Origin of the sequence: Chitinophaga terrae (ex Kim and Jung 2007) (assembly GCF_900107795.1) — a bacterium.
Classification (GTDB): domain Bacteria; phylum Bacteroidota; class Bacteroidia; order Chitinophagales; family Chitinophagaceae; genus Chitinophaga; species Chitinophaga terrae.
This window is the reverse complement of sequence record NZ_FNRL01000039.1, coordinates 792-45,849: the sequence shown is the minus strand read 5'-3', so window position 1 is coordinate 45,849 and position 45,058 is coordinate 792. Positions and strand designations below refer to the sequence as shown.

Genomic DNA, 45,058 nt, shown 5'->3' with positions numbered 1-45,058 from the left:
AGTCCTACCAACTATCCCTGCGACTGGGTGAAATTTACAGAAATTGTAAATGTAAAGAGGATGCATTCAAAAAATTAGCCCTATGGTATAACGACGTAGAAGAAGCAGGAATATTATCTTTTAAAACTGTTGCCAGGACTATGAGAACTCATTATCTAGGTATTCTCAACTTCTTCAATAACCGGGCAACTAACGCCGCTGCTGAATCTTTCAATGCCAAGATAAAGTCCTTCAGAAATGCACTCAGAGGAGTACGGGACGTTGAATTTTTTCTCTACAGGTTAACCAAACTATATGCTTAATTTTTACCTAATCCCCCAATTATTCAACTTGATCCACCTTCTGTCCTCGCGGACCGGACGGGACTCGAACCCGTCTCTACTGAGTAGAGACCATGACAAGGCACATCCAGAAAACAAAAAGGTCACACCATTTTCCGATGTGACCTTCTGTCCTCGCGGACCGGACGGGACTCGAACCCGCGACCTCCGCCGTGACAGGGCGGCATTCTAACCAACTGAACTACCGATCCTTGAAACTGTTAAAGCTGTGCTCTACCGTTTCGGGAGTGCAAATGTAGCAACATTATTCTTAATCTTCCAAATTTTTTTTGAAAATCCATTTTTTTCAGAACAGCCACTAATTTGATATATTTATTATTGTTAACGGCAAATTCCCTATTCAATGATAAATATTGGCGCTCTTAGTCTGGTAATCATTACTGCCAACTTCGTTTTTTCCTGGAAAGGCCTGCAAAACAGAAGCTTTTTTAACCGGTATAACTTTGAAATAGAACGGATACTGGTATATAAAGAATATATACGCCTCATCTCTTCAGGCTTTTTACACGTAAGCTGGATGCACCTGTTCTTTAATATGCTCTCCCTGTGCCTCTTCAGCTTCTACCTGGAACCAGCCCTGCACCCGCTTACCTACCTCGTGCTGTACTTCGGAAGCCTCATTGGAGGTAACCTCCTCTCTTTATACCTACACCGGCATAACCCTCCTTATAGCGCCGTGGGCGCCTCCGGTGCAGTTTGCGGCGTTATTTTCGCCTGTATCGCCCTTTACCCGGGCATGAATATTCACCTGTTTGGCCTGCTCAGCATACCCGGCTGGGTCTATGGCCTGGGATATGTACTCTATGCGATTTACGGAATCAGGTCGAAAGACGACAATATAGGACATGATGCGCACCTGGGAGGCGGACTTGTCGGGCTCCTGATCGCCTGCGTAAGCACCCCTGAAATACTGCTTACCAACACGGCAACAATCGTTACCATCCTGGCGCCGGCGGTATTTTTTATTTATGTGATCATCCATAAACCATACCTGCTGTTGGTCGACAACCTCTATTACCGGCAAAATAACCTGTTTTCGGATATCGATCACCGTTATAACTTCGAGAAAGCCAATAAACAAAAGGAACTGGATGCGATCCTGGAGAAGATCCATTCGAAAGGCATCAACAGTTTATCCAAACAGGAACGCGATACGCTCGAACGTCTTTCCCAGGAATAAAAAGGGGCTTGCACCAATGTGCAAACCCCCGTCTACCGTCCTTGTCCTATTATCAAATATCAGTTCTTATAAACCCTTACATAATCTACTTCAAAGGTCGATTTAGTAAATGCAGGATCAATTGCTCCTCCAAAATTACCTCCCATAGCGAAGTTCAGCAACAGGAAGAATTTGTTGTTGAATGGCAGCGTCGCTTCATTCTTAAAAGTAAAATACAACTGGCCATCTACGTAAAACTTCAGTGCCGCAGGCGTCCAGTCCATAGTATATTTATGGAAAGATGTGCTGAGATCATTCCTGTTGATAGTAGTACCATTCCCGTTACCGCCAAAATGACCCGGATAATGCAGGGTAGAATAAAGCTTGGTAGGCTCGTTCCCTTTAAACTCCATGATATCTATCTCCCCGCAATCAGGCCAGCCAAGAGTAGTGATATTGCTGCCCAGCATCCATATAGCCGGCCAGGTTCCGCCGCCGGTAGGCAGCTTGGCGCTGACTTCCACTCGTCCGTAAGTGAAATCAAATTTCCCCTTGGTAAGCAACCTCGCCGAAGTATAGGAGTTTCCTGAGTAGTTCTCTTTCTGTGCAGTTATTCTCAGGATACCGTCTTTTATACTTACGTTCTCCGGACGGTCAGTATAATACTGCGCTTCGTTATTTCCCCAGCCATTACTGCCTGTACCAATATCATATCCCCATTTCTCAGGATTCGGAGCCCCGTCGTCCGAAAACTCGTCCGACCATACCAACAGCTTCGAAATGCTCACCTTTACATTCGTAGATCCCGTAGCTGTTAACCCGCTTTCGCTTTTCGCCGTCACTTTCACGGTAAAGGTCTGGTCGCCGGTTCCGCTGTAGGTATACTGTACAGTTCCATTTGTTCCCGCTTTGCTTTTGCCATTCCCGAAATCAAAATCATAGCTGACCGCATTCCTGGCGGTTGCCGTAAAAGAGACGGCGCCTGTACTGTCGGCGGCTACTACGGCGTTGATCTTAAGATCCGTTGGCGCCAGTTGCGGCGGAGACGATGGATTATCATTTTTTCCGCAGCTGGCGGTACTTATCAGTAACGCCAGCATAATTCCAGTTAAATATTTCATACACTATTCAATTGCTATGATTTTAACATACCAGGCTCCCGGGTCCTGCACGCAACGTAATGTCATATGCGTGGCAGATCTTTCCAGGATCTGGAATTTGTGTGCTCCTAAATACATTCCCAAATGTCCTTTCCCTGAGAAGATAATAAATTCTTCAGTGGCGCTGCCATCATAACTGAAGGTGGTGGTATAGCTGGCAGCGGTCGGGCCGGTAAGCGTAAAGTCGCCGGTGCCGGTAAGCGACGGGTCAAAATCTTTCAGGTATTCCTTCTTCCCGAAAAGATCGTTGTTGGTAGTATGTTCAAAAACATTTCCCTGTGCGGTGAATGTATACACGTCGTCGTAAATGCCAAGCCCCGCTTTCTCGTTAGGTCCTGCACCCCACCAGCCTGGAACCATCGATGCTGCATCGCCTACTCCCAGATGCGCTGATGCGTCTTTATCCACCCTCCATTTTTTGGCGCCATTGTTTGTAAGCATCGTTACCAATTCAGGGTTCGGCTCAAACTCGCGGTAAACAGTGATCGTTTCACTGTTGGTGCTCGACACGCCGCCTTTTCCATACACCGTAACGGAAACGGTTACTGTTTTAATACCTGTGTGTTTGTACTGGTAACTAAATTCGCTGGTTGTAGAAGTTTGTGGCGCTTCTCCATCTCCAAAATCCACTTTGTAATTGATCCCGTTCTGCGACTGGATATTTACATTGATGTTGCCTGATCCGTTACCATTCGGATGCGTAGCGTCTTTACCCACTACCGTAATGTTCAGCACCGGTTTGGCGGGAGTTGTCAGATCTCCGAAATGATATTCCTTTTCGCAGGAAGCCATTGCTACCAGCATAAAGCCCAATACGGGGACCAGTAATTTATTAATGATGTGTTTCATAATATTCGTTTTGCCGTATTAGTTAGTTAATTCAATGTCGTCGAACAACAGGGTGAATTGATCTGTAGAATTCCCCCTTACCCCGTTATCCAGGAAGAAAAGAATGTTCTGCAGCAATTTGCTGTTGTCTTTTATCTTGCCGCTGAAATCGAAGGTCAGTGTTTCCCACTGGTTAGCTTTAGTGGTCACTGCTTCCATATTCTCCTGGAAGGTATTGTCGCCATTCCTTTCAAGCTGGAGTAATACTCTCATGCCTGCACGCCATGAATAAACTTTTACTTTAAATACCTTGTGCTGGGTAAAGTCGATAGGCGCGCTCATGATGATATAATTGCCGGCCCATGTTTCCTGCCCGTTCTTCACAATTTTACCCACGGTTGCACTGGTATTAATGCCTGTTTTATATGGGTTAGGGATAACGGATGTAGAATTCCCTCCGAAATCGCCCCAGGCATAATTAACGGTAGCCAGTTCAAATGTCATAGGTAAAGTGATCGGGTCGTAGATCGTGATGTCTTTTGTTGCAACAGTGGTTGCAGCCCCGCCGCTCAGCGCTTCCACTTTGATCGTGTAATTGCCCGCTTTGGCGTAAGTATGTTCCAGGCTTGCCCCCGCAGCAATCAGGGTAGGCTCTTCATTGGCGCTTTCCCCGAAGCTTACTTTAAAGCCTCCTGTTGCATAGTCGGCGGTTGCTGAAACAGTTGCTTTATGCGCATCTGTACTGGCATTGATCACAACATTTTCAGGTGCCCTGAAGGTAACTGTAAGCTGTGCTGTAGTGTCGGATGTTAACCCGTTCATACTCTTAGCAGTTACCTTTACAGGATATACACCTTCCTTGTATACGTGGGTGACGTTTTTTCCTGGTAATACGGTTGCCGTTTCTGTGCTTCCATCTCCAAAATTGATAACATAGGAGCTGGCGCCTGCACTGTTGGGGGTAATGGTAACCTTCCCCGAGTTGTCGTTAGACACATCGAACAGTAAGGTGTTGGAAGATGGCGCCGCCTGTGTTTTTAGAAAGTCCAGGTCCCCATCCGGTATTTTGCTGCAGCCATAAACCGTAGCAAACAACGATAATATGATGATTGATCTTTTCATTCGTGGAGCTTTTAACTATTAATAGTTTGGATTTTGTTTAAGACCTGAGATCTCAACTTCCTGTTGCGGTATCGGGAACAACTCATGCTTATTTGCCTGGAATTTTGGAAGTACAGATGCTGCTTTGCCTGTTCTTACCAGGTCAAAGAACCTGTCGCCTTCCATCGCCAACTCCAGCCGGCGCTCGTTCCAGATCGCGTTGGTAAGCGCGCTGCCGGTAAGGGTGATATTATGCAGGTTGTCTTTAAATGCTCGTTGTCTTACCCTGTTCAGGTAGGTCTGTGCTTTTGCATCGTTGGGCGTGGATGAACGGTTGTAGGCTTCTGCCGCCAGCAGCAATACTTCCGCAAAACGAATGGTCCGGTAGTTATTCAGGTAGTTCAGCTCCAGTTGCCCGGATGTTTCTCCTTTTCTTGGTAAATATTTCTGATTATACAAACCTGTATTCTTATATGGAGCTACCTGGTAAGTGATGCCATATTCAGGGTGCGCCGCTTTATAGGCTTCTATATCCAGGACGGTCACATCTTTACGCTGGTCGCCGGCCTGGTATGCTTTTGCCAGGTCTGCGCTGGGAAGGTTAGTGCTCCATCCTGCAGCATAAGGACTACTTCCGTTTAATCCCCGTATTCCACACTGCTGTACGGCATAGTTACCCTGGCCCCTTGTTGCACCGCCCCAGTTATAGTAGGGGGAAAGGTTGGAGTACTGGATCTCGAATACAGATTCAGGCCCGTTTTCTCCTGACTGGAGAAAGATGTCGCCAAATTCAGGAACTAAGGTGAATGGTCCGGCGATCACATTTTCCAGCATAGTGGCGGCAGCGTCGAACTTATTCTGATAGATCAGTACTTTCCCCAGCAATGCCTGTGCGGCATATTTCGTAACACGGCCCGGCTGATAAGGCGCCGTAGGAAGTACGCCAATAGCGCTGTTAAGATCCGCCTCAATTTGTTTGTAAACATCTGCAGCAGCGGTGCGGGTAAGGGTTTTAGAATCGGCCAGCGTCAGGCGGCGATCAACAAACAATGGTACATCTCCAAAAAATCTAACCAATGTCCAATAATAATATGCACGAAGGAAATAGATCTCTCCATACAACGCATCCTTTCCGGTGAAGCTGATAGCAGTGCCGGCAGGATTCTTATCTTTAAACTGGGTCAGGTAATTCACCCTGTTAATACCCTCGTAGGCCGATTTCCAGATCTCCGTCAGGTAATCGTTATTCGGGCTATGGGTAAAATCGTCGATCTGTTGCAAACCCAACACATCGCTGGCCGATTCGCCGCCGGTAACGGAGTTGTCTGAAGCAATGTCGCCGATAGGGACTGCCTGGTTAAGCCACTGGAGCGGACTGTAACAACTTATCACCATCGTGCGGTAGTCGCTCTCCGACTTCAGGTAATCGAGGTCGGTTACCTGGAAATCGTCGTGGGGACTATAATCTACCCATTTCTTGCACGACTGGGAAGTAACGAGGAAAAATATAACGCCTGCTATTTTAAGTATGTTTTTCATGAGTTGATGTTTTTACGTGGAGTATTAGAGTTTGAAATCAAGACCCAAAGCCCAGACCCTGGACTGTGGATAAGCACCTCTGTCGACACCTGTATTCATAATACCGCCAGCGATTTCCGGATCAAATCCTGAGTACCTGGTGAATGTGTAGGCATTTTTTACCTGTGCGTAAATACGTATATCTTTAAATCCGGCTCTTTTCAGGAATGGTTGGCGGAAAGTATAACCCAATTGTATGTTCTTGATCTTGATGAAAGAACCATCTTCGATATACCTGTCAGACGCCCTGGCGTTGTTATTGTCATCAGTAAATGAATAGCGTGGATTTTTAGCGTCGTTGGTCGAACCCGGACCGGTCCACCTGTCTAATATATTCCTGAACTTGTTGGTATAGTTGGCGTTCCTTTCATAAGCCCTGTAGATGTCGTTGCCATAGGAGGCGAAGGCAAATACGTTGAAATCAAAATTCCTGTAGTTCAGGGTGAGGTTCCAGCCCAAAGTGAATTTAGGGAATGGATTGCCGATCTCGGTTTTATCGGCGTCTGTGATCTGGCCATCGCCATTCATATCCACGAACCTGATATCGCCGGGTCTTGCTCCCAGTTGTTTAGGTGCTTTGTTGATCTCGTCTGCCGTCTGGAAAAGGCCATTGGTTTTGAAGCCAAAGAAATAGCCAGGCGCTTTGCCTGCTTCAAAAGCTGTTACATTCTGCGACTGGCCATTGAAGTAGTTACCGCCGTAAAGCACGAAACTGTTATCGGAGTTGGTTTGGGTAACCAGGTTGTTGGTAGTTGTTACATTCACGCGGGTGTTAATAGAAAAGTCTTTGGACAGCCTGTCGGTATACCCCACAGAGATATCCACACCGCGGCTTCTTGTGGAACCGATATTGGCATCCGGTACCTTAGCTGTTCCCATGTACAGCGATACAAGAGGTTTGAACAACAGGCCTTTTACATCTTTCTGGTAATAATCGGCAGTGATGCTGAACTTGTTCTGGAAGAAGCTTACATCAAACCCGGCGTTGATCTGTATCTGTTTCTCCCATCCCGCTATCGGGTTGGCATAAGAAGCGATGGTAGATCCCGGAACGAAGGTATTACCGAACGTGTAACCGTTGTTGTTAGCATCGTCGTAGTTCGGACCGCCGGTAACTACTTTAACGATTGGCGGAGTAATGTTTTCGTTACCCACAGAACCGTAGCTTGCTCTCACTTTCAGGTAATTGAAAAATTCAGATTCCCAGAAATTTTCCCTTGAAATGATCCAGCCCACAGATCCTGCAACGAAGTCAGCGAATTTGTTTTCAGGGAAAGCGTAGGAACCATCACGGCGTACGCTGATAGACGCCAGGTATTTTTCTTTATAATCGTAGTTCACCCTGCCGAAATAGGAGAGGTTTTTCCTGAATCCCCTGCTTTGGCCCATTGTTCTGCCATTCAGGTTGGCCGCCACGTCGCCGCGCGGATCTCTTACCTGCATAGCTACACCGTTGATCACCGTGTCGCGGAAGTAAACCACGGCGGCGGTATTGGTACCTGTAGCGGCATTGACGTCTGCAAACTCCCATGAATTGAAAGGTACATCCTGGGCGGTAACATTCATGTTGTAGAAATTACTCCTGGAAAGGCTCAGACCTAATACCGCATCAAAGTGGTGATCTTCTTTTATGTTGAAATTATAGCTGGCAAAGGTTTCTGAAACGTAGCTGGAGTTGCTGTTCTTATATTCGTTCACGCTGTTATGAGCGCTGGACGAGATCTGGCCTAACCCATTTTTGATGGTAACTGTGGAACCATCGGCATTCATGGTGTTTTCCACGTTCAGTGGTCCGTAGAAAACAAGTGGGGTGAAACTTTTGCCTATCTGGTCCCAGTTGGTATAACCAAAGCGGGTGGTCAGTTTCAGGTTTTTGATAACTTCATATTGCAATTCCACTTTGCCCCACATCTTATTGCCATTGGATTGGTTGTAGGTATTGTCGAGCTTTGTAAGCGGGTTAAAGATCTCCGACAGCAGGAGGTTGCTGAAACCATATTTGCCTACTGTATTAGGCACGTCGTTATACACAGGCACGGTAGGATCGAAGTTCAGGGCGCTGCCTATGATAGAGTTAAAGGAGTTTTCCTGTATACCCTGTGATTTAATATTGGCGTAACTGGTATTTACCAGCAACTTCAATTTGCTGGTGATATCTGCTGCTAAATTGGCAGTACCGTTGATCCTGTTGAAATTCGATTTATCTCCGCCTCCAACAATCCCATCCTGGCCTACATAAGACCCGGAAACAAAGTAGGTGATCCTGTCGCTCCCACCCCTGGCGCTTACACTGTAGTTCTGTATAGGCGCATTGTGGAAGATCTCTTTCTGCCAGTTAGTGCCTTTCCCGAGCTTGGAAAGATCGGGGAAGATCACATTGCCTCCGGCGGCGGTGCTGCCTTCATTGATCATAGCGGCATATTCTGTTGCATTTAACACGCCGATGGTTTTCAACACTTCCTGTGAACCGTAGTTCAGGTTTACGTTAATCTCCGGCTTCTGGTTTTTCATACCGCTGCGGGTAGTCACCACGATCACCCCGTTACCGCCTTTGATGCCATAGATAGCCGATGTAGCCGCATCTTTTAATACGTTCATGCTTTCGACATCGGATGGGTTCAGGGCGTTCAGGTCGTCGAGCGTTTGCTGAACCCCGTCGATAATCACCAGGGGGTCTACGCCGCTAAAGGAAGGGATACCTCTTACCAGCACGGTAGGTTTGGCGCCAGGCGAACCGCTCTGGATCACGTTCACGCCGGCTGTTAACCCCTGCAATCCTTCTTCTATCCTTACAGGCTTCAGCCGCTGGATGTCTTCTGCCTTGACGGTAGAAATAGCGCCGGATACCTGGGTGATCTTCTGGGTACCATATCCTACCACTACCACTTCGCTCAGTTCTTTGTCGGATTGTTTCAGGCGTACGGCAACAATGCCATTTCCTACAGGCACTTCCTGTGTTGCGAAGCTGATGGCTGATATAGTCAGTACTTTTTCGTCAGGTAGTACGGTAATAGAGAAGTTGCCTTCAGCATCGGCAGCTACCGCCTTTTTGGATAATTTGGCCGATACGGAAGCCCCGGGTACCGGGGAACCAGATTCGTCGGTTACTTTCCCGGTAACTGTTCGTTGTTGTGACCAGGCAACATGCACAAACAACAGAAATACCAGCACGGGAATTCGCTGTAAGATTCTTTTCATACGTGAAATGTTTTTAGATAATGTTTCGTACAAGGCTTTTGTCTAATCGTTAAGGGATGATTTAACTTGGTTGTTTTTATATGTTACAGATGTATTTTTTACGTTTATTGCATTGAACTGTTGGTTGATAATTCTGCTTATCTTACATGCTACTTTAGGGAAGTGAAATTAGGATTTGCTAAAATCGATGACAACTTTAACGCCACAACACTAATACATCATTTTATAATAACTGATTGATTTTTAATAAATATCAACTACATCATTACTACATCAACCGAAGTAATGCCGCCGTTATGAAACCAAGTTTGCTAGTAATCATATTGTTTTTTGCCTTTTGCGGAACATTAACCGCTCAGAATACTATAGGATTACCACAGATCATTAACTACAGCAAAAGCGATTACCAGGCCGGTACTCAAACCTGGGATATAAAACAAGACAGCAGGGATATACTCTATTTTGCGAATAACGAGGGAATGCTCACTTACGACGGAAGCCACTGGAAGATCTATCCTCTTCCTAACCGTACCATCGTTCGGGCATTGGGTATTGATGAAGAGGACAATATATATGTAGGGGGACAGGGAGAAATAGGCTACTTCAGTACGGGAGCTAACGGAAATTTGTCTTATAATTCATTGAAAGACCAGATTCCGGAGCAATTTAACAAGTTTGCGGACATCTGGCGCATAGAGATCCATAAAGGAGCTGTCTATTTCCAGGCATCCGACAGGATATTTGAATACAGCAATAAACGGATAAAAGTATATGCCAACGACTGGCTATACTTCAAAAAGGCAGGTACTACCATCTACGCACAGGATAAATTGAATGGGCTGCTCCGGTTGCAGGGGCAGCAATGGATACCCGTGCATACCAACCCTAAACTTAACAATACCCTTATCACCGGTATCACGAGCATCGGCGCCGACAGCATACTGGTAAGCACCCAGGCCGACGGTATCTATTATCTATATAAAGACTCAATCATCCGTCATCAACCCCCGCTTTCTTCCAGCAACGCCAATGTGGCAGCGCGGATCAATGCTTCAGAACTGATGATAGGCACTACAGCAGATGGATGTATTGTCACCGATTTCAACGGGAAAGTAGTACAACAGATAGGCAGAACAGAAGGCTTGCAGAATAATGATGTGATCAGCGTATTTCTTGACAGGAATAATAATGTATGGGTAGGATTGAACAACGGGATCAGCATGATCGCCTATAACTCCGCGGTAAAATACATCACTCCCAATACCCGGAATGAACTTTCAGGTTACTCTACCAAAATATTCCGCAACGAACTTTACATAGCTACTTCCGATGGCGCTTATTATGTACCCCTGAATAATGAGAACGGCGACCTGAGCTTTTCCAAGGGTAATTTTGCCAGGGTAGAGAATAGCAGGGGAGAGATATGGAGATTGGATGAAGTGAATAACCAGCTCCTGCTGGGCCAACACACAGGCATTGCGGTACTGAAAGATCATAGCAGCGTAAGATTATCAGACCGTACAGGCGCCTGGCTATATAAACCGCTGACGGCAGTTTTCCCTGCCGAAGAAACATTGGTAGGAACCTACACCGGCATCAGCCGGCTAAAATACCAGGATGGTCATTTCTCTGCAACAAACAAAGCAGAAGGACCCGAAGAATCTTTACGGTTCCTGGAAATCGACAACAATAATAATATATGGGCTTCTCACCCCTACAGGGGCGTTTACAGGCTCCAACTATCTCCCGACCAGAGATCTATTTCCTATCACCTGTATACCGAAAACGGTCTGCCTTCTGCCCTAAGTAATTATGTTTTTAAAATAAGGAACAGGGTAGTGTTCTGTACCACTAAAGGTATTTATGAATTTAATCCTGCTGCCAACAAATTCACACCTTCCGACTTTCTTACTCCTGTTTTCGGGAATATGGAGATCCGTTACCTGAATGAAGATGCCGATGGAAATATCTGGTTCTGCAGCGGGAAAACGATCGGCGTTGTCAACTACAACCAGCTGAATACCCGCCAACCGTTTTCTATTACCATGATCCCCGAACTGAATGGAAAGATCCTGCTCGGGTTCGAAAATATTTATCCCTACAACAGCGAGAATATTTTCATCGGGTCTGAAAAAGGCGTAATACATCTCAATTATAAAAAGTACACCAACAGCAAACAGGTTATTAAAGTATTACTTGGACAGGTGAAAGCCTTCGGGAAATCAGACAGCATTATTTTCGGCGGCTATTTTAAGGAGCGGGCGGCACATGGCTATACGCAGGGAGAGAAGGAGTTATTAACATTACCCAGCAGTTACAACTCTTTCCATTTCGAATACAGTTCGCCGGCTTATGGACTTCAGAATAATATAGAATATAGCTACCAGTTGGAAGGTTATGATAATAAATGGTCGGCCTGGTCGGCCAAGCCAGAAAAAGATTATACCAACCTGCCGGATGGTTACTATACTTTCAAAGTGAAGGCCCACGACAACCTGGGCCATGAATCGTCTGTAGTCACCTACAGCTTCATCGTAGCTCCCGCCTGGTATAAAACCATCTGGGCTTACCTTGCCTACCTGCTGTTATTTATAGGCGTCCTTTTCCTGTTGTATCACTGGCAATTGCGCAACCTCGCCAAACAACAGCGGAAATTCGACGAAGAACAACAACGCCTGAAATACATACACCAGCTGGAGATCGAAAAGAATGAAAAGGAGATCATCAAACTGCAGAATGAAAAACTGGCCAACGAAATCCACTATAAAAACAATGCCCTGGCCGATGCCTCTATGCACCTGGTAGAAAAGGGTGACGCCCTGGGAAAAGTAAAAGACATCCTGGCCGGCGTATATAAGAAATATGGCAACAACCCCGAGATCAAAGACGCATTACTGCTATTAAACGACGCAGAAAAAAACAGCGATAACTGGGATAAATTTGCCAGCCACTTCGACGAGATCAACAACGATTTCCTTAAAAAACTGAAAAGCCGTTTCCCTACCTTAACGCCTACCGACCTGAAAGTATGCGCCTACCTGCAACTGCAGTTATCTACCAAAGAGATTGCACAGTTGCTGGCAATTTCTGTAAGAGGAGTAGAGATAAAAAGATATAGGATCAGGAAGAAACTTCAACTGCAAAAAGAGCAATCTATGACGGCTTTCCTGAACGCAATCGCTGAAAGTTAGTTTCACGCAGAGGCGCAAAGAAGGCAAAGAGACATAAGAGGTGGCAGGATTCGGGTATATTTTTATTGTTGAAGCAGGTGTGTTTGAAAATCCTGCTACCAATGGTTTGAAGGTTGGTGCTGCTTCTACGGGCTATGCGTGCCTGGCTGTACTGCCGCATAACACCGAAGGGATGTTCTTTGCTACCCCGCGTTCAAAAAGGATGCGTTGACCGGCTGCATTAAAATGCACATCATCTCCGCTGTTATAAAGGCTGTCGATATAGCCGTTGGGGTAGCCAAGCCCTGTCCAGAAATCAATGGCTTTATCTCCGAAAAGAAGATTGATGGAGTCTTTTAGCTGCATCAGTCGTTGCGCGGAGGCATAGCCCAGGTTTAGTGTGACGCAATCTCGTATGAAGGATACTGGCTTAATTCACTTTTTTATACGGATAGCGCCCTTTGATCTTTTCGTTCAGAAATGTTCCTTTTGAAAAGGCAGCCTTCATTTCCTGGTAAACGGATTCCGGAACCGGGCTATAATCATATACCATTCCTGATACGTAAACGATACGCAATGTTTGGGTTTCGGGTTTATAGATCATATGTGCAACAACAGATGAAGGCATACCTTAGCCGCTGCAAGTTTTATGCTAAGCGGGTAGCAGGTTGCTCCGTTGGCTGCAAAACATCGGGTTTGGTTTATATACAAGCCTGTAGAGGGTTTAAACAGGGTGGCCGGTTAGCGCAGGATGCATTAGCAGCGTAAAATGAATGTTCTGAGTGACGAAGATTGATGAGAATGGCAACACCTTTACCCAATTTTTCCCCGCTCCGGTCAGGCACTTCTTTTTTCCATTCCTTTACCGGCTATCAGCACGAAGAAGCATTGAAATAAATTTTAGCAATATGCTTTTATTTGCCTGGGAAAATTTATAATTTGAATGCCCAGTTCCACCTTATGAGAAACTAATCTTTCTCTGTTATTAATAACCTGTAATGGATCTAACACATATCCTATCATCATAAACCAGTGAACATCTTTAAAAACAATAGCTATGTTAACAGTGGACAGCGTTCAGATCAATACCCGGGGAACCGCGGCAAACACTTACGATGTAATTGTAATAGGCTCAGGGATCAGCGGAGGATGGGCGGCAAAAGAATTTTGTGAAAAAGGGTTGAAAACCCTGGTATTGGAAAGAGGAAGAGATGTAAAGCACCTGAAAGATTATCCTACCGCCACCAAAAATCCGTGGGACTTCCCGCACAGGGGACGGGTATCCTTATCCGAAAGCCACGATAATCCTATAGCGGCAAGATGTTATGCGTTTAATGAAACATCCGCTCACTTCATCGTAAAAGATAAAGAGCATCCTTATGTACAGGAAAAACCCTTCGACTGGATCCGTGGATACCAGGTTGGCGGCAAATCCCTGATCTGGGGGCGTCAGACCCAGCGCTGGAGCAGGTTTGAATTTGAATCGCCCGCCCGCGATGGGTATGCAGTGGAATGGCCTATCGGGTACAACGACCTGGCGCCCTGGTACAGCCATGTAGAAAAGTTTGTAGGCATCAGCGGAAATAAAGACGGGTTGGTGAACCTGCCCGACGGCGAATTTCTTCCGCCCTGGGAACTGAACTGCGCAGAAAAGCATATTCAACAGAAAGTTAAAGAACATTATAACGACCGACATGTTATCATTGGCCGTTGCGCCCATCTGACCAAGCCACAGGATGTACATTATCAGCAAGGGCGCAATCAATGCCAGGCAAGAAGTCTTTGCGAACGCGGATGCCCTTTTGGAGGCTATTTCAGCTCTAACTCCTCTACCTTGCCCTGGGCTGCCAAAACAGGGAATCTGACCCTGAAACCCGACTCAGTTGTGCATTCTGTGATCTATGATGAAGCAAAGGGAAAGGCAACAGGAGTGAGAGTAATAGACGCCCATACCAAAAAAGCCACGGAATATTTTGCAAAGGTGATCTTCGTAAATGCCGGTACGCTCAATACTAACCTGATTTTGCTGAATTCCGTTTCCAACCGGTTTGCCAATGGTCTGGGTAATGAAAATGACCTGCTGGGCAGGTACATTGCTTTCCATAATTACCGCGGAAGCATAGGCGCCCGCATGGAAGGATTTGAGGATAAATACTACTACGGCCGCCGGCCTACAGCGGCGTTTATTCCTTCGTTCAGGAATGTTTTTAAACGCGATATGCCTTTCCTTGGCGGCTACATGATGTATTATAGCGTTGGCAGGAGCGGCTGGGGGAATGCATATGGGAAAGATGGCATAGGCGCGGCCTGGAAAGACGGATTGGGCGAACCAGGCGGCTGGTCGGTGTATATGGGGATGCAGGGAGAAACTATTCCTAAAAAGGAGAATCATGTACGCCTCAGCAAAGAGCAGCGCGACGAATGGGACATGCCTTTGCTGGTTACTGCTGTAGGGTATGATGATAATGATATAGCGTCGATGAAAGATTTCCAGGCCCAGGGTGTTGAGATGCTGGAAAAGGCCGGCTGCAAAGATATTTATACCTGGGATACCAACCAGGCGCCGGGACTGGACATCCACGAAATGGGAGGCGTCAGGATGGGAAAAGATCCTAAAACCTCCTTATTGAATAAATGGAATCAGTTGCATGCATGCAGGAACGTTTTTGTAACAGATGGCGCATGCATGACTTCCGTAGGTAATCAGAACCCTTCTTTAACATATATGGCCCTTACTGCCAGGGCGGTTGATTATGCAGTTGAAGAACTGAAGAAAGGAAATTTATAGAGATAGGTAACAGCCAGCTTCTTACTGCTGGCTGTTGTTATTTTTACCGTCTGCATTTTGCATCCATACTACTTTTTGTGAAGAAGCATGCGGTTGACCAAGTATATCCCTGTACAGCTCTGGTCTTCTTGCCTGTATATACCTGTATCCGCCTGCCTGCGTCAGTTTTTCGGGCGTTAATACAGCGCTGGCAAAGTCATCTCCCAACGTTTTGCATTCGCTTAAAATATCCCCGAACGGGTCGAGGATCATGGCGCATCCGTTTTTTAACTGGTCATCATCCATCCCGATAGGGTTGGAAAATACAACGTATATCGCGTTGTCGTACGCTCTTGCGGGCAACCATTTCATCAGCCAGCCCCTTCCTTTCATGCCTTCAAACTCCAGGCGCAGGGAGGTTGGATCGCTCTCCCGGTTTTCCCAGAGTGCGGGATCAACAAACCCTGCTCCGGGGCGGGTAGAAGGGGTGCACATAGTTACATGCGGCATAAAAATGATATCAGCTCCCAGCAGCCTGGTTGCTCTTACATTTTCTATGATGTTGTTATCATAACAGATAAGGATACCGCATTTCCAGCCATACAGGTCAAATATGCAGTAGCTGTCGCCAGGGGTAAGATGCGGGTTGATAAAAGGATGCAGTTTCCTGTATTTTGCGATCAACCCGTTTTTATCCACGCATACATATGCCTTGTATAATTTATCATCGGCATCTTTTTCAAAAAGCCCGGCCAGTATAACGATGTTGTTTTTAGCGGCAATTGTTATCAGCGTTTTCACAGAAAGTCCATCAGGTATGGGCTCTGCCAGTTCCAGCATTTCATTTCGCGACAACTTCCTGGCAAAAGAATAGCCGGTTACAGAACATTCATGAAAAGCGATCACCTGGTTGCCTTCTGCTGCAGCTTTTGCTGAAAGCCTGTCAATTACCGATAAGTTATAAGCTTTGTCGTTGCTTTTATTTTCGAATTGGGCGGTAGCCACTTTTAACTTTTCCATACCCCAAAACTAACGGACACGGGAATGCTAAAAATGTATATTTCCGACATCGGTTGTTAAATAGCTAAAAAATTACTGGCCAGCGGGTTGGCCTGTAAGTATTGAGAAGGAGTGAGGCCGGTATGTTTCCTGAATGTCCTGATAAGATGCGGTTGATCATAATACCCCGCGGCATGACTGGCAGCGGTAAGATTAGGCGCTTTTTTCAGTTGTTTGATAAACGATTGTATCCTGATGAGATCTGTATATTTTTTAGGGCCGACGCCGATATGCGTTGCAAAATATCGTTCCAGCTTCCTTTCATGCCAGCCGGTAAAGGTACATAATGCAGTTATGTTCACCTGTCCTTTTTCTATGGCGATATACTCAAGCGCCTTTTCCAGTTCGGCGGGTAAGGGTTTGTTGATAAGAGGCAGAATGAATGCCTCAAAGATCCTGATCTTTTCCCGGGGTTGGTTGGCGTTGCAAACCTGTTCCCATAGCCTGTCGGCCTTTGGTCCTGTGATTTCGCTGAGTGAAATACCTTGCTGCCCGATCTCCGCCGGCGGAAGATTAAAAAGGTGATATAACCCTAACGGTTGCAATACTGCTATCATCATTTCCGTAACCCCTGTGCAATACAGGTCCTGGAAAGTATCGAGCTGTCCGTATACCAGCGTACGCGGCAACAGGCCTGCTGAATTGGCCAGTTGTTCTGAGAAAACGATCCCGGTATTTCCGTCGGCAAAAAAGCGAAGCCTGTTCATTCCCCTTACTTCATTCGTTCTCAGGAACAAATAGTGTTTTATATATGCTTGCAATATGGGCGCCGGCGGTATTTGCATAACGGTATAAAGGTAAGCAACTGTTCCGTGATTTTTAGTTACCTTTATATCACGCAACCCCTAAATCGGTATCTATGAAAAGAAAAAAAGATACTAATTCCTGGTTAGGATATATCAACCATATAAGACAGCAAACTTATTCCAGAGAGCAATTACAAACAGAAGGATTAGAGCGTATACTACATTTTGCAGACGTCAGCAATTCGGTTTTTAGTCATAGCATTCCCTGGATCTATTTACTGGACTATACTACAGGCAAATATACTGTTGTATCAAAATCGATGCAGCTATTATTAGGCTATCAGTGCAGCGATTTTATAAAGGATGGGTTATCCTTAACCCTGGATAAATACCAGAAAGACCATCTGCGTTTGTTCAACGAAGAGATCTTTCCTGACAGGCTGTCTATACTCAGAAAGATCCCGCCGGCAGAACATCCCAACTATGTGTTCAGCTACAATTTCCGTTTCCAGACAAAAGGAGGACGATATATCAATCTCCTGCAACGCAATTGTTTTATTAAATCAGACAGTAAAGGAAACCCTTTGTTAAGCTTTGGCGTAATAACCAATGTAGAACATTTCAAAGCTGATAATCCCGTGATCCAGGTAGTGGAAAAGGTAGATAATACCCATTTCCTCGGTGCAGGAAACCAGGTGTCAAAAAAGGCTTACTATATTCATAAAGAGGATAGCCTTTTTACCAAACGCGAAAAGGAAATATTGCTGTATGTAGCAGAAGGGCTTACCAGCAAAGCGATCTCCCGTAAGCTTTACCTCAGCGAGCATACCGTCATCGCCCATCGCAGGAATATGATGGAAAAATGCGGCGCCGGCAATGCTACAGAACTGATCACCTATGCCGTTAAAAACCAGCTTATTTAATTATTTCGTCTGCAAACTCCTTTAAGTATTGGCTAAATATACCCGGTTGGTTCGACTGAACCAGGTGACCTGCTGCCGGTATTTTGAAGATCTTATCTCTCCATAATGGCAGGCGGACGTTATCGAGGTAGTTGATATCGCATATTTTCTCGTCTGCTCCAAAGATCACCAAGGCAGGTTTACCGGCCTTTTGCAGCAGGGCTATTTCATCGCTGTGCCTGCCGGATATGATACTATCCCAGAGCGCTGGTCTGAATGCTTTATCGGCCTGGTAGTATGCAGTTACAAAATCGTCCAGCTGCGAGCTGTTTTCGGCTAATCCCGCCAGGATGGCGTATGTTTTTACCTCGTCTACCGGCGCTGCTTCAACAAATCCTACATGCAGATCTATATCCGGCAGGGCTACTTCCTGCAAACCAATACTGCCTCCTACGATACACGGGCCTGCCAGCACAATACCAGCCGCCTCCTGGCCGAAAGCCAGCGATTCAGCAACAACATTAGTACCGATAGACACCCCGGCAATAATATACTGCGCACCTTTTTTGTTTAACTGGCTGGCGGCGGTATGAATAACTTCTCCCAATGCCGGCATAGTATAGGAAGGAAACGTAGATGACTGCCCGTGAGCCGGCAGGTCAAACGCCACCAGCCTGTAATCTTTCAATAAAGGACTGCTCATTTGTTCTTTCCATGCTGTGGAAGAAGTGCAATTGCCATGTACAAAAAAAATGGTGTGATCCGCTTCGCTGTTTTGCTCATAATAGGCAAGATGATGCTGGCCGATGGCGATTTGTTTTGATTTCATATTTATAGGTTATAGGCCTAAAATAATATAAAAATTTATGATAGTTTATTAAATGATCTTAACGCATCAATAAGGATGTGGATCTCTTCTTCCGTGTTATAATAATGTGGGGAAACCCTGGCTGCCCAGTCGATATTTTTTTCTTCAAAATCAATTACCGCGGAGCTTTTGGGAGTGATGGATATATTGATGCCTCTTTCATTTAAGTATTTTTTCAGCGTATCGCCGCTTGCCTGAACAGGGAGAGTGAAGGTAATAATGGCGCTATGTATTTGTCCTTTGTCCTGCAGGGTCATGCCCGCTGCTGTCAGTTCTTTCCTCAGCAGGGCAACCAGTTCCTGGTTCCGTTGCCAGATATTGTTCAGGCCAATGTTGGTTGCATATTCTATTGCTGCAATACTACCCATGATAAGGGCATACGACTTTTCCCACAGCTCAAATCTTTTGGCATCCTTAAGCACCTCGTAAGTATCCCTGCTGGTCCAGAGCGCGGCGCCGAGATCAGGGTAGAGGGGCGTCAGCTTCCTTTCCAATGCCTTGTCTGATACATACAAAATTCCGCCGCCCCTTGGGCCGCGTAAAAATTTACGGCTGGTTCCACAAATAAAGTCGGCATGCGTACTTATTGCGTCTACATCCAGCTGGCCTATAGACTGGCAGGCATCCAACAGGTAAAAGATATCATGTTGTTTAACGAGCTGGCCGATCTCATCTACTGGTTGCACCAGTCCGGAACTGGTGGGTATATGGGTGACAGATAACAGCTTCGGCTGATACTTCCTGATTTTTTCTTCCAGGTCGTTCAGGTCTAATTCCCCGCTTGCGCTGTTATTGATTTCAATTAATCGTATGCCGGTTCTTTCCCGGAGAGAAAGAAGGGAGATAAAGTTGGAAGAATAATCGTTTTTGGTCAACAACACAACGTCATCTTTTTGCAAAGGGATCGATGATAATGCTTTTATGTAACTATCCGTTGCATTGGTGGTAAAGGCGATGTTCCTGGGTTGGCAGTGCAGCAGCCTGGCGCCTGCATCATAGAACTGATTGATCCTTTCCTGGTATTTGGCGGCAGTTTCGTAGCCTCCGTAGCCGGCTTCCGTTTCAAGGTAGTCCTGTACGGCTTTCAGTACCTGTTGCGGCATGAGAGAAGCGCCTGCATTATTGAAGTGGACAACATTTTTACAACCTGGCGTGTCATTTCTTAGGGCCTGGATATCCATACTATCTTTTCTACGAAGGTATACATTTCAGAAAAATGGGCCAGCTAATTTAAAAATGTCGTGAACGCCCACTGTTTCTGTCTCATTCCCCCAATCACAGAACGTTGAAATCTTCTAATTTTATCTAAAAAAGTACAGCATATGGAAAGAAAAGCCCCGAATGTAGATGCGTATATAGCAGGGTTTCCAACAGCTGTTCAACAGCTGTTAAATGAGATGCGCAAAATTATCCGCAAGGCTGCGCCTAAGGCTGAAGAAAAAATTAGTTACGGCATACCAGCCTACAGGCAAAATGGAAACCTGGTATATTTTGCTGCGTTCAAGAACCATATTGGTTTTTATCCGACACCCAGCGGCATAGAAAAATTTAAAAAGGAATTATCCAGCTATAAGCAGTCGAAAGGGACTGTACAGTTCCCGCTGGACCAGCCTTTGCCTGCTGATCTGATCAGCAGGATCGTAAAATTCAGGATAGCAGAAGATGCGGAAAGAGCCAAGCCCGCTCCTGCTGGTTTTCTCTCTTCGCTTTCACAACCCGCCCAACGGGCATTAATGGGTAAAGGCATAAAAACAGTGAAGCAGCTGGCCAGGTACAGCGAGGCAGATATTCTGGCGTTGCATGGCGTTGGCCCCAGTTCTATACCAAGGTTAAGAGAGGCTTTGGCCGCAGAAGGGCTACAGTTTAAAAATTAACCGGTTCTTCATTTTCGTCGTCCTCTTCCTGTATATCTGCGGTGTTGCGGAAAGCAGATCTGCGTTCGCCTATCTGCTGCCGCCACATCGCATAGTAAAGACCTTTATTGGCCAGCAGTTCTTCGTGGGTGCCCACTTCCGTAATGTGACCTTTTTCAAGTACGACGATCCTGTCGGCATGCAGGATGGTCGACAGCCGATGGGCGATCAATACGGTTATCTGTTCCCGCCTGGCGGAGATGTTCCTGACAGTATCTGTAATCGCTTCTTCGGTGAGCGAGTCCAGTGCGCTGGTAGCTTCGTCAAAGATCAACAGCCGGGGTTTGCGTACCAATGCCCTGGCAATGGATATACGCTGTTTTTCACCTCCCGAGAGCTTTACTCCGCCTTCTCCCAGGCGGGTATAGATGCCTTTGTCTGACCTGGCTAACAGCGCATTGCAGGAGGCTTTTTCCAGGGCGTCGAGCACCTCTTCGTCCGTAGCGTCGGGTTTTACGAAAAGCAGGTTGTCTTTGATGGTGCCGGCAAACAATTGAGTGTCCTGCGTTACAAAGCCGATCTGCCTGCGCAGGGCGTTGTACCTGATCTCCGAAGAGGGGATGTCATTAAAATATATTTCCCCTCCGTTTGTTTTATACAGGCCGACCAGGAGTTTCACCAGTGTAGATTTTCCTGAACCGGAGGGGCCTACGAATGCAATGGTATCGCCGGTTTCCACGGTAAAGCTGATGCCGTCGATGGCGTTGGAGGTAGCGGTTTTATGCCTGAAAATTACGTTGTCGAACCTTATCTGTTGCAAAGGTCCGATTTCTATAGGGTGTTCAGGACGTACTTCTATAGGGCGTTTCATCAGCCTGTCGAACAGGTGCAGGGAGGCTTCGGCTTCCCGGTACTGGATGATAATATTTCCCAGGTCCTGCATGGGTACGAATATAGTGGCGGTGATGAACTGCATGGAGATCAGCTCCCCTGTTGTCAGGATGTTCCTGAATATAAGCCAGAGGAGGATAAAGAGGATGGATTGTTTCAGGATGTTCAGGGTAGTGCCCTGCAGGAACGAAAGCGTTCTTACCTGTTTTGTTTTCTTCATCTCCAGGTCAAATATTTCCCTGGTAAACGTCTTTAGCCGCCTGATCTCGGGGAAGGTCAGCCCAAGGCTTTTCACCAGCTCAATATTCCTCAGCGATTCAGTAATGGCGCCCGAAAGTTGCAGGGTTTCCCGGTTAATGGCCCTTTGCACAGTTTTCATCCGTTTGCTGAGCAAACCTGTAAGTCCGCCCAGGAATACGATGCCAATTACGAATACGGGTATAAGCGTCCAGTTTTTGGTAATGGCATACCAGATAAGGAAAGCCATTCCAACCAGGGAGGTAAAGAGGATATTGATAAAGGCGGTGATGAACCGCTCTGTATCTGTTCTTACTTTCTGCAGTACTGCCAGGGTTTCGCCGCTTCGCTGTTCTTCGTATTCTTCGAAGGAGAGCCGGAGGGTTTGTTTCAGCCCGTCGTTAAATACCTGCATACCGAACTGCTGAACTACCAGCCGGATCATGTAGTCCTGGAACGATTTTGCCAGCCGGGCCAGTAAGGCTACGGCAATGGCTATCCCAAGCCAGAAAAGGACGCCCTTCACCAGTTCGGCCTGCGGCCTGTGATTGGGGTTGCTGGCGTAATTATCTACTATTTTCCCGAAAATGATAGGATCAACCATACTTAACACCTGGCTGGCGCCGGCAAGCAAAAGGGCTGATACAACCAGCCATTTATGTGGCTTCAGATAGTTCCATAGAATTTTCATGCTGAATAGTATTGATAGGATACTAATTTCGTTAAAGTTATTAAGCGTTACAAGATATAACAGGTGAACGGGGCATTTTGATATAAGATTTATTTAAAACAGCGGGAATTGCTGCTTCCGTATCTGTTTTTTATTTTTACAGGATGAACAGGCTTCTTGATCAGCTCAGAAATATTCACCAGTTAAGCGCGGAGATGCAGCAACGCCTGCTGGATCGTGTCACCAAAGTGGTACTGCCAAAAAATGAGTTCCTTATTACAGAAGGGCGGGTATGCCGGCACCTGTATTTTATTGAGCAGGGCTCTGTACGCGGGTTTTATAATCTTGAAGGCAAGGAGATCACCCATTGGTTCGGGTTCGAGAACGATTTTGTAACCTCTTTTCATAGCTTTATTACCCAGGAACCGGCTGTAGAGAACATCCAGTTAATGGAAGGATGCGTATTATGGTCTATTTCCAAAGAGGCGCTGGAAGAATTGCTGAATGAATACCACGAGGCGGAACGGCTGATAAGGATTGCTTATGAAAAATATTATATCCGCCTGGAAGAGCGTTTTGTGAATGCCCAATTCAGGACGGCTTCCGAACTATACGAAAATCTTTTGCAACGCTCTCCCCATATAATTGAACGGGTTCCTTTAGGCTATATTGCTTCATACCTGGGCATTTCCCAGGAAACGCTTAGCCGTGTCCGTAGCCGGCTTTAACAATTATTATATAGATTTTTGATTAATGTCAAAAATAATATAGCGGAAGAATGATAGTTTTGTGTCCATAAAATTGCCTTTATGGAACAGAAAACAACGCAACAACCTTCCGCCGCTTTTATTGCTGCCTCCTGGATAGCGCTTCTAGCGGGTATTGTAGCTTTTAATGTTGGATTGTATAATGCAGAAATGCAACTGAATGAAAAAGGATATTACTTCACTGTATTGATGTTCGGCCTGTTTTCAGCTATCTCCCTTCAAAAATCGGTTCGCGACCAGCTCGAGGGAATTCCTGTTACCGGTATTTATTACGGGTTGGCCTGGTTTTCCACCTTACTTGCCATCCTATTGCTGGTAGTAGGGTTATGGAATGCAGAACTGACAAAAAGTGAGAAAGGTTTTTATGCTATGTCATTCCTGCTTAGCCTTTTTTCTGCCATTGCGGTGCAAAAAAATACCCGCGATACAAAAGGAAAACAAACAATAAAAGATAGAGAGAGTGAGTCCGGCCATTGATGTTCATTGCTGATAACCCCATTAAAGCGCTCCGTCAGGGGCCTTTTTTATTTATAACCCTACCGCATGTACGGAAAAAACATCGCCTCAAATACCTTCGTATAATGGTTGATCGCTTTCTTTCCTTCCAACTGCAAGGTCAGCTCATTGTTTGAAAGCCAGAAATCCGCCACAATAAATATCTGGGTAACAAGGGCTGTCCACACCGTATCGGGAATATCGTCCCTGAATGTACCGTTGCTGACCAGCAGCCTGAACACTCCTTTAAACTCCCTCTTTCTTTTCCGCATAAGCTGCTGATAGGCTGCCTTAATGGACGGTATCCGGGCCCCGATATCCACAAAGCCGAGGAAGATGAACCTGTACTTGTAAACCAGTTCGAACGACTCATATGCAAAGGCGCTGAGCGATTCCAGGTTTTCGATGTTCGCCTGCTGTATCCGGGAAATAATACCGTCAAACTCACCCGATAACCGGTCGTATAAGGCTTGTATAATATCGTCTGTATGTTTGAAATGGTAGTGCAGATTGCCGGCACTGATGTTAATACTGGCGGCAATATGACGGGTAGTAATGTTGTTTACCCCGTTGCTGTTATATAAAGCTAATGCTGCTTCCAGGATCTTATCTTTCGTTTGCATGATCTAAATTAGAACAATTGTTCTAATTTAGAAAATATTAGTACATTTGTTCTAAATTTTGAAAGATGGAAGAGCAACAGACCCGGCAGGGAGAAGACAGTAAACCTTTACTGAAAAGGCTCAGAGAAGCGGTGTTCCCGGTAAAGCCCGACGATAAGCCGATTGTAAAAGTGAGCAAGAACATAGGATTTGCCATGTTTTTAATACTATTTTCATGCGTATCGCTGGTATTGGCGGCAGCTATTTCCTTCGCTTTATAAAAGGAACGGTCGACCCGCTCTTTACTACCTATATTGTACTTTACCTGCTGGTAAGGGGCTTTAGAAGTTTATCCCTGCCCCTTCCCTGGGTGAATAACTGGCTGACGGATTTCCTGTTTATACCAGTGGCAGCGCATTTATCCCTGTCTTTTACCCGCTATATTGTATTAAGAAATACCGGTTATACTTATCCCTTGTATTATTTATTGCTGATGGCGCTGTATACAGCGCTGGTGTTTGAGTTGATCGTTCCCTGTTATGTATCATCATCCGTTGCCGATTGGGGAGACGTGGCGGCCTATTTTGCCGGAGCTCTTTTTTATTACCAGGTTCACCAACGGAAAACCCATTAAGACCGGTCTTCACTTATTAACAAATTATCCAGCCTCCTGGTAACCAGTTTACAATTAGTTGCAATAAAATACATAGATTAGAGTTAAATATATCTATATTATTTAACTATGAAACCTCTGATCGTTTTATTAAGCATTACATTATTGGCTATTGTTGTTTACCTGGTATTGGGAAAAGATCCTGATTACATGCACGCCGGCCGGATCGGGATGGGATCTATGCTGTTATTTACCGCCCTTGGTCATTTTTTATATAAAAAAGGAATGACGCAGATGATGCCGGCAGCCATACCCTATAAGGAGTTTTGGGTAGTGGCAACAGGTATTATCGAAATACTTGCAGCAATAGCATTATTCTTCTCGCTTGCTACCACGCTTACCGGCTGGTTGCTCATACTATTCTTTATCTGCCTTCTACCCGCTAATATCAACGCTGCAATCAACAGGATAGATTATCAAAGACCGGAAGGTATAGGACCCGGGGTATCCTACCTCTGGTTTAGAATTCCGTTACAGGTACTGTTTATTGTATGGGTTTACTGGACTTGCATATGGGCATAAGACCGTATCTCCATCCGTTGAAAAATAATGGCAATAATCACCTGGTGACTATTGCCATTATTGATATAATGATCTGCGCTGTTAGTGCAAAACGCGCTATTGCTTAATGATCTTAAATGATTTTGTCCAGTTGGCGCCGGTAACCTTTACTATACGGTAACCTTTACTATATAGGTATTCGGCTTGAGTGACCCGCCAAATTCCAACCGGTTTTTAACAGTTACGGGTTTTATTGTTTCCACCACCCGGCCTGTTATATCAACAACCTGGATAAGGAGGATCTTTTCGTTATCATTAACCACGAGGTTAAAAATTGATGAAGAAGGGTTGGGATATAACTCAACCGATGCGGTGGTCTTATCAGCGTCTACATATGTCAGGGAGGCTGCCGTCGCCGCAACCCGTGCGTTGGTTACAGTAGCAGTAGACCATTGCTGGTTATAGCTGGAGCTGGTAGCCCATTGACCCAGGTCGGCCCCGTTGCCCGACTGTCCAAGGCCATCAAGATACAAGCCGGTTGCCCGGTTCTTAAACCTTACATAACCTCCCGTACTCTCCATGCTCCATTGTTGGTTGTTGCTGCTGCTGTTGGCCCATTGCCCGGCAATTGAGCCATTAGCCGTTCTGCCCATTCCATCTAAATACAACCCCGTGGCCCGGTTCTTAAGTTTCACATAACTGCCCGCTGTTTCCAATGTCCATTGCTGGTTGTAGCTTCCGCTATTGCCCCATTGCGAACAATTGGACCCATTGGCCGTTCTGCCAATGCCATCTATCAACAGCCCGGTAGCCCGGTTGGTCAGGGTAATATACCCGCCGCTTCCGCCTGCTCCCTGCATGATGGCGTTTATCACTCCCTGGTCGCTTACTGCCGCGTTATTGCGGTTAAATATGCCAAAGTCGGAAGCGCCGTTGTCCCAATAGATTGGAATCATCCCTTTGTTTCTCGCAGAACTGGTAACATACCTGTTAAAATATTCCCGTGACGCCAGGTGAAGGGAAAGATCTGCCGGGTTTGTTCTTTTAATAGCGCCATATTCCCCGATGATCACCGGGATGCCGTTATCCACGAATTTGGTTTTCATCAGCCCCAATGCCCTTTCCACTTCGCTTTCTTCTCCCCAGGTGCTGTTCCTGTCGATTTGGGTAGTAGAGTGATAGCCGTTCCCCCAATAATAAAACATATTACCCCATGAGGCATCCGATGTTAAGCCGCAGAACTGCCAGGGCGCATAGTAGTGTACTTCTACCATCAAACGGTTGGAGATCTGGTCGGTTGGCAGGGTGTTCATCAGGGTATAGGTCTGGTCTGTATTTGTTGAAGGGCCCTGGATGATAAGACTCCGGGAACTATTGTTTCCGCCCGTTGCCCTAACCGCGTTTACGAAAGTCTGGTGATAAGATAAAAGAACCGCCATACCCGTTGCATCGCTAACCGCCGGCTCATTCGCACTCGCAAAAAGCAACCGTTCATTATAATTCTTAAAATAATTGGCGATCTGCGTCCAGTAATTCTGCTGTTTCGCATTTACAGCGTTCTGGGCGCCGGGCGTACAGTTATTCTCCAACCAGCCCCCATCCCAGTGAATGTTGATGATCGCATACATATTATTGTTTATGCAATAGTCGACCACCGTTTTCACACGCGCTAACCAGTTGGCGTCAATTACTCCGTTGGTGGTATGACAATCCCAGGCGCATGGTATCCTTACCGTATTGAACCCCGCCGCTTTTACAGAATTGATCAATGCCTGGGTAGCATTGGGGTTACCCCAGGCGTTTTCCCCGCAAATAGCTTCCAGGGTATTCCCCAGGTTCCAGCCAACCTTCATCTGGCTGGCCACTTGCTGGGCGGTAGGCAGCTGCCCCCTGGCAGTAACCGAAAGGAGTACTATGACTCCCGCAAGCCACAGTTTACACCTGTGTATTAACAGTGCAGATAAGAATAGAAAATGTTTCATTTGCTTACGTTTTAGAGAAGTGGAGTGTGTTGTTTATTTCATTCGTGGACGTGATGGCTCGTTTTTTATAACCACAGCAACAGCCGACACATCATCGGGAACAGGAGAGCAGACGGATGCCCATAAGATATAACCGCTGGCATTATTGAACCAATTGATAAGCAACAGACATTTATTATTTAGACAAACCCGGTTATCTCTGGCCTTGGGGTCATTATATCTTATTTTAAGTGTTGATTTTACACTTAATTATAAGGGTATCTTTTAGACAGGCGTTACAAGACATAACGGTTCGGAAAACCGGTGTGAGTAAAAGTGTTTTCATAACGAGGCAATTTGAATACGCGGAATAATACTTACTAAAGTTACTTAGCCCCGTTCGCAACAAAGGGTATAGAATATATCTGATTGGGGTATAAAATGTTTCCATCCACTGCGAAAAACAGCAACAAGCGCTAAGAACGGGAGCCCGGAATGGGCCGCCAACAAGCGTTGCCAGCGAGGTTCAGCGATTTGTAACATTGAAACCCCTTTGTTGAATCATTCGAGCCCCAGGCTTCTGACAGCATAGCAATAGTTTTACAGTCCTCTAATCCACGAGTATGAAATTACGATTGCTATTTTTTTGCGTGCTGACTTTTTTGTTCAAGAATGACTTATTGGCTGAGCCTCCTGCTTATGTTAAACTGCCTGACGGAGTACTGGTATATACCGACTCCCTGTTCACTGGTTCACCCAACACCGTTAAACTGGAAGTAATAGCAGATAATATTATAAGAGTGATTGCAGCCCCGGGTAAAATATTAACGCCTGGAAACAGCCTCGTCACCATTTACCAGAAAAAGCCGGGCCTCACCTGGGATGTCGTTCCTTCCAAAGATCGCCTGACCCTCAAAACCGGCAAGTTGATCGCTACCGTAAACCATCAAACCGGCGCTGTTACCTTTACAGACCTTTCCGGGAAAAAAATACTGGCCGAGAAACAGGTATTGGGCAGAAGTTTTCAACCCGCCGTATTCGATGGACAGCGATATTATACAATAACACAGACCTTCGAGTCGACCGATGGGGATGCCTGGTATGGCCTGGGCCAACACCAGGACGGCGTTATGAACTACCGCGGCCAGCAGGTTACCTTCTTCCAGAATAACACGGAAGTAGCCATTCCTTTCCTCATCTCCAATAAAAACTATGGTATCCTCTGGGATAACTACTCCCTCACCAGGGCCGGCGATGTAAGGCCGCTTCACCCGCTTTCTTCATTACAGCTTTTTTCAAAGAAAGATGAAGCCGGATGGCTTACCGCCACATATACCAACGATATCCGTAAGCCAGGGGAAATCGCTGTTCAGAGAGCGGAGACTAATATAAATATGGAGTTCCTGGGCGACTCAAAGATCCAGTTACCCGAAGAGTTTACGCCGGCCTCCGGCAAAGTGACCTGGGAGGGTAGCCTGTCCAGTCACCTGTCGGGCCTCCACCAGTTCCGGTTCACCTACGGCGGATCGCTGAAGGTATGGTTGAACGGCCAATTGGTGCTCGACCGCTGGAGAAAAGCCTGGAACCCTGCCTCTGCATTGGTATCCTACGACTTTGAAAAAGGTAAGAAAGTACCGGTAAAAATTGAATGGATCCCTGAAGCGGGCGAATCCTACATTTCCCTGAAATGGCAGGAGCCTTTGAGCCCTGAACAGCAAAATAGTTTCAGTTTCTCTTCCGAAGCGGGCAAACAGGTCGACTATTATTTCGTGTATGGCAACAACATGGATGAAGTGATCTCCGGCTACCGGGCGCTGACCGGCAAAGCGCCAATAGTGCCTAAATGGGCCCTGGGCTTCTGGCAAAGCCGGGAGAGGTACAAAACACAGGACGAGATCCTCTCTACTGTGAAAGAATTCCGTAAAAGACAGATACCTATTGATAATATCGTGCTCGACTGGAGTTACTGGAGAGAAGCGGAATGGGGCAGCCAGGAATTTGACGAAAAACGTTTCCCATCTCCCGACAGTATGATCGCCGCGTTGCATAACACTTACAACACGAAGATCATGATATCCGTATGGCCGAAGTTCTACGACGGCATACCTGCCTATAATGAATTTGAGAAAAACGGCTGGCTCTATAAAAGAAATATTGCCGACAGGCAAAAAGACTGGATAGGGCAGGGATATGTTTCCACTTTTTATGACGCTTTCAATAAAGCCGCCCGCAAAGGCTTCTGGAACCTCATCAATAATAAGATCTACAGCAAAGGAATTGACGCGTGGTGGATGGATGCCAGCGAGCCAGACATCCTTTCCAACGTAAGTCCTGCCAGGAGAAAACTGCAAATGACGCCTACTGCTTTGGGTAGCGCGGCAGAATACCTGAATGCCTATCCGCTGCAAAATGCCAAAGGCATTTACGAAGGACAGCGCTCTACAGATCCTGATAAAAGGGTTTTCCTGTTGACGCGTTCCGGTTTTGCCGGCTCCCAACGTTATGCGGCAGCAATATGGAGCGGCGATATTGGTTCTACCTGGGCAGATATGAAAGCGCAGATAACAGCCGGGGTGAATTTCTCTATGTCCGGGCTCCCATACTGGACCATGGATATCGGCGGCTTTGTAGTACCACGGAAATTCGAAACTCCGGATGCAGAGAGCCTGGAAGAATGGAGAGAATTAATGACCCGCTGGTCGCAGTTCGGGGCGTTTGTTCCTTTATTCCGCTCGCACGGTCAATTCCCGTACCGCGAGGTATTTAATACTGCGCCGGAAGAGCATCCGGCTTACAAGAGCTTCCTCTATTACGATAAACTGCGTTATCGCCTGCTTCCTTACATCTATTCGCTGGCCGGATGGGCTTACCATAACGACTATACGATAATGCGCGGGCTGGCTATGGACTTTCCAAAAGATACTGCGGTACTGAACATTGCAGACCAGTATATGTTTGGCCCGGCCCTCCTGGTTAACCCGGTGTATGAATACAAACAAACCCAACGTGGCTTGTACCTGCCTGAAAGCGCAGGATGGTATGACCTGTATTCAGGCAAGTGGTATGCCGGCGGCCAGAAGATCGCCGCAGCAGCTCCTTATGAAAGAATGCCCTTGTTTGTAAAAGCCGGTTCTATACTGCCGTTCGGACCAGAATTGCAGTACACCACAGAAAAACGTCCGGATACCATAACCCTGAATATTTATACAGGCGCGGATGCTTCCTTTAACCTGTATGAAGATGAAGGCGCCAACTACAATTACGAGAAAGGCGCGTTCTCCGTTATCCCTGTAAAATATAATGAAGCAACGGCAACAGTTACGATAGGCGAACGAAAAGGTTCATTCAACGGCATGTTGCAAAAAAGAACTTTCCGGATCAATATCATAACACCCGGCAAAAACCGGCAACTCGATTTTGATGCAGCATGCGACAGAGAAGTGGTTTATGAAGGAAAACAATTAACAATAAAAAAGTAGCCAATTTAAATTCACGCGTATGAAATCAGCCAGCATTATTCGCTTGCGACTCTTACTGCTATGGGGTACTGTTTGGGTCTTTGCCCTTAGCCAAACCGCCCTTGCCCAAACAGGTAAGGTGAATGGTACAATTACCAGTCAACTTACTTCCGCGCCGGTTCCGGCAGCTTCGGTTACTGTGAAAGGCACTCACGTGTCTACCATTGCAAACGATGCAGGGAAGTTCTCCATCACCGCTGCTATTGGCGATATACTCCAGATCACTTCAGTTGGGTTCGTCTCCCGCGAGATAAAAATAACTTCCAACGAGATGAAAATCGAATTACAGGAAGCAGAAAGCCAGTTGGAAAATGTGGTAGTGATCGGGTATGGCGTACAGAAAAAGAAACTCGTTACCGGGGCCAATGTACAGGTTAAAGGCGCCGATCTCGAAAAACAGAATACCACTACTGCACTGCAGGCCCTGCAAGGTCAGGCGCCCGGCGTTCAGATCACTTCTTACTCAGGCCAGCCAGGAGCTGGAATGAACGTAGTGATCCGCGGTAAAGGTACCGTAGGCAACTTCTCTCCGCTGTATATTGTAGACGGTGTTCAGACCAGCGATATTTCTTACCTGAACCCTGCCGACATCGCATCCATGGACATCCTGAAAGATGCTGCTTCCGCCGCTATCTATGGTTCACAGGCCGCAAACGGCGTTATCCTCGTTACTACAAGAACAGGAAAGGTGAACCAGAAACCGCAGGTAACCCTGGACGCTTACTACGGTTTACAGCAGGTTCCCCGCAAAACCAGGCTGCTGAACGCAAAAGAATATGCTACCATTATAAATGAAGCCGCGGTAAATTCAGGCAAAGCGCCATACTTCAGCGATGACGTAGTGAATAACCTGCCTGTAAATACCAACTGGCTCGACCAGATGTTCAAAAGCAACGTTCCTACCCAGAACTACGTACTCGGAGTACAGGGAGGTAACGCAGGTTCCATTTACTCTTTATCCCTCGGCTATACCAGCCAGGGAGGTATCGTAGGCGGTTCCGGCATTTCTTACTTCGACCGCTATACTTTCAGGATCAACTCAGAACACAACTTATACCAGAACATTGTTAAGATAGGCGAACACCTTACTTTCAACTATCAAAACAACCATGGGATCCTCGTAGATGGCCAATATAACAACACTTTACGCAGTGCTTTCACTGTCAGCCCATTCCTGCCGATGTATGATGCAGACGGCAACTATTACCCAAGCGACAGGAAAGGCTGGTATCCCGGGAAGCCTGATCAGTCCTGGAACAATGGTGAGGCCAACCCTTATGCCGTAATGGATTATACTACCCGCAACCGCAATAGCAACCAGGGTTTATTTGGTGACGTGTATCTGCAGGTAGAGCCAATTAAAGGATTGAAATTCCGCTCCAGCTTAGGCCTGAATTATTACGCTAATCAAAGCCATGGCTATACCCCGGTATACCATCTTTCTATCTATTCATTCAACGATACAGCCAAAGTATCGCAGTCAATGGGTAGCGGCAGAACTATCCAGTTCGATAACTTGCTCAGCTACGATTTCAACGTGCATACAGACCATCACTTCAGTGCAATGGTTGGTAGCTCTTCATTGAAAACGCAGACTGTTGCCATGAACGGCAGCAACTTTGATCTGCGGGTAGCCGATATGCGGCACGCTTATTTGTCTGTTGCCCAGAACGTAAACAGGGGCGCGCCTTATATGAGCGTTGGCGGAGGGCCTACCGAAAGCGCCCTGATGTCGGTGTTCGGGCGTCTCCAATACGATTTCCGCGAAAAATACTTATTGAACCTTACTTTCCGCGCCGATGGTTCTTCCAGGTTTGCACCGGGTAACCGCTGGGGTTATTTCCCATCCGTATCTGCCGGTTGGGTAACTACAATGGAAGATTTTATGCAGGGTGTTGACTGGCTGAATTTCCTGAAGATCCGCGGAAGCTGGGGACAGGTAGGTAACCAGAATGTGACCGCTTACCAGTTCTTATCTCCGATTACTTTCAGCAATACCTATTATATATTCGGACCGGTTGAAGGGGTAAATACCCAGGGCGCTTACCCAAGCCGTATTGCTAACCCGAATGTAAAATGGGAAACTTCAGAGCAGACAAATATCGGTTTCGACGCTACCTTGTTCGACCGGTTGAATGTAACCTTCGATTATTATGTCAAGAAAACAAAAGACTGGTTGATCACTGTACCGATCCTGGCAACAGCCGGAGCTGATGCGCCGCTCATCAACGGGGGAGACGTGAAAAATTCAGGTGTGGAGCTGGCGCTGAACTACAGCAACAGCATTGGTAAAGACTTCAGCTATTCCATTGGCGTGAACGGGGCTTATAACAAGAACAGGATAGGAAATATACCAACCAATGACCATGTGCTTCATGGTAATACCAATGTATTGTATGCCAACGCCGGTGAATTTTACCGCGCAGCTAACGGGGAACCGGTTGGTTATTTCTGGGGATATAAGACAGCAGGCATTTTCCAGAGCACAGACGAAGTACTGGCTTATAAAGGTCCGGATGGCAAACCTATCCAACCTGATGCAAAACCGGGAGATGTCCGGTATGTTGATTTAGATGGAAACGGAGTTATTGACGCTAACGATAAAACAAAGATCGGTGATCCGAACCCTCATTTCACCTACGGTTTTAACATTACACTGGGCTATAAAGGATTCGATTTCCTTGTTCAGGCATCCGGCGTAACAGGCAACCAGATCATACAATCATACAGAAGTCCGGGCGGTTTCGGCAACTATACTGCAGAGATCCTGGATCGCTGGCATGGACCCGGAACTTCCAACAGGATACCGAGAGTAACAGAAGATGGCGTTAACTGGTCTCAGATCTCCGACCTCTATGTTTATGACGGCAAATACCTGCGTATCAATAACATTACGTTGGGATACGATTTCTCCCGCCTGGCTAAGAAAAGTTACCTGGGTAAGGTGAGGGTATATGCGTCAGTACAAAATGCTTTCATCATTACCAAGTATAAAGGTATGGACCCTGAAGTTGGGTATAACGAAGGCTTTTCATCCGGCGTAGACCTGGGTTATTATCCACGTCCGAGAACTTATATGGTTGGCGCAAACATTCGTTTCTAATTTAAAATGATCTGACGATGAAAAACTTGAAAATTTATATACTGGTTGCAGCATTGTTGTCATTAGGCGCCTGTAAAAAGAGCTTCCTGGACACAGAAGATGTGACCTCGGCTACTGAACAGAATTTCTATAAAACACCTGACGATGGCTGGAAAGCGCTGGTAGGAATATACGATGGTTTGCAGCGGGTTTGGTCTGGCGGCGTAGCTCTTCCCGTTGCTTCAGCGATCATGTCTGACGAAGCATTCGGAGGTACCGGCAATGCCGATGGATTCGGTTACCAGATGATGGACGAATTTGATAAACTCCGTTCGCCTTCCGACCAGGATATGTTTGGCGACACATGGGGTCTTTATTATAAAGCAATTTACCGTGTTAATATGTTGCTCTCGCATATCGATGGTATCGACTGGAAAGGTAATACCACGTTGCGCAATACTTACGAGGCAGAAGCAAGGTATATACGCGCATTTTGCTATTTCGATATGGTTCGGTTATTCGGTAATATTCCGCTTATCACTAAACCAACTACCGACAATGTACCGCAGGAAAGCGCTGATAATGTTTATAAACTGATTGCTACCGACCTGAAGTTTGCCGCATCTAATCTGCCTGCAACCAGCTATGGCAGCCAGGACCCCTCAACCAGGGGACGAGTGACCAAATGGGCCGCCGAATCGCTGATTGGCCGTGTGTTCCTCTTCTACACCGGTTACTATGGAAAAGGAGACCTGGTTGGAGAAGTAACAAAAGCCGAGGCGCTTGCTTACGTGCAGGATGTTATTAACAACGGAGGTTTTGGCCTTGTAGATAAATTCGCCAATTTATGGCCTGCCGCTTCCCTGAACAACTACGTAGGAGAAGACAATAAAGAAACGGTATTTGCCATCAAGTATACATATACCAGCAACTGGAATGGAAACGTAGATGGTAACACCTGGATGGTGATGTTTGGTATCCGTATCCAGAGCATTTATCCTTACGGCATGGGCTGGGGAGGCGCAACCGTGAATCCAAGACTCTGGAATGCTTTCTCGCCCGGCGATAGCCGCAGAAGCGCTTCTATCATTTCAATAAAAGATGAAAAGCTGGACTTCCAGAATATAAAAGACCAGCGCGAATACACCGGTTACTGCATTAAGAAATACACGCCGATGGCAGATGAAGCAGGAAGAAGCCTGGCAGAGAAAATGGGCGGCGCAAGCTTTATGATCAGCCAGTACCAGGATTATGTATCTATCCGGTATGCTGATGTATTGTTGATGGCGGCCGAATTAGGCGCTCCGGATGCGCAGAAATATTTCGACGATGTTCGTAAAAGAGCGTTGGGCGACAGCTTTGTTCAAATTCCTGTGAACCAGGCAAATATTATGAACGAGAGAAGACTGGAGTTTGCAGGAGAAGGTATCCGTTACTGGGATCTGCTTCGCCAGGGCATCAACGTTGCCGCTAACGCCATTGCCGAATCTGCTACCGTTCAGAATGGGGGCGTTAATACTACTAAAACTATTCTCGCATCGAAGGTGATTGAAACAAAAGGATTTGCTCAGATCCCTTACTCACAGATCACTTTGTCAAATAACGTGTTAAAACAAAACCAGGGATGGTGATCTATTGATCATTCTTGTTAATAATAGTGCCAGGAAGGCCGGGGATGTGGAGATGAGGCTTAAAGATGAATGCAATGATTGGGGGGCCCGGTTTTCCTGGTTTTTTAATTGGTGATTCTCCCGGCTAACGGGATCACCTCTTAATGAAAAATGAAAATTGAGGAAATGAGATAAATTGTAAGGCGGGTGTTGCCGGGGTGTGCAGGTTTATTGGGTAGCATACCGTTGGTTTGATACCAAAAAAATAGTTCCTCATTTCCGTTTGGATATGGTCTTTCCTATACCAGTTTCGCAATAGGCGATTGCCGTGACCTGGAAATAAACGTCGCCGATCTGGCTTTTTACGATAAACCAAAAGGTCCTGGAATGTGGAAGCAGGAGACTTTGTTTTACACTTTGGAAATTCATCACGCAATATTTCAAAATCAGAAAAAGTTCTGGTTAAATAAAAAACCTGGTAGATACAATGCCCCCTTAGATTGTCGCTTTATCCCCCTTCCCATCAAAAAACTCAGGGCTAAATTTGGGAAACGATTTTATTCTATGAGAAAGTTGAAAATAAAGATGTCAATGTCGGTCGACGGGTTTGTGGCCGGCCCAAATGGGGAAAACGACTGGATCTTCAAAACGGGGGATGAAGAGTCCAAAGCCTGGGCAGTGGAGCAATCCTGGGATGCCGGGCTGACTATCATGGGTAGGAAATCGTTTGAGATGATGGCGCCTTATTGGGTTGTTTCTACCGATGCCTTTGCCGCACCAATGAACGAGATTCCTAAGGCGGTCTTTACCAGGAAGGGGTTCAAAGGATTTGATGCCGGGGCCGAACCCTCAGCCGCCGCAGCTTCCTGGGCAGATGCACGGATCTTTGACGGCGATCTTGCAGAGGCGATCAGGGAGCTCAAAGAAGAGGAAGGTAAACCCATTGTTGCGATCGGGGGCGCCGGATTTGTGAAAAGCCTGGTAGCCACAGGACTCGTGGATGAATTTCATTTGGTTGTTCATCCCGTGCTTTTAGGAGCTGGACAATCGATATTCAGCGGCCTTGCAACACCACTTTACCTGAAGTTAGTGGATGTTAAGATTTTCCCAGGGGGAACAATAGTGCATATCTACCGCAGGTAAAATATCCCCGTTTCTTTATGTTTTACCAGACCTGCAAAATATATTACTGGTTGTCATTGTTTCCGGTAATGATGCGCTACGCAGCCGGATTTGAAGTTGATGGTATTGACCAGCTCCAGGTTAACCATATCCTGGAGGCTGCCCGCTTGAAGTAATGGTCTTCCCTTTCCTACGAACACCGGGTGAATAACCAAATGAAATTCATCTATGATACCTGCTGCTAACAGCTCCGGTAGCAGGCTCACACTGTCTACAAAGATATTTTTACCTGGTAGCTGTTTCAATTCGAGCAATTCGGCCGCGGGATTGCTTCGAATGATCCGCGTATTATTCTCCGCATTTTCCAGGGTTCTTGAAATTACAACCTTATCAATTGCTGTAATTCTTTCTGCAAATCTATTCTCGTCTGGGGAGCCAGACTGGTCTCTTGCCATATCAGACCAAAACGGGAACATTAGCTGGTACATGACGCGACCGAAAAAAAGCAGGTCGGCATTCCTCATTAAGCCGGTGAAATAATCATGAAGTTCAGCGTCCGGGTTGGCGAAAGTGTGATCGCAATAGCCATCCAGGCTGATATTTATACCATAAGATACAGTTCTCATGTAAGTAGCTTTAGTTTGGTTGTTTAAGAGATAGGTCAAAAGTAAGGGATGGCAGTAATTAACGGAAGGGGGATCCAGGATAAAAAAAGGGCCTTTTAGGCCAAAGCATGCCACAGGTAGCCGGGATTGATCATCATAAAGTTATCCCCGGTACATGACGGTACAGGACGGCTGTACAATTATTTCTTGTTAATTTGGAAAAAGCATGCAGATACAGCGATTGAAGACCTCAGATTTTTCTTGTTGATACCAACGTACTGATATAACATTCCAGCTATTCAATATTACACATATTAAATTCCATCTTATGAAACTTTATGCGATTATTTTCATGGGCGCTGTTATGGTGTTTTGGGGGTGTGAGAAAGCGGCTTTGCAGAAGATATCAGCCGGCAAGACAATGACAACGCAGCAGGCTATTGTATTTGAAAGCACAGATATTCCTGTGGCGAGCGTATCGGCCTCCTCTGCTTTATGGCCGGCTGCCGCATTGAAAGACAGTAATGATGCTACTATTTGGAGCTCCAACACGCATAGCAGTGCAGGGGTAACGGAGTGGGTAGCTTACTGGTTTAATGGCTTCGATAGTGTGAATTATATAAAGATGCTTCCTCGTTATAACGGCGCTGCAGCCCTCGGGTTTCCCGTTAGTTTCAAGGTGTATACGTCTGACGGGAGCAACTGGGTGCTTGCGGCTACAGATACCGCTTTTCCTGCGCCGCAGCAGGGTTGGGTGATATTGCCGTTACCATCTGCCGTTTATACGAATGGTATCCAGGTTGTTGCCACTGCATTGGGGAAAGATAACGTTAACAACTATGTGTTCCAGTTGGCCGAGGTAGGCGCCGGTTATGACGCACGGTTCAATCAGTTCAGGTATATAGGGAATAACAGTGTTTATCAGCAAAATGAGATCAGGAATGTTGGTTCGGGTACTTTCAATCCTACAAAAATGAGCAACTGGAATTATGATGAGCGAAATCCTATTATTGCGGCGCAGCCGGGCGGCAACAGCAACGTATATGCGCCGAGTATACAGGCTAACGGCGGCGCATGGAATGTTTATTTTGGGGGTTGGGATGGAACAACAGATGGGCACGATCGTATATCTGTTACCGTTACCAACGATAACTTCCTTACATTCAACCCGCATGCCCTGATGATCGATAAGGGAGTGATGATACACATGAATAATGAAACAGTGATAAAAACCGCTGATGGTATCTGGCGTATGTTTTATACCAGTTACGGCGGCTCGCCAGCGATCAATAAACCTGGTTATGCAACTTCGACCAATGGAGTGAACTGGACGCCTTCTTCAGGCAATGCGTCTTACCTGCTTAATATGAGCGGGTACACCAACTGGAATAATGCGGATGTAAATGGTTCTAATGTGATTTATTACGAAAGCGGAACATATCATCTTTACTTCAACGACTTTAACTATCCCAGTACCGGCCATGCCTTTGCCGTTCATCATGCTACCAGTACCGATATGATAAACTTTACTTACACCGGCGATGTATTGAACGAAGGACTGGTAGCGCAGGATGTGAAGAAGTTTACCTACAGCGGTAATAACTATTACTTGATGGTGCTGCATATCAACGGCAACGAGTTGAGATATAGCGTAGGCACAGGTCCGGCAACTTTTCCTGCCAGCCAGCAGCTTACAACTAACCTTGGAGCGTCGGACCGGTACATCACATCTGCAGGTTTTGTGACCAAAGACAATCGCCTGTATGGAGTGCTGTATGGAGCAGGGCCTGTTTCTACGCTTGATCACAATGCGATCCATGCGAAATGGCTGCAGAAGAAGGTGCTCTTCATCAGCGACAGGACCGGAGCGCAATGGGGAGATATAGAACGAGCCTACGGCCCCGACCGGATTAAGTTATACATGAATACCAATATTGAAACAGGGCATTTTTATATTTATGATACAGATGGGTCTACCCTGTTGTATACCAGTCCAAGGGTTACTATGCGCTCAGGAGATATATGGGAATATCGTCCATAATTGGTATTTTGTATGATACTGTGTGGATATAATGATCAACGATAGCAGGTATAAATACCATAGAAGAGCTTTGGAAATAAAAAGCATTGGGATGGCATTAGTAAAACGCCACGGTTAATAAGTCAGGCAATTTATTTTTGAAAATGAAGCAAAAAATTATTCTCAGTTTTCTTCTGCAGATAGCGATTGTTTCTTCCTGTTTTGCGCAGGCCCCTAAAGAAGCGGCGACCGATTATCATCTGCCGGAGGCGATGCGTACTCAGTCGGGCAAAACAGTAAATTCAGTGGCCGAATGGGAGAAGGTGCGTCGCCCCGAAATACTGGCCTTGTTTGAGAAAAACGTTCAGGGTAAAACCCCGGTAAAAGCAATTCCGGTGAGATTTGTTTCAATGTCGGTCAATCCGCATGCTATAAATGGAACGGCTACACGTAAGCAGGTGCGGATATATTTCTCGTCCGATGAGCAACATTATATGGATCTGCTGCTTTACCTGCCTAACAACAGGAACAAGCCTGTACCGGTGTTCCTGGGGTTGAACTTCGGAGGTAATCAGGTAGTGCATCGCGATACAGGGATAATCATTTCAAAGCAGTGGGTACGATACACATCAGAACCTGCATACAAGGATCATTTGGGAACTGAAGCCTCCCGTGGTACCCAAAGCGACGACTGGCCTGTAGAAAAGATCCTTGCCGCGGGGTATGGCCTGGCAACCGCTTATTATGGCGACCTGCAGCCAGACAGTGCGAATAGCGTAAATGCAGGAATAGCCCCTTTGTTCTATAAAAAAGGACAAACAGAACCGGCTGCCGATGAATGGGGCGCTATAGGCGTATGGGCCTGGGGGTTAAGCCGGGCGCTCGACTACCTGGAAACAGATAAAGATATTGATGCAAAAAAGGTAGCAGTCGTAGGTCACTCCCGTTTAGGCAAAACGGCGCTATGGGCTGGGGCGCAAGACCGGCGGTTTGCTTTGGTTATTTCCAACAACTCGGGCGAAGGGGGGGCAGCAATTACAAGAAGGAAATACGGAGAAACGATTGCTTTGATGAATAAAGCCTTCCCTCATTGGTTTAGCGGGAATTTTAAAAAATTTAATGATAAGGAAGACGAATTGCCGGTTGATTTTCATGAGTTGATTGCATTGATCGCGCCACGGCCGGTTTACATTGCCAGCGCATCAAAAGATCAGTGGGCAGATCCTGTCGGAGAATATTTATCCGGATGGTATGCTACGCCTGTATATACTTTATACGGAGCTAAAGGGTTAGATACGCCGGTGCCCCCGGCTGTTGGTCAGCCGGTCGGAGAGGGGGCTATCGGGTATCATATCCGGGAAGGCGAGCATGCGATGACGCCGTATGACTGGGATCAATATATACGGTTTGCGAACCGGTTTTTGAGGTGAGTGGCTGCCACCGGATCATTTCTTGCCATTTGGCAAGCCCTGTAAGTGTTTAATTATTGTTCTTTGCAAGAAGATAAAAATGAAGCGATGAACAAAACAATTTTTATTACAGGAGCATCTTCCGGTTTAGGAAAGATTACCGCTAAACTATTTGCGGAAAAAGGATGGACGGTAATAGCAACAATGAGCAATCCCGATAGCGAATCGGAGCTTTCTCAACTGCCCAATATACATCTTTTGCAATTGGACGTTAGTGATCCAGGTCAAATTAATGATGTAGCTGCAAAGGCTGAACAGATCGGCGCCATTGATGTATTGTTTAACAATGCAGGATATGTTTTGGCCGGAGCGTTAGAAGCAACTTCTGATGAACAGATGGAACAACAGTTCAATACGAATGTTTTCGGGCCAATTCGTCTGACCAGGGCATTTCTGCCTTATTTCAGGGCGCGGAGAAAAGGCACGATCATCACTACAACATCCTTGGGAGCTTATATTCCGGATCCTTTTATGTCGTTGTATGCAGCTACCAAATCCGCATTAGAGACCTGGACCGAGGGAATGAGTTACGAGTTGGACAGGCTGGGAATTAAGATTAAAACAATCGTTCCCGGTTTTATGCAAACAAATTTCGTTGCTAATGCACAAATGACATTACACGACGCCTACCACAACGATTGGAACAAGGTGTTAGCTGCTTATGCCAATCCCGGTTCTGCAATGCAGGGTGATGATCCGGCAGATATTGCCCGGGTTATATATGAAGCCGCGACAGATGATAAGCAGCAATTGCATTATTTTGCGGGAGATGATGCGACAACGCGGCATAATGAGTTGCTTTTGGAAGGAATAAATTCAGTATTGAATAAAAGGAAGAAAGCTTTTTTAGGCAATTAATGTATGGAGGATCTTATCAGCTATTTATTGCAATTCGGTCATTTGAATCAACAGCAAATTGATTTGATCAAGGCTAAAGCTTCAGAAAGAAATTTGCCGAAGGGCAGCTATTTTTCTGAAGCCGGAAAAATTGCCAAACATATTGGTTTTGTAACGGAAGGTGTTTTGATGATTTGTTATTACAATAACAAAGGTGAAGAGATCGTTCATCATTTCGTAGATGAAAATCATTTTGTCGTGGACCTGGAGAGTTTTAACCACGGGATTCCGTCAATGATTTACATACAGGCTGTTACAGATTGTAAGCTGATAACGCTTTCACAGGAAAATTTTCAAGAACTTTCTAAAACTATAATTGATTGGGATAAAATTATCAGTAAGGTAACTATAAAAACCCTGTTAGATAAAGTGAATGTAGTGCAGCCGAAGTTGAATACAGATGCCAAAACCAGGTATTTAGATTTCTTGAAAAACTCCCCTAACTTGGCTAACAGGGTACCGTTGGTATATATTGCCTCTTATTTGGGAATTACAGCAACTTCGTTGAGTAGGATAAGAAAGAATATCCGGCAATTTCAGAAAGGGAAGTAAAAATAGGTTTGTCAAAAGATATGAAAGCCGCTTAGATCGCAGGATTTATGCGGTTTTTTCTTTTGGGGGATGGAGAGGAGGGTTGTATGAGGTTGAAAGGTTGGAAAGTAACGGTGAGAAGCTTGGAGGCTCTTTCAGTTGGATGGAAATATATATCTAAAGCAAGTAGCGTCGAAGAATAATTTCATGTAAGTTTGGATGGAATATTTAAAGCATGCTTGAAAAATCATTCATAACGGATATCAAGAATATATTTGAGAAAGCAAGGCAGAATGCTTATTCTGCTATTAATTCTGCTATGGTTAATGCATATTGGCAAATTGGGAAACGTATTTTTCAAGAAGAACAACAGGGCAAAGAACGTGCTGACTATGGAGAATTTCTTATACAAGGGCTTTCCAGGCAACTTTCTAAAGAACTAGGGAAAGGATTTTCGATCGCTAACCTTAAAAATTTTAGACAATTTTACCTGATTTTCCCTGAATGGGATAAAAGCTACGCACTGCGTAGCCAATTGAGTTGGACTCATTATCGTCTGATTATGAGGGTAGATAACCCCAAAGCAAGAGAGTATTATCTTAGTGAGGCTGCTGCTGAAAGATGGAGTACAAGGGTGTTAGAGCGTAATATTAATAGCTTGTATTATGAGAGATTGCTTTCTACGCAGAATAAGCGCGAGGCGCTAAGGGAACAGGAAAAAATGGAGAAGATACATCCGGTAGATCTCATAAAAGACCCGTATGTATTGGAGTTTTTGGGAGTAAATATGCAATCCGGGTTTACTGAAAGCGATATCGAATCTGCCATTATTAGCAACTTACAGCAGTTTCTGTTAGAATTGGGCAAAGGTTTCTCTTTTGTTGGCCGACAGTATCGTATCTCTACCGAGACTAAACATTTTTATATTGATTTGGTTTTTTACAATTATATATTGAAGTGTTTTGTTCTTATTGACCTTAAAATTAAAGAACTTTCTCACCAGGACATAGGCCAAATGGATATGTATGTGCGTTTATTTGAAGATCGTATGAAAACAGAGGGAGATAATCCTACTATAGGAATAATCCTTTGTACAGAAAAGGATCAAACAATAGTGAAATATAGTGTATTAGAGGAAAATAAGCAATTGTTTGCATCCAAGTATCGGTTGGTACTGCCTACAGAAGATGAGTTACGTCTGGAACTCGAGCGGGAGAAACAATTCATCCGCGAGCAAATTAGAAGTAAAGAATAAAGACTGATGGACGGGACTTATTAAAATAAGAAGAACTTCTTCCCAGCCAGGGTTAAAAGGGGTTCAACCCAGAGGATACAACCCCAGGCTGTGACAGCTCAGCAATCTTCAAAAAATTGCATTAATAAAATATTACTCCAAAAGACATGAGCCTATTTCTAATATGTTTTTTACGGACCGGCCAGGACTCGACCACGTTTCTATTAAGTAGAGACGGTTTAACACCTTTGTAAGGTATAAGATCTATGCTTAAAATAATTCAAACAACCTGAATTTTGCCGGAATATTGTTATTCAATTTTCCCCTTATACATGCATGGAAGAGAAAGGATTTGAAAAATGAAGGGAACATTGATATCAAGTCCCTGGTTGATACTAGTCATGGTGTTGCTAAGATCAAGACCATTGAGCAGGCAAACTTGCAACATTTCCTGACGGAGCCAATACACAACAAGGATAGCTGGAATCGCGAATACCTGCAGCTCATTTTTAGAACGCTATCGGCTACATTCTTTAATTTCACGGTGATGAATAGCAGTTATATTTTCCAATCGGAACGTCTTGGTTTTCGAGAGTGGCGGGACGCGGACATTCCGGTCTTCGCTGCACTGAATGCGGACCCTGTTGTAATGGAGCACTTCCCCCGAGTGCTTAGCTATAATGAAACAAAATCAGTCGTTGCCAGATTCCGTGACCATTTCAATGAGCATAAGTATTGCTTTTATGCGGTGGATCGCCTGGATACAGGCAGCTTTATCGGCTTCATCGGTCTGAACCATCCTTCGTTTAATGCATGGTTCACACCCTGCCTTGAAATTGGGTGGAGGTTATTGCAATCTGAATGGGGGCAAGGTTATGCCACAGAGGGTGCTTTACGTTGCCTTCAGTATGCGTTTGAAGTTTTAAATGCGAAAGAGGTGTGGTCATTTACTGCCGTAATTAACAAAAGATCTGAGCGCGTTATGCAGAAAGCAGGCATGAAAAAAACAGGTGAATTTCTACATCCGGCATTGCCAACGGGGCATCGCTTGCAACAACATGTATTGTATAGGAAGACAGTGGACGATGCCATTGTTGTTTAGGTTTGCTAACTGCTGTAATGAATACCAAAGGGAAAAGCCCGTAATCATCGACTTACAAGCTTTTACCCTAAAACGTATCAGTCTTTTGGAACCGTTATGTTCTGTTATGCGGACCGGACAGGACTCGCCCCCGTCTCTACTGAGTAGAGACCGTGACAAGGCAGCTCCTAAAACAAAAAAGCCACACTGTTTCCAATATGACCTTAACTTTTGCGGACCGGACGGGACTCGACCCCGTCTCTACTCAGTAGAGACCGTGACAAGGCAGTTCCCAAAAAAACAAAAAAGTCACATCGTTTCCGATGTGACCTTAACTCTTGCGGACCGGACGGGACTCGAAC

36 protein-coding genes and 1 tRNA gene are annotated in these 45,058 nt (G+C 45.7%); 21 read left to right on the top strand and 16 right to left on the bottom strand.

Annotated features, from left to right (window positions below):
* A partial coding sequence (locus BLV62_RS26180; protein ID WP_139170403.1) for a transposase occupies nucleotides 1-302 on the top strand: 302 nt, incomplete at its 5' end.
* A 156-nt stretch (nucleotides 303-458) separates the two neighbouring features.
* On the opposite strand, the gene BLV62_RS26175 is transcribed toward BLV62_RS26180, so the two are convergent.
* Nucleotides 459-532 (bottom strand) — tRNA-Asp (locus BLV62_RS26175).
* Nucleotides 533-684: 152 nt separating this feature from the next.
* On the opposite strand from BLV62_RS26175, the gene BLV62_RS26170 reads away from it, so the two are divergent.
* A complete protein-coding gene (locus BLV62_RS26170; protein ID WP_089765793.1) occupies nucleotides 685-1,521 on the top strand; it encodes a rhomboid family protein in 837 nt (278 codons plus the stop codon).
* A 59-nt stretch (nucleotides 1,522-1,580) separates the two neighbouring features.
* Here the strand turns inward: BLV62_RS26170 and BLV62_RS26165 are convergent, their stop codons facing one another.
* The 5 genes from BLV62_RS26165 to BLV62_RS26145 are packed head-to-tail and all read right to left on the bottom strand — an operon-like array spanning nucleotide 1,581 to nucleotide 9,365.
* On the bottom strand, nucleotides 1,581-2,621 hold the full coding sequence (locus BLV62_RS26165; protein WP_089765791.1) for a family 16 glycosylhydrolase: 1,041 nt from the start codon (nucleotides 2,619-2,621) through the stop codon (nucleotides 1,581-1,583).
* A 3-nt stretch (nucleotides 2,622-2,624) separates the two neighbouring features.
* Entirely contained in the window at nucleotides 2,625-3,509 is an 885-nt protein-coding gene (locus tag BLV62_RS26160; RefSeq protein WP_089765789.1) for a PKD domain-containing protein, read from the bottom strand.
* 18 nt (nucleotides 3,510-3,527) lie between these two features.
* On the bottom strand, nucleotides 3,528-4,610 hold the full coding sequence (locus BLV62_RS26155; RefSeq protein ID WP_089765788.1) for a PKD domain-containing protein: 1,083 nt from the start codon (nucleotides 4,608-4,610) through the stop codon (nucleotides 3,528-3,530).
* Nucleotides 4,611-4,628: 18 nt separating this feature from the next.
* Nucleotides 4,629-6,128, bottom strand: coding sequence for a RagB/SusD family nutrient uptake outer membrane protein (locus BLV62_RS26150; RefSeq protein ID WP_089765785.1), 1,500 nt, complete (start codon nucleotides 6,126-6,128; stop codon nucleotides 4,629-4,631).
* 24 nt (nucleotides 6,129-6,152) lie between these two features.
* Nucleotides 6,153-9,365 carry a SusC/RagA family TonB-linked outer membrane protein gene (locus BLV62_RS26145; RefSeq protein WP_089765783.1) on the bottom strand — a complete coding sequence of 1,071 codons (3,213 nt, stop codon included), beginning with the start codon at nucleotides 9,363-9,365 and terminating at the stop codon, nucleotides 6,153-6,155.
* A gap of 296 nt (nucleotides 9,366-9,661) precedes the next feature.
* Between BLV62_RS26145 and BLV62_RS26140 the strand changes: the two genes are divergently transcribed.
* On the top strand, nucleotides 9,662-12,556 hold the full coding sequence (locus BLV62_RS26140) for a triple tyrosine motif-containing protein (RefSeq protein WP_089765781.1): 2,895 nt from the start codon (nucleotides 9,662-9,664) through the stop codon (nucleotides 12,554-12,556).
* Between the two features lie 132 nt (nucleotides 12,557-12,688).
* On the opposite strand, the gene BLV62_RS26135 is transcribed toward BLV62_RS26140, so the two are convergent.
* Complete coding sequence (locus BLV62_RS26135; RefSeq protein ID WP_089765779.1) at nucleotides 12,689-12,901, bottom strand: hypothetical protein; 213 nt, start codon at nucleotides 12,899-12,901, stop codon at nucleotides 12,689-12,691.
* A gap of 64 nt (nucleotides 12,902-12,965) precedes the next feature.
* A complete protein-coding gene (locus BLV62_RS26130) occupies nucleotides 12,966-13,163 on the bottom strand; it encodes a KTSC domain-containing protein (protein WP_089765776.1) in 198 nt (65 codons plus the stop codon).
* Nucleotides 13,164-13,592: 429 nt separating this feature from the next.
* On the opposite strand from BLV62_RS26130, the gene BLV62_RS26125 reads away from it, so the two are divergent.
* The gene (locus BLV62_RS26125; RefSeq protein WP_089765774.1) at nucleotides 13,593-15,323 is read left to right on the top strand and encodes a GMC oxidoreductase; all 1,731 of its coding nucleotides are present in this window, start codon (nucleotides 13,593-13,595) and stop codon (nucleotides 15,321-15,323) included.
* A gap of 21 nt (nucleotides 15,324-15,344) precedes the next feature.
* Here BLV62_RS26125 and BLV62_RS26120 read toward each other — a convergent pair whose 3' ends face one another.
* Nucleotides 15,345-16,322, bottom strand: coding sequence for a nitrilase family protein (locus tag BLV62_RS26120; protein WP_089765772.1), 978 nt, complete (start codon nucleotides 16,320-16,322; stop codon nucleotides 15,345-15,347).
* 56 nt (nucleotides 16,323-16,378) lie between these two features.
* Nucleotides 16,379-17,146, bottom strand: a complete 768-nt coding sequence (locus BLV62_RS26115) for an AraC family transcriptional regulator (RefSeq protein ID WP_139170402.1) — start codon at nucleotides 17,144-17,146, stop codon at nucleotides 16,379-16,381.
* A 74-nt stretch (nucleotides 17,147-17,220) separates the two neighbouring features.
* On the opposite strand from BLV62_RS26115, the gene BLV62_RS26110 reads away from it, so the two are divergent.
* Nucleotides 17,221-18,030 (top strand): response regulator transcription factor, encoded by an 810-nt coding sequence (locus BLV62_RS26110; protein ID WP_089765768.1) that lies wholly within the window; start codon nucleotides 17,221-17,223, stop codon nucleotides 18,028-18,030.
* On the opposite strand, the gene BLV62_RS26105 is transcribed toward BLV62_RS26110, so the two are convergent.
* Together BLV62_RS26105 and BLV62_RS26100 are read right to left on the bottom strand one after the other, a co-directional pair.
* On the bottom strand, nucleotides 18,023-18,838 hold the full coding sequence (locus tag BLV62_RS26105; protein ID WP_089765766.1) for an alpha/beta fold hydrolase: 816 nt from the start codon (nucleotides 18,836-18,838) through the stop codon (nucleotides 18,023-18,025). The genes BLV62_RS26110 and BLV62_RS26105 overlap by 8 nt on opposite strands.
* Nucleotides 18,839-18,873: 35 nt before the next feature.
* Nucleotides 18,874-20,058: an aminotransferase class V-fold PLP-dependent enzyme gene (locus BLV62_RS26100; RefSeq protein WP_089765765.1), complete on the bottom strand. Its 1,185-nt coding sequence runs from the start codon at nucleotides 20,056-20,058 to the stop codon at nucleotides 18,874-18,876.
* Nucleotides 20,059-20,199: 141 nt separating this feature from the next.
* Here BLV62_RS26100 and BLV62_RS28870 point away from each other — a divergent pair, with 141 nt between their 5' ends.
* Nucleotides 20,200-20,751 carry a DUF1801 domain-containing protein gene (locus tag BLV62_RS28870; protein ID WP_089765763.1) on the top strand — a complete coding sequence of 184 codons (552 nt, stop codon included), beginning with the start codon at nucleotides 20,200-20,202 and terminating at the stop codon, nucleotides 20,749-20,751.
* Here the strand turns inward: BLV62_RS28870 and BLV62_RS26090 are convergent.
* Complete coding sequence (locus BLV62_RS26090; RefSeq protein ID WP_089765761.1) at nucleotides 20,741-22,549, bottom strand: ABC transporter ATP-binding protein; 1,809 nt, start codon at nucleotides 22,547-22,549, stop codon at nucleotides 20,741-20,743. The two genes, BLV62_RS28870 and BLV62_RS26090, sit on opposite strands and share 11 nt — an antisense overlap.
* A gap of 143 nt (nucleotides 22,550-22,692) precedes the next feature.
* Here BLV62_RS26090 and BLV62_RS26085 point away from each other — a divergent pair, with 143 nt between their 5' ends.
* Nucleotides 22,693-23,256, top strand: coding sequence for a Crp/Fnr family transcriptional regulator (locus tag BLV62_RS26085; protein WP_211117982.1), 564 nt, complete (start codon nucleotides 22,693-22,695; stop codon nucleotides 23,254-23,256).
* 81 nt (nucleotides 23,257-23,337) lie between these two features.
* Nucleotides 23,338-23,772 carry an inner membrane protein YiaA gene (gene yiaA / locus BLV62_RS26080; RefSeq protein WP_089765759.1) on the top strand — a complete coding sequence of 145 codons (435 nt, stop codon included), beginning with the start codon at nucleotides 23,338-23,340 and terminating at the stop codon, nucleotides 23,770-23,772.
* 59 nt (nucleotides 23,773-23,831) lie between these two features.
* Here yiaA and BLV62_RS26075 read toward each other — a convergent pair whose 3' ends face one another.
* The gene (locus BLV62_RS26075) at nucleotides 23,832-24,413 is read right to left on the bottom strand and encodes a TetR/AcrR family transcriptional regulator (RefSeq protein ID WP_089765757.1); all 582 of its coding nucleotides are present in this window, start codon (nucleotides 24,411-24,413) and stop codon (nucleotides 23,832-23,834) included.
* 65 nt (nucleotides 24,414-24,478) lie between these two features.
* On the opposite strand from BLV62_RS26075, the gene BLV62_RS26070 reads away from it, so the two are divergent.
* From BLV62_RS26070 to BLV62_RS26060, 3 genes are all read left to right on the top strand, one after another.
* Nucleotides 24,479-24,673 carry a hypothetical protein gene (locus BLV62_RS26070; RefSeq protein ID WP_089765755.1) on the top strand — a complete coding sequence of 65 codons (195 nt, stop codon included), beginning with the start codon at nucleotides 24,479-24,481 and terminating at the stop codon, nucleotides 24,671-24,673.
* Entirely contained in the window at nucleotides 24,628-25,026 is a 399-nt protein-coding gene (locus BLV62_RS26065) for a hypothetical protein (protein WP_089765753.1), read from the top strand. The genes BLV62_RS26070 and BLV62_RS26065 overlap by 46 nt, the downstream gene beginning before the upstream one ends.
* A gap of 108 nt (nucleotides 25,027-25,134) precedes the next feature.
* The gene (locus tag BLV62_RS26060) at nucleotides 25,135-25,587 is read left to right on the top strand and encodes a DoxX family protein (protein WP_089765751.1); all 453 of its coding nucleotides are present in this window, start codon (nucleotides 25,135-25,137) and stop codon (nucleotides 25,585-25,587) included.
* A 149-nt stretch (nucleotides 25,588-25,736) separates the two neighbouring features.
* Here the strand turns inward: BLV62_RS26060 and BLV62_RS28205 are convergent, their stop codons facing one another.
* On the bottom strand, nucleotides 25,737-27,548 hold the full coding sequence (locus tag BLV62_RS28205; protein ID WP_139170401.1) for a cellulase family glycosylhydrolase: 1,812 nt from the start codon (nucleotides 27,546-27,548) through the stop codon (nucleotides 25,737-25,739).
* A 602-nt stretch (nucleotides 27,549-28,150) separates the two neighbouring features.
* On the opposite strand from BLV62_RS28205, the gene BLV62_RS26050 reads away from it, so the two are divergent.
* The 4 genes from BLV62_RS26050 (at nucleotide 28,151) to BLV62_RS26035 (ending at nucleotide 36,880) form a co-directional block, all read left to right on the top strand.
* Entirely contained in the window at nucleotides 28,151-31,006 is a 2,856-nt protein-coding gene (locus BLV62_RS26050) for a TIM-barrel domain-containing protein (protein WP_089765749.1), read from the top strand.
* Between the two features lie 19 nt (nucleotides 31,007-31,025).
* Complete coding sequence (locus BLV62_RS26045; RefSeq protein WP_089765748.1) at nucleotides 31,026-34,148, top strand: SusC/RagA family TonB-linked outer membrane protein; 3,123 nt, start codon at nucleotides 31,026-31,028, stop codon at nucleotides 34,146-34,148.
* A 17-nt stretch (nucleotides 34,149-34,165) separates the two neighbouring features.
* Nucleotides 34,166-35,758, top strand: coding sequence for a RagB/SusD family nutrient uptake outer membrane protein (locus BLV62_RS26040; protein ID WP_089765746.1), 1,593 nt, complete (start codon nucleotides 34,166-34,168; stop codon nucleotides 35,756-35,758).
* Between the two features lie 543 nt (nucleotides 35,759-36,301).
* The gene (locus BLV62_RS26035) at nucleotides 36,302-36,880 is read left to right on the top strand and encodes a dihydrofolate reductase family protein (protein ID WP_089765801.1); all 579 of its coding nucleotides are present in this window, start codon (nucleotides 36,302-36,304) and stop codon (nucleotides 36,878-36,880) included.
* Between the two features lie 53 nt (nucleotides 36,881-36,933).
* On the opposite strand, the gene BLV62_RS26030 is transcribed toward BLV62_RS26035, so the two are convergent.
* Nucleotides 36,934-37,485: a dihydrofolate reductase family protein gene (locus BLV62_RS26030; RefSeq protein WP_089765799.1), complete on the bottom strand. Its 552-nt coding sequence runs from the start codon at nucleotides 37,483-37,485 to the stop codon at nucleotides 36,934-36,936.
* 307 nt (nucleotides 37,486-37,792) lie between these two features.
* Here BLV62_RS26030 and BLV62_RS26025 point away from each other — a divergent pair, with 307 nt between their 5' ends.
* The 6 genes from BLV62_RS26025 to BLV62_RS26000 all read left to right on the top strand — a co-directional run bounded on the left by BLV62_RS26025 (nucleotide 37,793) and on the right by BLV62_RS26000 (nucleotide 44,717).
* Entirely contained in the window at nucleotides 37,793-39,505 is a 1,713-nt protein-coding gene (locus BLV62_RS26025; RefSeq protein ID WP_089765744.1) for a discoidin domain-containing protein, read from the top strand.
* 143 nt (nucleotides 39,506-39,648) lie between these two features.
* Nucleotides 39,649-40,914, top strand: coding sequence for an alpha/beta hydrolase family protein (locus BLV62_RS26020; RefSeq protein WP_089765742.1), 1,266 nt, complete (start codon nucleotides 39,649-39,651; stop codon nucleotides 40,912-40,914).
* Between the two features lie 63 nt (nucleotides 40,915-40,977).
* The gene (locus BLV62_RS26015; protein WP_211117981.1) at nucleotides 40,978-41,811 is read left to right on the top strand and encodes an SDR family oxidoreductase; all 834 of its coding nucleotides are present in this window, start codon (nucleotides 40,978-40,980) and stop codon (nucleotides 41,809-41,811) included.
* Between the two features lie 3 nt (nucleotides 41,812-41,814).
* Nucleotides 41,815-42,402 carry a Crp/Fnr family transcriptional regulator gene (locus BLV62_RS26010; protein WP_089765740.1) on the top strand — a complete coding sequence of 196 codons (588 nt, stop codon included), beginning with the start codon at nucleotides 41,815-41,817 and terminating at the stop codon, nucleotides 42,400-42,402.
* A 214-nt stretch (nucleotides 42,403-42,616) separates the two neighbouring features.
* Nucleotides 42,617-43,636: a PDDEXK nuclease domain-containing protein gene (locus BLV62_RS26005; RefSeq protein WP_089765738.1), complete on the top strand. Its 1,020-nt coding sequence runs from the start codon at nucleotides 42,617-42,619 to the stop codon at nucleotides 43,634-43,636.
* A 331-nt stretch (nucleotides 43,637-43,967) separates the two neighbouring features.
* A complete protein-coding gene (locus BLV62_RS26000) occupies nucleotides 43,968-44,717 on the top strand; it encodes a GNAT family N-acetyltransferase (RefSeq protein WP_211117979.1) in 750 nt (249 codons plus the stop codon).
* Nucleotides 44,718-45,058: the final 341 nt, after the last annotated feature.

Bases quoted from the DNA above. Each gene is read 5' to 3' on its own strand.
- BLV62_RS26170 (WP_089765793.1), top strand. From the start codon at position 685: ATGATAAATATTGGCGCTCTTAGTCTGGTAATCATTACTGCCAACTTC.
- BLV62_RS26165 (WP_089765791.1), bottom strand. From the start codon at position 2,621: ATGAAATATTTAACTGGAATTATGCTGGCGTTACTGATAAGTACCGCC.
- BLV62_RS26160 (WP_089765789.1), bottom strand. From the start codon at position 3,509: ATGAAACACATCATTAATAAATTACTGGTCCCCGTATTGGGCTTTATG.
- BLV62_RS26155 (WP_089765788.1), bottom strand. From the start codon at position 4,610: ATGAAAAGATCAATCATCATATTATCGTTGTTTGCTACGGTTTATGGC.
- BLV62_RS26150 (WP_089765785.1), bottom strand. From the start codon at position 6,128: ATGAAAAACATACTTAAAATAGCAGGCGTTATATTTTTCCTCGTTACT.
- BLV62_RS26145 (WP_089765783.1), bottom strand. From the start codon at position 9,365: ATGAAAAGAATCTTACAGCGAATTCCCGTGCTGGTATTTCTGTTGTTT.
- BLV62_RS26140 (WP_089765781.1), top strand. From the start codon at position 9,662: ATGAAACCAAGTTTGCTAGTAATCATATTGTTTTTTGCCTTTTGCGGA.
- BLV62_RS26135 (WP_089765779.1), bottom strand. From the start codon at position 12,901: ATGCAGCTAAAAGACTCCATCAATCTTCTTTTCGGAGATAAAGCCATT.
- BLV62_RS26130 (WP_089765776.1), bottom strand. From the start codon at position 13,163: ATGCCTTCATCTGTTGTTGCACATATGATCTATAAACCCGAAACCCAA.
- BLV62_RS26125 (WP_089765774.1), top strand. From the start codon at position 13,593: ATGTTAACAGTGGACAGCGTTCAGATCAATACCCGGGGAACCGCGGCA.
- BLV62_RS26120 (WP_089765772.1), bottom strand. From the start codon at position 16,322: ATGGAAAAGTTAAAAGTGGCTACCGCCCAATTCGAAAATAAAAGCAAC.
- BLV62_RS26115 (WP_139170402.1), bottom strand. From the start codon at position 17,146: ATGCAAATACCGCCGGCGCCCATATTGCAAGCATATATAAAACACTAT.
- BLV62_RS26110 (WP_089765768.1), top strand. From the start codon at position 17,221: ATGAAAAGAAAAAAAGATACTAATTCCTGGTTAGGATATATCAACCAT.
- BLV62_RS26105 (WP_089765766.1), bottom strand. From the start codon at position 18,838: ATGAAATCAAAACAAATCGCCATCGGCCAGCATCATCTTGCCTATTAT.
- BLV62_RS26100 (WP_089765765.1), bottom strand. From the start codon at position 20,058: ATGGATATCCAGGCCCTAAGAAATGACACGCCAGGTTGTAAAAATGTT.
- BLV62_RS28870 (WP_089765763.1), top strand. From the start codon at position 20,200: ATGGAAAGAAAAGCCCCGAATGTAGATGCGTATATAGCAGGGTTTCCA.
- BLV62_RS26090 (WP_089765761.1), bottom strand. From the start codon at position 22,549: ATGAAAATTCTATGGAACTATCTGAAGCCACATAAATGGCTGGTTGTA.
- BLV62_RS26085 (WP_211117982.1), top strand. From the start codon at position 22,693: ATGAACAGGCTTCTTGATCAGCTCAGAAATATTCACCAGTTAAGCGCG.
- yiaA (WP_089765759.1), top strand. From the start codon at position 23,338: ATGGAACAGAAAACAACGCAACAACCTTCCGCCGCTTTTATTGCTGCC.
- BLV62_RS26075 (WP_089765757.1), bottom strand. From the start codon at position 24,413: ATGCAAACGAAAGATAAGATCCTGGAAGCAGCATTAGCTTTATATAAC.
- BLV62_RS26070 (WP_089765755.1), top strand. From the start codon at position 24,479: ATGGAAGAGCAACAGACCCGGCAGGGAGAAGACAGTAAACCTTTACTG.
- BLV62_RS26065 (WP_089765753.1), top strand. From the start codon at position 24,628: ATGCGTATCGCTGGTATTGGCGGCAGCTATTTCCTTCGCTTTATAAAA.
- BLV62_RS26060 (WP_089765751.1), top strand. From the start codon at position 25,135: ATGAAACCTCTGATCGTTTTATTAAGCATTACATTATTGGCTATTGTT.
- BLV62_RS28205 (WP_139170401.1), bottom strand. From the start codon at position 27,548: ATGAAACATTTTCTATTCTTATCTGCACTGTTAATACACAGGTGTAAA.
- BLV62_RS26050 (WP_089765749.1), top strand. From the start codon at position 28,151: ATGAAATTACGATTGCTATTTTTTTGCGTGCTGACTTTTTTGTTCAAG.
- BLV62_RS26045 (WP_089765748.1), top strand. From the start codon at position 31,026: ATGAAATCAGCCAGCATTATTCGCTTGCGACTCTTACTGCTATGGGGT.
- BLV62_RS26040 (WP_089765746.1), top strand. From the start codon at position 34,166: ATGAAAAACTTGAAAATTTATATACTGGTTGCAGCATTGTTGTCATTA.
- BLV62_RS26035 (WP_089765801.1), top strand. From the start codon at position 36,302: ATGAGAAAGTTGAAAATAAAGATGTCAATGTCGGTCGACGGGTTTGTG.
- BLV62_RS26030 (WP_089765799.1), bottom strand. From the start codon at position 37,485: ATGAGAACTGTATCTTATGGTATAAATATCAGCCTGGATGGCTATTGC.
- BLV62_RS26025 (WP_089765744.1), top strand. From the start codon at position 37,793: ATGAAACTTTATGCGATTATTTTCATGGGCGCTGTTATGGTGTTTTGG.
- BLV62_RS26020 (WP_089765742.1), top strand. From the start codon at position 39,649: ATGAAGCAAAAAATTATTCTCAGTTTTCTTCTGCAGATAGCGATTGTT.
- BLV62_RS26010 (WP_089765740.1), top strand. From the start codon at position 41,815: ATGGAGGATCTTATCAGCTATTTATTGCAATTCGGTCATTTGAATCAA.
- BLV62_RS26005 (WP_089765738.1), top strand. From the start codon at position 42,617: ATGCTTGAAAAATCATTCATAACGGATATCAAGAATATATTTGAGAAA.